Source organism: Microbacterium sp. CIAB417 (genome assembly GCF_022788845.1).
The window spans coordinates 566,572-623,519 of record NZ_JAHZUT010000003.1 but is presented as its reverse complement, the minus strand read 5'-3'; the positions used below and the strand labels follow the sequence as shown (position 1 = coordinate 623,519).

Sequence of the window (56,948 nt, the reverse complement as noted above, 5' to 3'; positions counted from 1 at the left end):
GCCCAGGACCTCGACGGTGCGCCGCCGCACGGGGATGGGCGCGAGCTTGTCGGCATAGGGATGCGGCGCGGTCACCGTTCGAGTCTACGTCCCGCCCGGCGTGGTCCTCCGAGCGTGGGGGTGGTCTCCCGTAGCGTGATCGCATGCCCGACCACCCCGTCGCCGCCGGCGCCCCGGAGGCGCTCTTCGACCTCGAGGAGTTCCTGACACCACGTTCTCCCGAGTGGGTCCGGCGCATCGGCGTCTTCGACCTCGAGACGACCGGCGTCGATGTGACCCGCGACCGTATCGTGACCGCGCACGTCGGCGTCCTGGATGAGACCGGCTCCGTGATCCAGGCGCGCTCGTGGCTCGCGGATCCGGGAGTCGAGATCCCCCAGGGCGCGCAGGCCGTGCACGGCATCTCCACCGCGCATGCCCGAGCCCATGGGCGTCCCGCTCCAGAGGTCGTCGCCGAGGTGTGCGCCGCGCTTTCGAAGCTCTTCGCAGCGGGCACGCCGGTCGTCGCCTACAACGCCCCGTACGATTTCTCCCTGCTGCGGTACGAGGCCGCCCGACATTCCGTACCGCCGATTGAAGACCCGGCTCCCGTCATCGACCCGCTGGTGCTCGACAAGGCGTTCGACACGTATCGTCGCGGCAAGCGGACGCTGAGCGTCGTCGCCGAGCACTATCGGGTCGTTCTCGAGGGTGCGCACGAGGCCGCAGCCGATGCGGTCGCCGCGGGAAGGGTCGCGCTCGCCCTCTGCGAGAGGTACGGCGATCTGCTGCCGGCAGCCGTCGCAGAGCTCCACACGAACCAGATCGCGTGGGCGAGGTCTCAGGCGGAGAGTCTCACCGAGTACTTCGTCCGCATCGGCCGCATCGACCCGCTCGATCCCGTCGACGGGCGCTGGCCAATCCGGTGACACCACGAAGGGCCCCGCGAGATCGCGGGGCCCTTCGTGGTGAAGGCGTCTTACTTGGCGCCGAAGTTCTTGAAGCGCTGGTTGAACTTCTCGACGCGTCCGGCCGAGTCCATGATGCGCTGCTTGCCCGTGTAGAACGGGTGCGAGGCGGAGGAGATCTCGACGTCGACGACGGGGTACTCGACACCGTCGAGCTCGATCGTCTTGTCGCTCGAGACCGTCGAGCGGGTGAGGAAGGTCTCGCCCGAGCCGAGGTCGCGGAAAACGACGTCGCGGTAGTCGGGGTGGATGTCAGTCTTCATGGTGTTCCTTGCGGGAGTGCTTCGGAGGAAAGTCTGCGGTGCCGGAAGCACCAAAAGACGAGTCTAACAGCAGGAGCGGCGCTTCGCCGCATCCGGTGGTCAGCGCGCCGCGCGCGCGGCGTAGCGACCGTCGGCCTCGGTGACCACGATCGGCATGCCGAACGTCTCGGAGAGGTTCTCGGCGGTGAGTGTCTCGGCGATAGGCCCCGCCGCGACAACGGCGCCCGCGCGCAGCAGCAGCACGTGGGTGAACCCGACCGGGATCTCTTCGACGTGGTGCGTGACCATGACCATCGCCGGCGTCGTGGGCGCCTGCGCGTAGCCGCTCAGAAGCTCGAGGAGTTCCTCACGCGCGCCGAGGTCGAGACTCGCGGTCGGCTCGTCGAGCAGCAGCAGTTCGGGGTCGGTCATGACGGCGCGAGCGATCTGGACACGCTTCTGCTCGCCGTCCGACAGCGTGCCGAACGTGCGATCGGCAAGGTGGTCGAGCTTCCACTCCGCCAGCACCCGCAGCGCTCGGCGCTCGTCGATGCGGTCGTACTGTTCGTTCCAACGCCCGAGCACGGAGAAGGCCGCCGTCAGCACGACGTTCAGCACGGTCTCCTCGGCCGGGATGCGCTTGGCCATCGCGCTGGAGGCGAAGCCGATGCGGGGACGCAGCTCGAACACGTCGGTGCGACCGAGACGCTCCCCCAGGATGGTGACCGCGCCCGAGGTTGGGTGATCGAGGGTCGCGGCCAGCTGCAGAATGGTGGTCTTGCCCGCCCCGTTGGCGCCGAGGACCACCCAGCGCTGGTCGCCGTCCACCTGCCAGTCCAGATGGGAGACGATGTCCTTTGCGTTGCGGCGGACGACGACGTCGGAGAAATCCAGCACCTGCGGCATGTTGTTCAGCCTACCGGGCGGGCGGTTCATGCCGAGCCGGATCAGCGCGCCTCGAGCACCTCACGGTAGAGCTGCTCGGTCTGCGCGGCGATGCGCGTCCAGCTGAACTCCTCGACCGCGCGCCGGCGACCGGCAGCCCCGTAGCGGGACGCCTGTTCGGGGTCGGAGACGACCTCGATGAGCACCCGGGCGAGGTCCTCGACGAAACGGTCGGGATCCAGCGGCGTCCCCGTTCCGTCCTGGACCTGTTCGATCGGCACGAGGCGCCCCGTCTCGCCATCGACCACGACCTCCGGAATCCCGCCCGTGGCGGTTCCGACCACCGCCGCGCCGCAGGCCATGGCCTCCAGATTCACGATCCCCAGCGGCTCGTAGATGGACGGACACACGAACGTCGTCGCAGCCGTCAGGATGGCGGACAGTTCCGGGCGCGGCAGGTGCCGGTCGATCCAGATCACCCCATCGCGCGTCTCCTGCAGCTCGCGGACCAGACCCTCGACCTCCGCCATGATCTCGGGCGTGTCGGGAGCTCCCGCGCAGAGCACCAGCTGCACCCCCGGGGGCAGGAGCCTCGCGGCGCGCAGCAGATACGGCAGACCCTTCTGTCGCGTGATGCGCCCGACGAAGACCACGGACGGCCTCGTCGGCTCGATGCCGAGCGCGCGGAGGAGATCCTCGTTCTGCGTCGGTTGCCACGCCTCGGCATCGATGCCGTTGTAGATGACGCGCACACGCGCCGGATCCACGTGGGGGTACGCGCGCAGGATGTCGGCCCGCATCCCTTCGCTGACGGCGATGACCGCCCCGGCGGACTCGTAGGCGGTGCGTTCGACCCAGCTGGACACCGCGTATCCGCCCCCGAGCTGTTCGGCCTTCCACGGCCGCAGCGGTTCGAGCGAGTGCGCGGTGACCACGTGCGGAATACCGTGCAGCAGTGACGCGAGGTGGCTCGCGAAGTTCGCGTACCAGGTGTGGCTGTGCACGATGTCGGCCCCGGCGACGTCTCCGACGATCTCCAGATCGGTGCCGAGCGTCTTCACGGCGGGGTTCGCGTGCGTGAGCTCCGCGGGCGTCGCGTACGACGTCGTGTCCGCCTCGTCGCGCGGCTCTCCGAAGGCGCGCACCTGCACCTCGATGCGCTCACGCAGCGCGCGGACGAGCTCGGCGACGTGGACTCCGGCCCCGCCGTAGATCTCGGGCGGGTATTCCTTGGAGATGATGTCGACGCGCATGTCATGGACGCTAGTACAGGGGGTGCGTGCGGCATAGTCTGGTGCCATGCCGGCACCCAAGGTCTTCGGAATCATCCTCGCGGGTGGCGAAGGTAAGCGACTCATGCCGTTGACGGCCGACCGGGCGAAGCCGGCGGTGCCGTTCGGCGGACAGTACCGACTCATCGACTTCGCCATCTCGAACCTCATCAACTCGGGACTGCGACAGATCGTCGTCCTCACGCAGTACAAGTCGCACAGCCTCGACCGTCACGTCTCCCAGACCTGGCGCATGTCGGCGCTGCTCGACTCCTACGTGACCTCGGTGCCGGCCCAGCAGCGCCTCGGCAAGCGGTGGTTCTCGGGTTCCGCCGACGCGATCCTGCAGAGCCTGAACCTCATCAACGACGAGCAGCCCGACATCGTCGTCGTGGTGGGTGCCGACCACGTCTACCGCATGGACTTCCAGCAGATGCTGGACGCGCACATCTCGTCCGGGGCGCGTGCGACGGTCGCCGGCATCCGACAGCCGATCGGACTGGCGAACCAGTTCGGCGTCATCGACGTCGAGCCCGACGACCCGACCCGCATCCGCGAGTTCCTCGAGAAGCCGCAGAATCCGGCGGGGCTCGTCGACAGCCCGCACGAGGTGCTCGCCTCGATGGGCAACTACATCTTTAACACCGATGCGCTGATCGAAGCCGTCGAAGCGGACGGCGAACTTCCCACCTCCAACCACGACATGGGCGGCGACATCGTGCCGTACTTCGTCGACCGCGGTGAGGCCGGCGTCTACGACTTCATCCGCAACGAGGTGCCCGGTTCCACCGACCGCGACCGGGCGTACTGGCGGGATGTCGGCACGATCGACTCGTTCTACGACGCGCACCTCGATCTGATCTCGACGCTGCCGATCTTCAATCTCTACAACACGCAGTGGCCCATCCACTCCCAGCTCGTGAACTCGCCCCCCGCGAAGTTCGTGCGGGACGCGGTGGGGCGCATCGGAAACGCCATCGACTCCGTCGTCTCGCTCGGATCGGTACTGTCGGGAACGCATCTGGAGCGCAGCGTCGTGGGCCCCTGGACCCTGGCGGGTGGCGGATCGACCATCACCGACTCCGTCCTCTTCGATCGGGTCCGCGTGGGAGCCGGTGCACGCATCCACCGGGCGATCCTCGACAAGAACGTCGTGCTGGCCGACGGCGCCACCGTCGGTGTCGATCGCGAACGCGATCTGGCGCGGGGATTCACGGTGACCGACTCGGGGATCACGGTCGTCGGCAAGAACGTGCGCGTCGAGCCGTAGCGGCGAGGGCACCCGTGCGGAGCGTGCGGCGGCGCGCGCTAGCGTTGACGGATGCGTGAGAACCGCCCCCGCCGTCTGCTCGTCGTCCTGGATGCCGACTCCACCCTCATCCGCAACGAGGTCATCGAACTGATCGCGGACGAGGCCGGACGCGGCGCGGAGGTCGCGGCGGCGACCGAGGCGGCCATGCGGGGCGAGGTCGACTTCGCGACGAGCCTGCGCTCCCGCGTCACCCAGCTCCGCGGTGTGCCCACCGCATCCTTCGCGCGCGTGCGCTCGCGCATCGAGCCGACGCCGGGCGTGCGCGAGCTGGTCGACGCCGTCCACGCCCGCGACGGCATCGTCGGCGTGGTCTCCGGCGGCTTCCACGAGATCCTCGACGACGTGGCGCCCGCCCTGGGCGTCGACCTGTGGCGCGCCAACCGCCTCGAGGTCGACGCCGGCGCGCTGACCGGCGTCGTGGCGGGCGCCATCGTGGACGCCGAGGCCAAGGCGTCCCAGCTCCTCGAATGGGCCGCACAGCACGAGATCGATCCGCGCCGCACGATCGCCATCGGCGACGGTGCCAATGACCTCAGGATGATGCGCGCGGCGGCTCTGGGCCTCGCGTTCAACGCGAAGCCAGCGGTGCGCGCCTCCGCGGATCTCGTCATCGGCCCCGTGGACCTGCGCGAGGTCATCCCGCTTCTGCCCTGACGGCGTCCGGTGCCGGGCGTAGAGTTCGGGCATGCAGCTCATCCTCATCCCGGGCCTCTGGCTCGACGCCGGATCATGGCACGACGTGGTGCCCACGATCGACGACGCCGGCTTCGACGCCCTTCCCGTCACCCTTCCGAACGCACCCGAGGCGCACCTGACCGACTGGGTCGCCGCCGTCGTGGCGCACATCGACGCCGCCGACGAGCCCGTGACCCTCGTGGGGCACAGCGGCGGGGGCAACGTCGCCTGGGGCGCCGCGGACGCGCGTCCGGAGTCGATCGCGCGCGTGGTGTTCGTCGACACCGTGCCCGTTCCGGATGGCGCGGACATCACGGCGTTCCCGGTCGTCGACGGCGTCATCCCCTTCCCGGGCTGGGACACGTTCGATGCGTCCGACGTCGCCGATCTCGACGCGGCTACACGTGAGCGCATCGCCGCCGAGGCGGTCGCGGTCCCCGCGGCGGTTCCGACCGATCCGCTACACCTGCACGACACGCGCCGACACGGCATCCCCGTCACGGTTCTCTCGGGGGGTGCAGACGCAGAAGAACTCGACGCGCAGTTGTCGCACTGGCCGAGCTACCACGACGAGTGGTGCGCGATCGGCGACCGCGAGGTCGTGCGCATCGGCTCGGGCCATTGGCCGCAGTTCTCCCAGCCGCAACGGCTGGGAGCGCTCATCGTGCGCGCGATCGAGCGCTGACGATCAGTGGCCCATCCCGAGGCCGCCGTCGACCGGGATGACAGCGCCCGAGATGTAGGCGGCGTCGTCTGAGGCGAGCCACGCCACGACCGCCGCCACCTCCGCCGCGGTGCCGTAGCGCCCGGCCGGGATGGCCTTCTTGTACTCGGCCTGCGTCTCGGCAGGCAACTCCGCCGTCATGTCCGTCTCGATGAAGCCGGGGGCGACGACGTTCGTCGTGACGCCTCGCGCGCCGAGCTCGCGCGTCAGCGAGCGGGCGAAGCCGACAAGCGCACTCTTGGAGCTGGCGTAGTTGATCTGGCCCGCCGAGCCGTAGAGGCCCACGACGCTGGAGATAAGGATCACGCGACCCCACCGCGCGCGGACGAGCCCCTTGGCGGCGCGCTTGACCACGCGGAAGGTGCCGCCGAGGTTGGTGTCGATCACGTCGTCGAAGTCGTCCTCGCTCATGCGCAGAAGCAGCATGTCGCGCGTGATGCCCGCATTGGCGACGAGGATGGTCACAGGGCCGAGCTTCTCCTCGACCTCGGTGTAAGCGGCGTCCAGCGCGGCGGCGTCCGTCACGTCGGCGCGCACCGTGAGGGTCCCTTCCGGCCCCTCGCCCGAACGAGCCGTCACGGCGACGCGGTACCCGTCGGTCACGAAGCGTTCGGCGATCGCACGGCCGATGCCGCGGTTTCCTCCGGTGATGAGCACGACACGATCGCTCGACATGGTTCTCCTCGTCAGTTCAGGCAGAGCCTCCAGCCTATCGACAGGCCCGTTTGACACCGCCCAGCGGACACTGGAAGGCTTCCCTCACAGACTGAAAGGCACCCAGATGAGCGATCAGAACAACGACCTTCCCACACCCGCATCCGCGGGAGAAGGCGGCGCGCCCGACGCTCAGCCCGCACCAGCGGAGCCCTCCGCTGCGGCCCCGGCGTCGCCGGACTACCAGGCCCCTGCCGACACACCGCCGTCCTACCCGGCTCCGTCGACCCCGCCCCCCTCCTATGCAGCGCCCGCCGCCTACCCGGGATACAGCGCACCGCCCGCCGCACCCGCGGCCTACCCTGCCTACGGTGTGCCCCCGACGGCCCCCGCGTATCCCCCGGCCTACCAGGGCGCACCGGCCTACGGAGTCCCCCCGACGTACACGCCCTACCCCGCGGGCCCCAAGACAAACAGTCTCGCGATCGTGTCGCTGGTCTCCGCGATCGTCGGCGTCGTCCTCCTGCCGTTCATCGGTTCCATCGTCGGCATCATCACCGGCCACATCTCGCTCAAGCAGATCCGCGAACGCGAGGAGGGCGGCCGCGGGCTGGCGCTCGCGGGCACCATCACGGGTTACGCGGGCCTGGCGCTCTACGCAGTCATCACCGTGCTCGTGGTCCTCTGGATCATCTGGGTCGTGAACCTCGCGAACGGCGCCTACTACGACTACAGCTACTCCTCCTGACCCTGCGAGCGGTGCCTCCGGCGTACTCTGGAAGCACTGTGAAGCACCCCTCACCACCGCAGTCGGCGACCTCGCTCCCCCACGCACCGCGTGACGAGTCGAGCTCTCGCATGCTCAAGTACGTCATCATGATGGGCGTGCGGGTGGCCTGCTTCGTCGCGATGATCCTCGTCACCCCCTACGGCTGGTACACCTGGCTGTTCGCGGCGGGGGCGGTCTTCCTTCCCTACATCGCGGTCGTGATCGCGAACGTGGGCCAGGAATTCCGCGCCGCGCCGGCCGAGACCGTGACACTGCCCGCTCTCGATCAGCGAGCCGAGCAACCCTCCCCGACTCCGCACACCCAGGTGATCACCATCGCCGAGACACCCTCGACCCCGCGCGACGCATGAGCGGCGAACCCATCTGCTCGAGAGCGGGGTGTCGCGACGCTGCCCTCTGGCGAGTGCTGTGGCGCAATCCGCGCATCCATGACGCGGATCGACGGAAGATCTGGTTGGCCTGCGACGCGCACGTCGCATATCTCCGCGACTTCCTCGCGACCCGGTCCTTCCCGGTCGCGGTCGAGCCCTTCGCCACGCAGGACGCGTCGTGAGCATCCGTCGTGACACGGCTCTGCGGTGGACGGCCTACGTCGCGGTGGCCATCGCATTCGCGATCGCATGCGTCTTCCTCTCGAACTGGCAGTTCGCGCGCAACGGTGAGAGGGCTGCGCAACTCGCTCTCGTCGAGCGGAACTACGACGCCGACGCGGTTCCGCTGGATGAGATGCTCCCCTCAGATCAGCTCGATCCCGAGTCCGAATGGCACCCCGTCGTCGTCGTCGGCGAGTACGTGCCCGAGCAGCAGACCGTGGTGCGCAATCGGCCCCACGGCGGCACGAGCGCGTTCGAAGTCCTGACGCCTCTGCGCACGTCCGACGGGCGCGTGCTGATCGTCGACCGCGGATGGATTCCGCCGGCGGAGAGCGGCGACGGCCCCTCGGCGATCCCCGCGCCGCCGACCGGCACGGTGAGCGTCGTGGTGCGCCTGCGCGCCCCCGAGGCGCTGCCGACCTCGGGACGCACCGCGCCCGCCGGACAGGTGCCGACCATCAATCTCCCTCTGGTCGCAGAGACGACCGGTCCCACGACACTCACCTCCGCCTATGGCGTGCTGGTGAGTGAGTCGCCCGCCGTCGCAGAGATGCCCTACGCGCTCGACGCCCCGTCGGAGGATCCTGGACCGCATCTGTCCTACGCGGTCCAGTGGATCCTGTTCGCCGTGATGGGCTTCGTGTTCATCGGCTACATCATCCGCACGGAGCGCCGCAAGCGCGCGGAGGACGACGACGAGACGACTCCGACGGCGTCGCCCGTCCTCCGTCGCCCTGCGCGCGTGGATCGGGACGCCGAGCAGGAGGACGCGATCCTGGACCGCACCGACGCCTGAGCGCTCAGGCCAGGGTGATCAGGTCTACGTAGTCACGACCCCAGATGTCCTCGACCCCGTCGGGCAGGATGAGGACCCGTTCGGGATTGAGGGCCTCGACGGCCCCCGCGTCGTGCGAGACGAGCACCACAGCGCCCTCGTAGTGCGCCAGGGCGCCGAGGATCTCCTCGCGTGAGGCCGGGTCGAGGTTGTTCGTCGGCTCGTCGAGAAGCAGCATGTTGGCGCTCGAGACGACGAGAGTCGCCAGCGACAGGCGCGTCTTCTCCCCGCCGGAGAGCACCCCGGCAGGCTTGAGCACATCGTCACCCGTAAACAGGAACGAACCGAGGACCTTGCGCGCCTCGGTCGCGGTGATGTCCGGCGCTGCCGACATCATGTTCTCCAGGACAGACCGGGACACGTCGAGGTTCTCGTGCTCCTGCGCGTAGTACCCGATCTTCAGCCCGTGCCCGGGTTCGATCGTTCCCGTGTCGGGAGCATCCACTCCCGCCAGCATGCGCAGCAGCGTCGTCTTCCCTGCGCCATTCAGCCCCAGGACGACGACCTTCGAACCGCGATCGATCGCGAGGTCAACGTCGGCGAAGATCTCCAGCGACCCGTACGACTTCGACAGGCCACGCGCCATCAGCGGAGTCTTTCCGCACGGAGCAGGCTTCGGGAAGCGGAGCTTCGCGACCCGATCCTCCTGACGCACATCGTCCAGACCCGAGAGCATCTTCTCCGCGCGTGCCACCATCTGATGCGCAGCCGCGGCCTTCGAGGCCTTCGCCCCGAAGCGCGCGGCCTGCAGCTGCAGGGCGGTCGCCTTCTTCTCGACGTTGACGCGCTCCTTCTTACGACGTTCCTCGTCGGCCACCCGCTGGCGCTGGTAGTTCTTCCAGTTCATGTTGTAGATGTCGATGACCTGACGGTTGGCGTCGAGGTAGAAGACACGGTTCACGGTCTCGCCGACGAGCTCCACGTCGTGGCTGATGACGATGAGTCCGCCCTTGTAGTTCTTCAGGAACTCCCGGAGCCACACCACACTGTCGGCGTCGAGGTGGTTCGTCGGCTCGTCGAGGATCATCGTGTCGGCATCCGAGAACAGGATGCGAGCGAGCTCGATGCGCCGGCGCTGTCCGCCCGAGAGCGTCTTCAGCGGCTGATCGAGGATGCGGTCCGGAAGCGAGAGGTTGTGGGCGATCGATGCCGCCTCTGCCTCGGCCGCGTAGCCGCCGAGCGACTCGAAGCGCTCCGTGAGCGTTCCGTAACGCCGCATCGCCTTGGCAGCGACCTCCGGGTCGTCGTCGGCCATCGCGAGCGAGGCCTCCTGCATCCCGAGCGCGAGTGTTCCCAGCCCCCGCGCGTCGAGGATGCGGGTACGTGCCAGCATCTCCGGGTCCCCGGAACGAGGGTCCTGCGGGAGGTAGCCGAGCTCTCCGCCGCGCTGCACCTCTCCTGCCGAAGGCAGCAGGTCGCCGGCGAGGACCTTCGTGAGCGTCGTCTTGCCCGCGCCGTTGCGACCGACCAGACCGATCTTGTCGCCTCGGGAGACGCGGAAGGCGACCTCGGACATGAGAACGCGCGCGCCGACGCGGATCTCGAGGTCATGCACGGCGAGCACGGCGTACGTCCGTTCTGTTCGGGTGGGATGGCGGCCGGAGAAGACCATCGTTCAGTCTACCGGGCGTGCATCGGCGCCGTCGTTCCTGCCGCACGGGTGGTCGAACGCGGTCGAATTCGGACGCCGAGTTAGGGTAGCCTCGCCTAGCACCTCCTTCAGAAAGGCCCTCCTCGTCATGCAGCTCAAGCGCTGGACCGCCGTCGCGGTCGCCGCCGTCTCCCTTGCCGCCCTCACTGCCTGCAGCTCAGGAGCGTCGACCCCCGCTGCCACCGGCGAGGATGCGGGGCAGAGCGACGCGTTCCCGCTCTCGATCGAGAATGCCTTCGGCACCACCACGATCGACGCCAAGCCGAAGCGCGTCGTCACAGTCGACTGGGGCAACCAGGACGTCGCACTGGCGCTGGGAATCGTGCCGGTGGCCATGCCGAAGGTGACCTACGGTGACGAGGACGGCGACGGGCTTCTGCCCTGGGTGAAGGACAAGCTCGACGAGCTCGGCGCCGAAACACCTGTCCTCATGGATGAGACCGACGGGTACGACTACGAGGCCATCGCCGATGCCGCGCCCGATGTCATCCTGGCCGCCTACTCCGGCATGACCCAGGAGCAGTACGACACCCTCAGCAAGATCGCCCCGGTCGTCACCTATCAGGACATGGCGTGGGGGACGTCGTGGCAGGACATGACCGTCCTCGACGGGACGGCCCTCGGGATGGCGGATGAGGCGCAGGAGCTCGTCTCCTCGCTCGAGAAGCACGTCGCCGACACAGCCGCGGAGTATCCGTCCATCGCCGGGAAGACCTCGCTCCTGTCGTACTTCGACCCGACCGATCTCAGCAACCTCGGCTTCTACAGCCGGTCGGATCCGCGTGTGGGCTACCTCGAGCAGATGGGCTTCGTACCCTCCGCGTACGTCAAGGAGCAGTCCGCCGCGTCCGATCAGTTCTGGATCGTCACCAGCACCGAGCAGATCGAGAGCTTCGAAGACGTGCAGGTGATCGTCACCTACGGCACGGACGAGACGCTCGCGCAGTGGCAGGCCGATCCGCTCCTGTCCCGTATCCCCGCCGTCGCCAAGGGCGCCGTCGCGGTGATCACGTCCGACTCGACGCTCTCCTCGGCCATCACGCCGTCGCCGTTGTCGATCGGCACGAGCTACGGCGACGACTACATCAAGCTGGTCGGAGAGGCCGCCGCCAAGGCATCATGATCCCACCGATCGTCCGTGGACGCGGGCGGCGATGAGCGTCGTCGTCACCTCCACCGCTGCCGCCCCCACGCCGTCGCCGCGACGACGCTGGGGGCGGCGGCGGGCGTGGGGGATCCTGGTGCTCGTGGTCGCCTTGCTGGGAGTCTCGTTCCTGTCGGTCACGTTCGGGGCACGCGCCGTCGGGTGGCACGACATCTGGGCGGGGCTCGGCGGCGCGATCGACACGGCCGGGGCCGCCGCCGTGAACAAGCGCATCCCTCGCACCGTTCTGGCGATCGCGGTCGGTGCGGCGCTCGGCGTCGCGGGCGCGGTCCTGCAGGGCGCGACCCGCAATCCCCTCGCCGACCCGCAGATCCTGGGCATCAACGGCGGGGCCGCCCTGGCCGTCGTCTGCGGGATCGCGTTCCTCGGCCTTGCCGCACCCACCCAGTACATCTGGACGGCCCTGGTGGGCGCCGCTGTGGCGGCCGTGTTCGTCTATGGGATCGGCGCACTGGGCCGAGGAGGCGCGACGCCGTTGAAGCTCGCCCTCGCCGGGGCGGTGACCGCCGTCGCCTTCTCCTCCCTGACGAGCGCAATTCTGCTGCCGCGGGTCGACGTGATGAGCCAGTTCCGCTTCTGGCAGGTGGGCGGCGTCGGCGGCGCGACAGGCGCCACGATCCTGCAGGTCGCGCCGTTTCTCCTCGTCGGTCTCGTCGTATGCCTGGCGTGCAGCCCCGCCCTGAACACCCTCGCCCTGGGCGACGAGCTCGCAGCCGGGCTCGGTGAGCGTGTGCGCACCGCACGCATGGTCTCCACTCTCGGCGCGGTCCTGCTGTGCGGCGCGGCGACGGCGGTCGCCGGCCCGATCGGCTTCGTGGGATTGGTCGTGCCGCACGTCTGCCGGCTGCTGATCGGTGTGGACCATCGCTGGCTCCTTCCCTTCAGCGCGGTTGCGGGAGCCGTGCTCCTCACGGGCGCCGATGTCATTGGGCGCGTCATCGCCCGCCCCGAGGAGATCGAGGTGGGGATCATCACCGCCCTCGTCGGCGCCCCCTTCTTCATCGCCATCGTGCGACGTCAGAAGGTGAAAGCACTGTGACCATCACTGCGGGCGACATCACTGCACTCGGCATCGTGCGCGCGGGGCGCCGCAGACGGCGCCGGCGTTGGATCGCCGTCACATCCGTTCTCGCCGCCCTCGCGCTCATCGCCTACGTCCTCTCGCTCATGCTGGGACAGACCTTCTATTCCCCCGCCGAGGTCTGGGGCGTTCTGACAGGACAGCGCGTGGCAGGCGCGTCGTTCACCGTGGGCGAGCTGCGACTGCCTCGTGCCACGACGGCGCTCCTGACCGGCCTCTGCTTCGGAATGGGGGGCGTCGTCTTCCAGACGATGCTGCGCAACCCCCTCGCGAGTCCCGACGTCATCGGCATCAGCTCGAGCGCCAGTGCGGCCGCCGTGACGGGGATCGTGGTTCTCGGTCTCGGCGAGACACCGGTCTCGTTTCTGGCGACCGGCGCAGCACTCGCCGCAGCCCTGTTCATCTACGTGCTCGCCTACAAGCGCGGCGGCTCCGGAGCCCGACTGATCCTGATCGGTATCGGCGTGGCCGCCATCTGCAACAGCGTGGTCTCATACGTCATCTCCCGCGCCGCGGAGTGGGACCTTCAGACCGCCATGCGCTGGATCACGGGCAATCTCAACGACGCGAGCTGGGACAAGGTCCTTCCCCTCGCCGCGGTGATGGTCGTGGTCGTTCCCGCACTGCTTGTCCTGTCCCGCGATCTCGAACTGCTGCGGGTCGGAGACGAGGCCGCATCCGCTCTCGGTGTGCGGGTCGAACGCAGCCGGCTGCTGCTGATCATCGCGGCCGTCTGTCTGCTCGCCTTCGCGACCGCCGCTGCCGGCCCCATCTCGTTCGTGGCCTTCCTCGCAGGCCCCATCGCTGTGAGGGTGCTGGGCCCCGTCGGCTCCCCCGTCCTGCCGGCAGGACTCGTGGGCGCCGTCCTCGTGCTGGTGTCCGACTTCATCGCGCAGTACGCGCTGGGCACGCGCCTTCCCGTCGGCGTCGTGACCGGGGTGCTGGGCGCGCCCTATCTCGTCTACCTGCTCATCCGCAGCAGTCGAGCCGGAGGAACCTCTCTATGACCGCTGAACACACGCTCGCCGCCGACGCGCTCACCCTCGCGTACGGGGAGAGGACCATCGTCGACGGACTGGATCTCGCGATCCCCGCGGGCAGGATCACGACCATCGTCGGCGCCAATGCGTGCGGGAAGTCCACGCTCCTGAAAGCCATGGCGCGCCTGCTCTCCCCGATCGCCGGCAGCGTCCTGCTCGACGGGAAGAGCATCCATCGCCTGCCGACACGACAGGTCGCTCGGGTCCTCGGGCTCCTCCCTCAGTCTCCGATCGCTCCCGACGGCATCGCGGTAACCGACCTCGTCAGCCGGGGCAGGCATCCGCATCAGGGCCCTCTCGCCCGATGGAACGCGGCCGACGACGCCGCGATCGCCGGCGCGCTCGAGGCGACCGGCACCACACACCTGGCTGACCGTTCGGTCGACGAGCTCAGCGGCGGGCAGCGTCAGCGGGTATGGATCGCGATGGCGCTGGCTCAGCAGACGGACCTGCTGCTCCTCGACGAGCCGACGACGTTCCTCGACATCAGTCACCAGATCGATGTGCTGGACCTGCTGACCGATCTGAACCGCGATCGCGGGACCACCATCGTGATGGTGCTCCACGACCTCAACCTCGCAGCCCGTTACGCGGATCATCTCGTCGCCATGGTCGACGGCCGCATCCTCGCCGCGGGTGCGCCCGAGAGCGTCCTGACCACGGACGTCGTGCGCACGGTCTTCGGCCTGGAGAGCAGAATCATGCCCGATCCGCTGACCGGTCGCCCGATGGTCATCCCGCTCGGACGTCACCACACGATCACCGACGCGGACGCTCCTGGCTGACGCGTCCGCCTTCTACTCGACGCGTTCGGCGACCCCTCGTCGCCAGTACCCCATGAAGGCCACGCGCTTGCGATCGACGCCGTTGCCCTGGACGAGCAGTCGCCGCAGTGTCTTCACGGTCTGCGACTCGCCGGCGATCCAGGCGTAGAACTCACCCTCCGAGTCCTCCGGGCTATCCCACAGGAGCTCACGATCGACGTCGACGTCCTCGAGCTCCTGCGGACGGGGCGCGGCGGCGCGGGCGAGTACGTCAGCGGCAGCATCCGTCCACGAGGTGACGGCCGCGATGAGGGCCTCGCCGTGGGCGCGCTCGTCACGCGCCAGCCACGTGACACGGGCACGCGTGGCGATCGGGAGCGCATCCTGCGGAGAGGGAACCTCGATGAACGCGTCGACGTCGGTGTCGGACGGCAGCGACTCGAGGATGCCGGCGATGGCCGGTGCCGCCGTCTCGTCACCGGCGAGCAGAAGCCTGCGTGCGCTGCCAGGATGCCAGTCGATACCCAGATGGGAATCCGGACTGCGCTGGTCAGGACCGACGATCACGATCTCGTCACCGGGAACGGCCGCCTCCGCCCACGCGCCGGCCGGGCCGGGGTCGTGGTGCAGCACGAAGTCGATGTCGACCTCGCCTCGGGCGGGATCGACCCGGCGCACGGTGTACGTGCGGAAGGGCGTCCGCTCCGCCGGCGCCAACGCGCGCCAGCGGGTGTACCAGTCACCGTTGGCCATCGCCTGCTCATCGCACTGACCCACGTCGCAGACGCGGCCGTCCGCTCCGGGAAACAGAACCTTCAGCCGCTGGTCCCGGCCCGCGGTACCGAAATGCTCGAAGTCCGGGCCGGTGAACGTGAGACGCGCGAAATGCGGAGAGAGTCGCACCACCCGCGAGACACGCGCGATGTACGGGCGGTAGGAAGGGCGAGTCGCGAGGGTCGTCACCTGTTAAGGGTACCCTTACCTGAACGGATGCCCAAGCTCGTCAACGGAGAGTAGCGATCCGCTCGATCGCTTCGGCCAGCACATCCGGTGCGCAGCCCAGCGTGAGTCGGATGTGTCCGGCTCCGCCGGCTCCGAACGCGGGACCGGAGTGGACGGCTACGCGCGCCTCGCGCAGGATGCGCCGTGCGGGCGCGTCTCCCCAGCCGTAGCGGGAGAGATCCACCCACCCCAGGTAGCCGGCGTCAGGCGGACGATACCCCGCATCCGGCAGGTGCGCCTCGAGCAGCGTGCGCAGCACCTCGACGTTCGCATCGAGCGCGAGGGCTTGGGCGTCCAACCAGGCATCGGACTCGTCCGAAAACGCAGCCACCGTCGCCAGGGCGCCGAACAGCCCGGTGCGCCAGGAGACCTCGTCGGGAAGCGCACGCAACACGGCGTGGGTCCGCTCGTGCGCGGCCACCATGATCGCGCACTTCAGACCCGCCAGGTTGAACGCCTTGCTTGCCGAGACCACGGCGTAGCCGCACCGTGCGGCCTCGTCCGAGACGGACAGGAACGGGGTCACGATCCTCCCCGAGCGCGGCAGTGGGGCATGGATCTCGTCGCTGACGACGACCGCCCCGTGGCGCACGGCGATCTCCGCCAGCTGACGCAGCACGTCGGGTGCATGGATCGTGCCGGTCGGATTGTGCGGGTTGCAGAGGAGGATGGCGCGCGCTCCATCGCGGAACGCGGCCTCGATCCCCTCGAGGTCCAGCACCCAGCCTGCCCCGGTGTCTCGCAGCGGTACGGGCTGTACGACCCCGCCTGCTTCGGGCACGGCTTCGAAGAACGGCGGATACACGGGTGGCGTGATGACGACACGGTCCCCGGGCACGATGATCCGACGCAGGATCTCGACGACGCCCATGATGACGTCCCCGGTGATCCGCATCCGCGCGGGATCCGGCTCCCACCTCAGGCGTCGAGAGGCGAAGGCCGTGTACGCAGCCGTGACACCAGGATCCGCCGGCGTGTAGCCGGTGTCCCCGCGAGAGACGGCCTCCTGCAGCGCCCGGCTGATGGCGGGAGCGAGCGGATAGTCCGTCTCCGCGACGAACAGCGGGATGACGTCGTCCGGGTACGACCGCCACTTCGCGCTCCGGCGCCCGCGCAGTTCATCGAGGGGAAGGGCGCGAAGGGGCTCGATCGTCACAGAACGAGCCTAGCGACGGAGGTCAGATCGCGAAGCCGAGGGCCCGCATCATGTCACGGCCGTCATCCGTGATCCGCTCCGGTCCCCACGGCGGCATCCAGACCCAGTTGATCCGGAACCGTTCGACGACCGAATCCAACGCCTGCGCCGTCTGCTCTTCGAGCACGTCCGTCAGCGGGCACCCGGCCGAAGTCAGCGTCATATGAATGACGAGAGCGTCGTTCTCGTCATCCCAAGCGAGGTCGTAGATGAGACCCAGGTCGACGACGTTGACACCCAGTTCGGGGTCCATGACGTCCTTCAGAGCCTCGGTGACCTCGTCGTACTTCTCCGGGGTGATCGTCGCGGTCATAGTCGAATCCTACGCGCCAGCGTGCACATCGGGCTCGAGGAAGCGGTCATAGCCCTCGTTCTCGAGGCGCTCGGCGAGCTCGGGGCCGCCCTCCTCCGCGACGCGCCCGTTGACGAGCACATGCACGAAGTCGGGTCGGATGTAGTTCAGGATGCGGGTGTAGTGCGTGATGAGCAGAACACCGAGGTCGGTCTCGGCCTTGGCGCGGTTCACACCCTCGGACACGATCTTCAGCGCGTCGACATCGAGACCGGAGTCGGTCTCGTCGAGGATTGCGACCTTGGGCTTGAGCAGCTCGAGCTGGAGAATCTCGTGACGCTTCTTCTCGCCGCCCGAGAAGCCCTCGTTAACGTTGCGCTGCGCGAACTTCGCGTCCATGCGCAGGTTGCTCATGGCTGCCTTGACGTCCTTGGTCCAGGTGCGGATGGCCGGAGCCTCGCCGTCGATCGCGGTCTTGGCCGTACGCAGGAAGTTGGTGACCGTGATTCCGGGAACCTCGACGGGGTACTGCATCGCGAGGAACAGGCCCGCCCGGGCACGCTCATCAACGCTCATCTCGAGGACGTCCTCGCCGTCGAGGGTGATCGAGCCGCCGGTCACGGTGTACTTCGGGTGTCCGGCGATCGTGTAGGCGAGCGTGGACTTGCCCGACCCGTTCGGGCCCATGATGGCGTGGGTCTCACCGGTGCGGATCGTCAGCGTGACGCCGTTCAGGATGGGGGTGGTCCCCTCATCGGTCTCGACCGTCACGTGGAGGTCGCGGATCTCGAGCACAGACATGTCAGTTCCTTCGTCAGTCGACGTTCTTCGTCACGGCGGGATCGATCAGGACATCGTCTCCCTCGATCGTGACTTCATACACGGGCACCGGCTCGTACGCCGGCAGGTTCAGAGGCTTTCCGGTGCGCAGCGAGAATGCGGAACCGTGCGCCCAGCACTCCAGCGTGTCACCCTCGACGAATCCGTCGGAAAGCGAGATGTCGCCGTGCGTGCAGGTGTCGCCGATCGCGTGCACCTCTCCGTTGCCGTCGAGCACGACGGCCATCGGCACGCCGTCGATCTCAACGCGGCGCGCCTCGTCCTGCTGCAGCTCGCTCAGCGCGCACACGCGTGTCGCGCTCATCGCTGCTCCCCCGCGAGCTCGGCTTCGATCGCATCCACGAGACGCTCCTCGAGCTCGGCGATGCCGATCTTCTGCACGATCTCCATGAGGAACCCGAGCACGACCAGGCGACGCGCTTGCTCCGCGTCGATGCCTCGAGCCTGCAGGTAGAACAACTGCTCGTCGTCGAAACGACCGGTGGCGCTGGCGTGCCCCGCTCCGCGGATGTCTCCCGTCTCGATCTCGAGGTTCGGGATGGAGTCGGCCCGCGCACCGTCGGTCAGCACCAGATTGCGGTTGGCCTCGTACGAGTCGGTGCCGACGGCATCCGGCCCGATCAGCACGTCGCCGATCCAGACGGAGTGGGCGGTGTCGCCCTGCAGCGCACCCTTGTAGAGCACGTCGCCGACGGTCTGCGCACCCTTGTGGTGCAGATACACCTGGCTTTCGAGGTGCTGACCGGCATCCGCGAAGGAAAGACCGTACAGCTCGCCGCGGGCGCCGGTGCCGGCGAGCTCCACGTTCGGGTTCACGCGCACGACGCCGCCGCCGAAAGACACGACGACGTGGCGCAGGCTGGCGTCACGGTCCACACGCGCCTGATGCGCGGCCAGGTGCACCGCTTCGTCGTCCCATTCCTGGAGCGTGACCAGCGTGAGGGCGGCACCGTCGCGGGCGATGATCTCCACGTTCTCGGCGAGCTGCGCGACACCCGCATGGCGCAGAAGCACCGTCGCCCGCGCATTCGGCTGCGCCTCGATGACCAGATGGGCGTGCGCGCGGCCGCCCGCGCCGCGGAGGTCGACGACGACAGGCTCGCTCAATTCGGCACCCGCGGGGATGCTGAGATACAGCGCCTCTGCGGAGCGCTCCCAGGCGATCGCCGCGCTGAGGTCCTCCGCCGTGAAGACCTCGCCACGCGGCGCCTGGTCGGCCGACAGGCCGGCCGCCGCCAACGGTCCTGTCACGGAGACCGCGACGGCACCGGCATCACCCGCGACATCCTCGAGGAGGCCACGGATGCGGTCGATCGGCGTGTGCTTCCAGTTCACCTCGCGGCCGCTCGGCGCCTCGAAGAAGGCGACCTCGTTCGCACGCGGGCGCTCCGAACGAGTCTGCACCGGCACGAACGCGGCGGCAGGGTCGACATGCCCCTTCGCGGTCTCGACCACGGGGGCTTCGGCCTGGGGGCTCATCCGACGCTGCCTTCCATGCCCATCTCGATGAGCTTGTTCAACTCCAGTGCGTACTCCATCGGCAGTTCGCGCGCGATGGGCTCGATGAATCCGCGCACGATCATGGCCATCGCCTCGTCCTCCGCGAGACCACGGCTCATCAGGTAGAAGAGCTGCTCCTCGCTGACCTTCGAGACCGTCGCCTCGTGCCCGAGCTGCACGTCGTCGACGCGGATGTCGATAGCGGGGTACGTGTCGGAGCGCGAGATCGTGTCGACCAGCAGCGCGTCGCAACGCACCGTGTTCGCCGAGTGATGGGCGTTCGCGTCGACGCGGACCTCGCCGCGGTACCCTGCCCGCCCGCCGCCGCGCGCGATCGACTTCGAGACGATCGAGGACTGCGTGTAGGGCGCCATGTGGATCATCTTGGCGCCGGCATCCTGGTGCTGGCCGGGCCCGGCGAACGCCACCGACAGGGTCTCGCCCTTCGCGTGCTCCCCCATGAGGTAGATCGAGGGGTACTTCATCGTGATCTTCGAGCCGATGTTGCCGTCGACCCACTCCATGGTGGCGCCCTCGTGCGCGACGGCGCGCTTGGTCACCAGGTTGTAGACGTTGTTCGACCAGTTCTGGATCGTCGTGTAGCGCACGCGAGCGTTCTTCTTCACGATGATCTCGACGACCGCCGAGTGCAGCGAGTCGCTCTTGTAGATGGGAGCCGTGCAGCCCTCGATGTAGTGGACGTACGACCCCTCATCGGCGATGATCAGCGTCCGCTCGAACTGGCCCATGTTCTCCGTGTTGATACGGAAGTACGCCTGCAGCGGGATCTCCACGTGCACGCCCTTGGGGACGTAGACGAACGATCCGCCGGACCACACGGCCGTGTTCAAGGCTGCGAACTTGTTGTCACCGGCGGCGATGACGGTGCCGAAGTACTCCTCAAAGAACTCCGGGTGCTCCTTCAATGCCGTGTCGGTGTCCATGAAGATGACGCCCTGCGCCTCCAGATCCTCCTGGATCTGGTGGTAGACGACCTCGGACTCGTACTGTGCCGCGACGCCCGCCACCAGCCGTGAACGCTCGGCCTCGGGGATGCCGAGCTTCTCGTACGTGTTGCGGATGTCCTCCGGGAGGTCTTCCCAGGACTGCGCCTGCTTCTCCGTCGACCGAACGAAGTACTTGATGTTCTCGAAGTCGATGTCACTGAGGTCTGCGCCCCAGGTCGGCATCGGCTTGCGGCCGAAAAGCTGGAACCCCTTCAGACGGGTCTTCAGCATCCATTCGGGCTCGGCCTTGAGTGCCGAGATGTCGCGCACGACGGCCTCGGTGAGGCCGCGCTTCGCGCTCGCGCCGGCGGCGTCGGGGTCGTGCCATCCGAACTCGTACACCCCCAGACCTTCGAGCTCCGGGCGGTCGATCAGCACATCCGACATCACACTCTCCTTATTGGACCGCAACGGTGTCATCCGCCCCGGCATCCGCCGCCCCGTCGAGTCTGCGGGGACGAACGCCGCTCTCGGGCCCTCATCATGGGCGCACACCTGGCGCCTAAACTGTTGTCGATGCACCCTGCGCGAAGCGCGGCATCGCAACAACCACGATTCTACAGGTTCCCCCTGACTTCCGGGCCGCGTCCGGGGTCCGGAACGGGCCGGAGGACACATGCCCGCTCGCACCGCTCTGCCCGAATCCGATCACGTCTCCGGAGCCTCCGGGATCGTGGTGCGACGCCCGCTGCGCATCCTCGCGTGGCTCTCGTTCCTGACCGAGGTCATCATCATCGGAACGGGTGGCGCGGTGCGTCTGACCGGATCGGGGCTGGGCTGCTCGGAGTGGCCGCTGTGCACGCCCGAGTCCCTCGTGCCGCTGCCCGAGCAGGGCATTCATGGCCTCATCGAGTTCGGCAACCGCACGATGACGGGTGTCGTGGGAATCGTCGCGGTGGCCGTCGTGCTGCTGACGCTCCACGCGATCGCGGGCCGTCCTGCGGTCATGCGGGCGCTCGTGTTCGCCGTCGGCGGCATCGTCCTCGCCGTCCCTGTCTACGCGCTGGCGGCCGCCCTCGATCTGCCTGCCTTCGGCTTCGCGTCCGGCGCCCTCCTCGCGGCGGTGATCGCGGCAGCGATCGATTCCGCGCGGCGACTCCCTCGACGTCGCGACCTGTCGGCACTCGCGTGGATCGTGCTGGCCGGCGTCATGGCCCAGGCCGTGGTCGGCGGGTTCGCGGTCCTCACGGACCTGAACCCCTTCCTCGTGGGCTTCCACTACACCTGCTCGTTGCTGCTCGTCTGCGTCGCTGCGGCGTACCTGGTGCGACTCGACGCGACCGAGGGCCCACGGGAGCGCGTCGTCCCGCTGTGGTTCCAGATCGGTGCGCACGGGAGCGGTCTGGTCCTCGCCGTGACGATTCTCTTCGGGGTACTCACCACGGGCTCCGGGCCGCACTCGGGCGACGCCAACGTGATCCGCGAGGGCTTCGACGCGACGGTGCTCGCCCACGTGCACGCGTGGCCCGGCTACGTCCTCGCAGCTCTCGTTCTGGCGCTCACGATCAGCGCATGGGTCCTGCGCCTCGAGCCCCGACGGTGGCTCCTCGTACTGATCGTCGCCATCGCCGTGCAGGTGACCGTCGGAGTGTGGCAGGCGCGAGAAGGGCTTCCCGAGCTTCTCGTGGGGATCCACATGGTGCTCGCCTCGCTGTCCGCGGCCGCGTACACGGTCGTCGTCCTTCGCCTGAAGAGGCCGGTCGCAGCCGAGCGCTCCTCAGCAGACGCATAGACGCATCATCGAACACACCTGGATTCACCCGCGAGGGTGGCCAGGTCGCGGCAACCGTTGCCGCGCGTTCGAGGAGTGATCCACATGACGACCCGTCCCCGCCTGTCGCGCAGCATCCCGTTCTGGGGGCTCATCACAGGCTCCGCCGCCGCCCTCGGCTTCGGTGCCTGGCTCACGATCGACAAGATCTCGGTCATGACCTCTACCCTCACCGACGGCAGTGCGACCGGCGTCGAGGTGTATGCCGGCCAGGCGTGGGCCCTGCTCGGTGCCGTCATCACCGGCGCGGGCCTCGTCGGCCTCGTCGCGGCCCTCGCCCTCGGCGCAGCGCGCAGTCTCGTCACCCCGGCGGTGGACGTCGTCGAGACCATCACGTGGCAGGACGAGGCAGAGCCGATCGAGGCCGAGACGGCGCCCGACGTCCCCGCCGACGCCGCTTCCGCGCCGGAGAACGAGGTCGAGGCACCCGCAGAGCAGCCGATCACCCGCTGATCCGGCGACGCTCACGCGAAGCGAAGACCCCTCGGCCCCGTCTTGCGGGCCGAGGGGTCTTTCGCGTGTCGCGTCGCGATCAGAACGACAGCCGCAGCAGCGGGTCGACGGCGATGGCGACGAACAGCAACGTCAGATACGTGATCGAGGCGTGGAAGACGCGCATAGGTCGCGGTTCGGTGCCGCGCACGGCACGGGAGTAGAGCCGGTGCGACTCGTAGAGGAACCAGCCGCCGAAGACGAGCGCCGAGATCGAGTAGACGAGGCCCATGGACGCCACCGGGATCAGCAGGAGCGAGCAGGCCACCGTCGCCCACGCGTAGAGGATGACCTGGAGACCGACCTGGGATCCGGAGCGCGTCGCACCGAGCATCGGGACGTCGACGTTCTCGTACTGATCCTTGTACTTCATGGACAGCGGCCAGTAGTGCGGCGGCGTCCAGAGGAAGATCAGCAGGAACAGGATGAGGGGCGCCCAGGAGAGCGATCCCGTCACCGCCGACCAGCCGATGACGACCGGGAAGCAGCCCGCGATGCCGCCCCACACGATGTTCTGCTCGGTGCGGCGCTTGAGCAGGATCGTATAAATGACGACGTAGAAGAAGATGGCCCCCGCGGACAAGGCTGCGGCGAGCCAGTTCGTGGTCAGCAGCAGCCAGACGGTCGACACGACGGCCAAGGTCCACGCGAAGACCAGGGCACCGCGGGGCGAGACCTCGCCCGTCACCAGCGGCCGGTTCACCGTGCGCTGCATGTGCGCGTCGATGTCGCGATCGAGGTACATGTTGAACGCTGCGGCGGAACCCGCGCTCAGCGATCCGCCGATGACCGTCGCCAGCACCAGCCACAGATCGGGCAGGCCACTCTGCGCCAGGATCATCACCGGCACCGTCGTCACGAGCAGCAGCTCGAGCACGCGCGGCTTCGTCAGGGTGATGTAGGCGCGCACCTTCCGACCCATGGAGGGACGGACAGCGGATGCGGGCTCGCCCTGGCTCGTCGTCATGATGTCCATCTGCTGCGTTGTCGCCCCTCGTCAAGCTCCAGACCAGTCTATGCTGAAACCACACGCGCGCCTGCCGTGGTCGTGCCCCTCCGGGGCCGGACCCATCGGCCCTCTGTGGCGCACTCCTCTTTGTGAAAGGCGGTCCCGTGGCCGATTTGCGTTGGGATGAGATTGATGCACGCGCCGTGGACACGGCCCGCATCCTCGCGGCGGATGCGGTGGAGAAAGTGGGCAACGGTCACCCCGGCACCGCGATGAGCCTCGCCCCCGCTGCCTACCTGCTCTACCAGCGGGTGCTGCGCCACGACCCCGCCGACCCGCACTGGATCGGCCGCGACCGCTTCATCCTCTCCGTGGGCCACTCCTCGCTCACGCAGTACGTGCAGCTGTACCTGGGCGGATTCGGTCTCGAGCTGAACGACCTCGAGTCGCTGCGCACCTGGGGCTCGCTGACGCCGGGCCACCCGGAGTACGGCCACACCAAGGGTGTCGAGATCACCACCGGCCCGCTGGGCCAGGGCCTCGCCTCCTCCGTCGGGTTCGCCTACGCCGCCCGTTACGAGCGCGGACTGTTCGACCCCGAGGCACCGGCCGGGACCTCTCCCTTCGACCACTTCGTCTACGTGATCGCCGGCGACGGAGATCTGCAGGAAGGTGTGACGAGCGAAGCGTCCTCGCTCGCGGGACACCAGCAGCTCGGCAACCTCGTCGTCATCTACGACTCCAACCAGATCTCGATCGAGGACGACACGAACGTCGCCTTCACCGAGGACGTCGCCGCGCGCTACGAGGCGTACGGCTGGCAGGTCCAGACCGTGGACTGGAAGAAGACGGGCCAGTACGTCGAGGACGTCGCGGAGCTCTACGCGGCCATCGAGCGCGCGAAGGGCGAGACCGACAAGCCGTCACTCATCATCCTGAAGACGATCATCGGCTGGCCCTCGCCGGGCAAGCAGAACAGCGGCAAGATCCACGGCGCAGCCCTCGGCGCCGACGAACTCGCTGCCACCAAGAAGGTCCTCGGGTTCGACCCGGAGAAGAACTTCGCTGTGGCTGAGGACGTCATCGCCCACACGCGCGAGCTCGTGCAGCGCGGCGAGCAGGCCAAGGCCGAGTGGCAGAAGTCGTTCGATGCCTGGGCTGCCGCCAACCCCGAGCGCAAGGCGCTTCTCGACCGTCTCGAGGCGCGCGAGCTTCCCGCCGACATCGCCGACGCTCTGCCTGTCTTCGAGGCGGGCAAGGACGTCTCGACCCGGGCCGCCAGCGGCCAGGTCATCAACGCCCTCGCGGCGCAGCTGCCCGAGCTCTGGGGCGGCTCGGCCGACCTGGCCGAGTCGAACCTCACCACGATCAAGGATGCGCGCTCGTTCATCCCCCAGGAGTGGTCGACGCACGAGTGGACCGGCTCGCCCTACGGCCGAGTGCTGCACTTCGGCATCCGCGAGCACGCCATGGGTGCGATCCTCAACGGGATCGTGCTGCACGGACCGACGCGTCCGTTCGGTGGCACGTTCCTGATCTTCAGCGACTACATGCGTCCGCCGGTGCGCCTGGCAGCGCTAATGAACATCCCCACGGTCTTCGTCTGGACGCACGACTCGGTCGCTCTCGGTGAGGACGGCCCCACGCACCAGCCGATCGAGCAGCTCGCGACGCTGCGCGCCATCCCGAACTTCTCGATGGTCCGCCCCGCGGACGCCAACGAGACCGCCGTGGTCTGGCTCGAGATGCTGCGTCGCACGGCCGGCCCCTCCGGCATCGCGCTCACCCGCCAGAACATCCCGGTGTTCGAGCGCGGCGACGGCGCCGCATCCGGCGACGTGTTCGCCTCCGCGGACAACGCGGTCAAGGGCGCATACGTCCTGGCCGAGGCTCCCGGCGGCACGCCCGATGTGCTGCTGATCGCCACGGGTTCGGAAGTACAGCTGGCCGTCGAAGCCCGTGCGACCCTCGCTCAGGAGGGTGTGGCGGCGCGCGTCGTCTCCGTTCCCTCGCTCGAGTGGTTCGCCGAGCAGGACGCCGAGTACCGCGAGTCCGTCCTGCCGTCCTCGGTCAAGGCGCGCGTCTCTGTGGAGGCCGGCTCCGCGCTCACCTGGCAGGGCATCGTCGGCGACGCCGGTCGCTCTGTCGCCATCGAGCACTTCGGAGCCTCCGCCGACTACAAGACGCTGTTCCAGAAGTTCGGGATCACCACCGAAGCCGTCGTCACCGCCGCTCGCGAGTCCATCGCCGCGGCTGCCGAGTAAGTACGAGGAGAAGCAAGAACATGAGCACCCCAACCGAACAGCTCGCCGCAGCGGGCGTCAGCATCTGGCTCGACGACCTCTCCCGTGAGCGCATCACGACGGGCAACCTCAGCGCGCTGATCTCTGACCGCACGGTCTCCGGCGTCACCACCAACCCGACGATCTTCGCCGGTGCCCTCTCGAAGGGCGAGGCGTACGCCGAGCAGGTCGCTACCCTGGCCGCTGCCGGCGCGGATGTCGACACGGCGATCTTCGAGATCACGACGGACGACGTCCAGGCAGCCTCGGACATCTTCCGGCCGGTCTACGACGCCACGAACGGTGTCGACGGGCGGGTGTCGATCGAGGTCTCCCCCGACCTCGCCCACGACACGGCAGCGACCGTCGCGCAGGCCAAGGAGCTGTGGGCCAAGGTCGACCGCCCCAACGCGCTCATCAAGATCCCCGCGACCAAGGCGGGGCTCCCGGCGATCACCGAAGTCATCGGCGCGGGCATCTCCGTCAACGTGACGCTCATCTTCAGCCTTGAGCGCTACGCCGCCGTCATCGACGCGTACCTGTCCGGTCTCGAGAAGGCGCGTGACGCGGGCATCGACATCTCCGGCCTGCAGTCGGTGGCGTCGTTCTTCGTCTCGCGCGTGGACACCGAGGTGGACAAGCGTCTGAAGGCCATCGGCACGGATGAGGCGACCGCTCTGCTGTCCCAGGCGGGCCTGGCCAACGCGCGCCTCGCGTACGAGCTGTTCGAGCGCGAGTTCGGCTCCCCGCGCGCGCAAGCCCTGCTCGAGGCCGGTGCGAACCTGCAGCGTCCGCTCTGGGCCTCCACGGGAGTCAAGGACCCGGCCCTGCCCGACACCCTGTACGTGACCGAACTCGTCGCCGCGGGCACCGTGAACACGATGCCCGAGAAGACGCTCGAGGCCACCTTCGACCACGGCGTCATCGAGGGCGACACCATCACGGGAAACATCGAGGCGGCCCACGCCTTCTTCGACCAGCTCGCCGCTGTCGGCGTCGACTTCGCCGACGTCACCCAGACGCTGGAGGACGAGGGCGTCGAGAAGTTCATCGTGTCCTGGCACGAGCTGCAGGAGACGGTGGAGACGGCGCTCAAGGCTGCGCGATGAGCTTCGATATCCACGTCAGCGGCGACGTCCGCGACGTGGTCGAGGCGGAGCTCCCCGCTCTCGTCGACTCGCTGATCGCCTCCGGCATCACGGCCGGCGACCCGGACCTCTGGGGTCCGGGCGCCGCCGCGGATGCCGCCGAGCGTCTCGGCTGGGTCCAGGCCGTCAGCGTGTCGCGACCGCTGGTCGAGGAGATCGTGACGCTTCGCGAGGTCCTGCGCGCCGACGGCGTCACGCGCATCGTGCTGGCCGGGATGGGCGGATCGTCCCTCGCTCCCGAAGTGATCGCCGCGACGGCGGGGGTGCCGCTGGTGGTCTTGGACTCCACCGCACCCGGCGAGGTCGCGGCCGCCATCGGCGGCGACGCCGAAGCGGGCGGTCTCGCGCAGACGGCGCTTGTCGTCTCGTCGAAGTCGGGATCCACGATCGAGACGGACTCCGCCAAGCGCGCCTTCGAGGCGGCCTACCGCGCGGCGGGCATCGACCCGGCGAGTCGCATCGTCGTCGTCACCGACCCCGGGTCACCGCTCGCAGCGTCTGCGGACGCCGACGGCTACCGTCTGTTCACCGCTGACCCCACCGTCGGCGGACGCTACTCCGCGCTGACCGCATTCGGGCTCGTCCCCGCGGGCCTCGCGGGCGTCGACATCGACGAGCTCCTCGACGAGGCGGAAGCGACGCTGCTCGAGGTCGCCATCGACGACCCGCGCAACCCCGCGCTGGTCCTCGCGGCGGCCATCGCCGGTGGTGGTGCTTCCCGCAAGGACAAGCTCGGTCTCGTCACCGACGGCACGCACATCGTCGGGCTGCCGGGATGGATCGAGCAGCTCGTCGCGGAGTCCACGGGGAAGGACGGCACCGGCATCCTCCCCGTAGTCCTGCTGCCCGTCTCCCCGGAAGTCGAGAAGACTCCCGCCGACCTGCAGCTGCTGCGCCTGGTCGACAACGTGCGGCACGATCACCTGTTCGAGCACCACCACGGCGAGATCCTCGTCGCAGGTTCCCTGGGCGCGCAGTTCGTCGTCTGGGAGTACGCGACGGCGATCGCCGGGCGGATGCTCCAGATCAACCCGTTCGACCAGCCTGACGTCGAGGCGGCGAAGGTCGCCGCGCGGGCACTCCTCGACGACCGCCCCGCGCCCACCCCCGCCGCCTTCGTGCAGGACGGCATCGAGGTCCGCGTGTCCGACCCGTCTCTTGCGGTGAGCGGCACGTTGAGCGGGGTGCTCGACGCGCTCTGGGCCCGCATCCCCGAGAACGGGTACGTGGCTCTGCAGGCCTACGTGGACCGGCGAGAGCTCGCCCCGCTCGAGGGGCTGCGAGAGCTCGTCGCCGCCGACTCCGGTCGCCCCACCACCTTCGGGTGGGGTCCGCGGTTCCTGCATTCGACCGGTCAGTACCACAAGGGGGGTCCCGCCGACGGCGTGTTCCTGCAGATCCTGCAGCACCCGCAGACGGATCTGGCCATCCCCGATCGCCCCTTCACTTTCGGCGAACTGATCGCCGCGCAGGCCGCCGGTGACGCATCCGTGTTGGCCGACGAGCACGCGCGCCCGGTCGTCACGCTCACCCTCGTCGACGCGCAGGCCGATGTGCTCGCGCTGTTCGACGCCGCCCAGTAGGAGACAGATTCTCGATGACTGCCGAGATCTCGCGGGGGCACAACCCCCTCCGCGACCCGGATGACCGACGCCTGAGCCGGATCGCGGGCCCCAGCGCGCTCGTGATCTTCGGTGTGACAGGTGACCTTTCGCGCAAGAAGCTCATGCCCGCGGTCTACGACCTCGCCAACCGCGGCCTCCTGCCGCCCGGCTTCGGGCTGGTCGGGTTCGCCCGCCGAGACTGGGAGGACGAGGACTTCGCCGAGGTCGTGCGCGACGCGGTGAAGCAGTACGCCCGCACCGAGTTCCGTGACGAGACCTGGGAGCAGCTGCTCCAGGGCATCCGCTTCGTGCAGGGACAGTTCGACGACCTCGACGCGTTCCGTCGGCTTCGCGAGACCGTCGAGAAGCTCGACGTCGAACGCGGCACGATGGGAAACCACGCGTACTACCTGTCGATCCCGCCGCGTGACTTCCCGATCGTCGCCGAACAGCTCAAGGCATCCGGCCTCGTGGACGACACCGCCGACGGCGCAGATCGCTGGCGCCGTGTCGTCATCGAGAAGCCCTTCGGGCACGACCTCGAGTCGGCGCGCGAACTGAACGACGTCGTGCGCTCCGCCTTCCCGGCGGACTCGATCTTCCGCATCGACCACTACCTGGGCAAGGAGACGGTCCAGAACATCCTGGCGCTGCGCTTCGCCAATGAGCTGTACGAGCCCATCTGGAACCGCAACTACGTCGATCACGTGCAGATCACCATGGCCGAGGACATCGGCGTGGGCGGGCGAGCCGGGTACTACGACGGGATCGGCGCGGCGCGCGACGTCATCCAGAACCACCTGCTGCAGCTCCTGGCTCTGACAGCGATGGAGGAGCCGATCACCTTCGATGCTGCGCAGCTGCGCGCCGAGAAGGAGAAGGTGCTGGCGGCGGTCACACTGCCCGACGATCTGTCCACGGCGACCGCTCGCGGGCAGTACGCCGGCGGCTGGCAGGGCGGCGAGAAGGTGCTCGGCTTCCTCGAAGAGGATGGCATGGCCGCCGAATCGACGACCGAGACCTACGCGGCCATCAAGCTCGACATCAACACCCGCCGATGGGCAGGAGTCCCCTTCTACCTGCGCGCCGGAAAGCGACTCGGCCGCCGCGTGACCGAGATCGCCGTGGTGTTCAAGCGCGCACCCGAGCATCTCTTCGGCCGCAGCCAGACCGACGGTCTCGGGCAGAATGCGCTCGTGATCCGCGTCCAGCCGGACGAGGGCGTCACGATCCGTTTCGGATCCAAGGTGCCGGGCGCCGACATGCAGGTGCGCGACGTCACGATGGACTTCGGATACGGTCACGCATTCACCGAGGCGAGTCCCGAAGCCTACGAGCGGCTGATCCTCGATGTGCTCCTGGGAGATCCGCCGCTGTTCCCCCGCCACGAAGAGGTGGAGCTCAGCTGGAAGATCCTCGACCCGATCGAGAAGTTCTGGTCGGAGCAGTCCGGCCCGCTCGAACAGTACTCCCCCGGTTCGTGGGGACCGCAGTCCGCGGACGAGCTCCTCGCCCGCGATGGTCGCACCTGGAGGCGCCCGTGATCATCGATCTGCCCGACACCACCGTCAGCAAGATCTCCCGCGCCCTGGTCAACGTTCGCGAGGAGGGCGGGGCGGTCGCCCTGGGTCGTGTCCTGACGCTCATCATCGCCACGCGCCGCGGCATCGAGGAGGAGGCGATCGAGGCCGCGAACGATGCATCCCGCGAGCACCCCATGCGCGTCATCGTGCTCATGCTCGACAACCCGAAGGCGGAGCCGCGCCTGGATGCGGAAATCCGCGTCGGCGGCGACGCCGGTGCGAGCGAGGTCATCCTGCTGCACGCGCACGGGCCCGCGGGCTCGAACGCCGAGAGCCTGGTGACTGGTCTGCTCCTTCCCGATGCGCCCGTCGTCGCGTGGTGGCCCGCGGACACCCCCGAGGTTCCCTCGCGTTCCGACATCGGCAAGATCGCTCAGCGCCGCATCACGGACGCCGCGATGCAGAGCGACCCGCACGAGTGGGTGCTCAACCTCGGCGGACATTACGCGCCCGGCGACACCGATCTCGCCTGGACGCGGCTGACGCGCTGGCGCGAGCAGCTCGCCGCCGTCCTGGATCAGCCTCCGTACGAGCCGATCACAGCCGTGGAGGTCCTCGGGGGCGGCGATTCGCCGTCCACGCCCCTGCTGGCCGCCTGGCTCCGTCTGCAGCTGAAGGTGGACGTGACCTGGCGCTATCTCGATAGTGAGGAATGGGCGAGCGGCATCAAGTCCGTCCGGCTCACACGCGCCAGCGGTGACATCGTGCTCGAACGCCCCGATGCGCTGACGGCCGTGCTGACCCAGCCGGGACAGCCGAGCCACGAACTGGCATTCCCGCGGCGGTCGCTGCGCGAATGCCTGGCCGAGGAGCTGCGACGCCTGGATGCCGATCTGCTGTACGGTCGCGTCGTCACCGAGGGCAGTGCCCTCATCGAGCACTGATACGAGGAGCATGATGCCCGAGGCCACCGAGAAGCAGGTCGTCGTCCGCTCGGACCCCGACCGGATCGCCCGCGCTGTGGCCCGTCGCCTGCTGAGCCGGATTGCGAAGCGCGTCGTGGAGGGGAAGCTGACCCACATCTCGTTGACCGGAGGGTCAATGGGTGGGCGTGTTCTCGCCGCCGTCGCCGAAAACCCGCGGTGTCACGAGGTGGACTGGTCCCTCGTCCACTTCTGGTGGAGCGATGAGCGTTTCGTGCCGCGGGGATCAGAGGATCGTAACGATGCCGAGGCGTTCACCGCTCTGCTCGATCGCATTCCGGTGCCGGCGGAGAACGTGCACACCATGGCGGCCAGCGACGACGGACTCAGCATCGAGGATGCGGCCGCCGCCTACGAAGCTGAGCTCGCCCGCTTCGCGGATCCGAGCGTGGGCGCGTGGCCGTCGTTCGACGTCTGCTTCCTCGGGGTCGGGCCGGATGCGCACATCGCCTCGCTCTTTCCGGATCGTGGCGAGATCCAGGTGACGGACCGCGCGGCGCTGGCCGTTCGCGACGCACCGAAGCCGCCTCCGGAGCGGATCACGGTCACCCGACCCGTGATCAACTCCGCCAAGCGCGTGTGGCTGGTCCTCGTCGGTCCCGACAAGGCGTCCGTGCTCGGACTCGCACTCGCAGGCGCCAGCTACCAGAGCGTTCCTGCGGCCGGCGCGAAGGGACGTAAGCGAACGGTCTTCTTCGTCGACGAGGCGGCCGCCGCGAAGGTCCCCGTCGAGCTCATCGACAGCGACTACTGAGACATGGAAGAGCCCCGGTCATCGACCGGGGCTCTTCTCGTGAACGCGGTGGATCAGTCCTGACCGCGACGCTCACGCAGCTTGTGCAGCGCCTCATCGAGGAGCTGTTCGGCCTCGTCGTCCGTGCGACGCTCCTTCACGTACGCGAGGTGTGTCTTGTACGGCTCGGGCTTGGCCAGAGCAGGCGGGTTCGCCTGATCGCGACCCGCCGGAAGACCGGAGTGCGGCGAGTCGATCGTCTCCGGAATCTCCTCTTCGGCGATGCCGGCCGCGAAGTAGCGCACCGTCTCATTGCCCAGCGCGTCCCAGTACGACACCGCCACGCGGTCGGCGTGGTAACCGTGGTCCTGTTCCCCCATCGGCCCCGCACCCACGCGGGTACCCCGGATCGCGTTCCCCCCGGTGGCCATGATCAGACCAGCCCGGTGAACTTGGTGACCAGGCCAAGGGCCACGATCGAGATGAACCAGACGAGCGCCAGAACGATCGTGAACCGGTTCAGGTTGCGCTCGGCCAGGCCCGAAGAGCCCAGCGACGAACTCATGCCGCCGCCGAACATGTCGGACAGGCCACCGCCGCGCCCCTTGTGGAGCAGGATCAGCAGCGTCAGCAGCAGGCTCGTGATGCCGAGAAGCACCTGGAGCACGAACTCGAGGATCTGCACTGTGTTCGTCACCCTTCTTGGCGATCCCGAGATCGCACAAGGAACAAGTATAGCCAACCGGCCGGCCGGAGCCGTGAGACGGGGCCGAGCCCCGTCTCACGGCCGAGATCAGACGCCGACGTGCTTCTGGTAGCGGATGATCGCCGCGAACTCCTCGGCGACCAGGCTGGCACCGCCCACGAGCGCGCCGTCCACGTCGGGCTGGCGCATGAACGTCGCGATGTTGCCGGACTTGACGGAACCGCCGTACAGAACGCGGGTGCGCGCGGCGGCATCCTCGCCCAGTACCTCGGCGACGACGCCGCGAAGCGTCGCGCACACATCCTGCGCCTGCTCGGGCGTGGCCGCTTGGCCGGATCCGATGGCCCAGACGGGCTCGTACGCGACGACCACGTCGGCATCGGCCGAGACGCCCTCGAGGGCGACACGCAGCTGGCCGACGGGGACGGCGCTCGCACCGAACTGCTCCAGATCCTCCGCGGTCTCGCCCACGCAGATGACCGGGCTCAGACCGTGGCGCAGAGCCGCCTGAACCTTGGCCGCGACGACCTCGTCCGTCTCGTTGTGGTACTCACGACGCTCGGAGTGACCGATGATCACGTACTTCGCATCGAGCTTCGCCAGAAACGCGCCGGAGATCTCACCGGTGTAGGCGCCGGAGTCGTGCGTCGACAGGTCCTGCGCGCCCAGGGCGAACGGGATCTTGTCGGCGTCGATCAACGTCTGAACCGTGCGCAGGTCGGTGAACGGCGGGAAGACCGCGACCTCCACGCTGTCCTCGTCGTGCTTCGCGTCCTTCAGCGTCCAGTACAGCTTCTGGACGAGCGCGACCGCCTGCAGGTGGTCGAGGTTCATCTTCCAGTTTCCCGCGATGAGCGGGGTACGCGTCACTGCCATCCGAGGACCTCCAGTCCGGGAAGCTTCTTACCCTCGAGGAATTCGAGGCTGGCGCCACCACCGGTGGAGATGTGGCCGAACTGGTCGTCACGGAAGCCGAGCTGACGCACGGCCGCGGCGGAGTCTCCCCCGCCGACGACCGAAAGGCCGTCGACCTCGGTCAGTGCCTTCGCGACCGCGCGGGTGCCGTCGGCGAACGCGGCCATCTCGAACACGCCCATCGGGCCGTTCCAGAACACGGTCTTGCTCGCCGCGATCGCCGCCGCGAAGGTCTTCGCCGTCTCCGGACCGATGTCCAGACCCAGACCCGACGCACCGAACGGGGTGTCCTCCAGGGCATCGACTGCGGCGACCACGTGCTCCGCGTCCGCCGAGAAGGATGCAGCCACGACGGCGTCCACGGGGAGAACGATCTTCACACCGCGCTCCTCGGCAGCAGCCAGGTAGCCCTTGACCGTGTCGATCTGATCCTTCTCGAGCAGGCTCGCACCCACCTTGTGACCGAGAGCGGCGAGGAACGTGAACATCATGCCGCCGCCGACCAGGAGCGTGTCCACGCGAGGCAGGAGGTGCTCGATCACGCCGAGCTTGTCGCTCACCTTCGAGCCACCGAGCACGACCGCGTAGGGCCGCTCGGGGTTCTCGGTCAGGCGGTCGAGGACATCGACCTCCTTCTCGATGAGCAGGCCCGCAGCCGAGGGCAGGAGCTCGGCGAGCTCATAGACGCTGGCCTGCTTGCGGTGCACGACACCGAACCCGTCGGAGACGAGGGCGTCGCCGAGAGCCGCGAGCTCCTGGGCGAAGGCGCGACGCTCGTCCGCATCCTTCGACGTCTCCCCCGGGTTGAAGCGGAGGTTCTCGATGATCGCGACGTCGCCGTCCTCGAGCGAGGCGACAGCCTCCTGTGCCGAGACACCCACGGTGTCGCGTGCGAAGGCGACGGGCTTGCCGAGCAGCTCGGACAGTCGCTGCGCGACAGGCTCGAGGCTGTACTTCGGATTGGGTTCGCCGTCGGGACGTCCCAGGTGGGAACAGACGACGACGCGGGCGCCCTGGTTGATCAGGGCGTTGAGGGTCGGCAGCGTAGCCCGCACGCGACCGTCGTCCGTGATGACCCCGTCCTTGAGAGGAACGTTGAGGTCAGCACGGACGACGACGCGGCGGCCTGCGAGCGACCCCAGCGAATCGAGGGTGCGCAGTGCCATGGTGTGGATCAGAGACGCTCGGCGACGTACTCGGTCAGGTCGACGAGACGGTTGGAGTAGCCCCACTCGTTGTCGTACCAGCTCGAGAGCTTCACCTGGTTGCCGATGACGCGCAGCAGACCTGCGTCGAAGATCGACGAGTGCGGGTCGGTGACGATGTCGCTGGAGACGATCTCGTCCTCGGTGTACTTCAGGATGCCCTTGAGGGGACCCTCGGCAGCAGCCTTGTACGCGGCCTTGATCTCGTCGATGGTGACCTCGCGCGACGCCTCGACCGTGAGGTCGGTGATGGAGCCGGTGGGCACGGGCACGCGCAGCGCGAAGCCGTCGAGCTTGCCCTTGAGCTCCGGCAGGACCAGGCCGATGGCCTTGGCGGCACCGGTGGAGGTGGGAACGATGTTGATCGCGGCGGCACGCGCGCGACGCAGGTCGCTGTGGGGGCCGTCCTGGAGGTTCTGGTCGGCCGTGTAGGCGTGGACCGTCGTCATGAGACCGCGCTCGATGCCGAAGTTGTCGTTGAACACCTTCGCCAGCGGGGCGAGGCAGTTCGTGGTGCACGACGCGTTCGAGATGATGACGTCGGTCTCGGGGTTGTAGTCGCCCTCGTTGACGCCCATGACGATGGTGACGTCGTCACCGGTCGCGGGGGCCGAGATGAGGACCTTCTTCGCACCGCCGGCGATGTGCTTCTTCGCGTCCTCGGCCTTCGTGAAGCGGCCAGTGGACTCGATGACGATGTCGACGCCCAGCTCGCCCCAGGGGAGGTTGGCGGGGTCGCGCTCGGCGAGCACCTTGATCTTGTGACCACCGACGGTGATCGAGTCCTCGTCGTACGTGACCTCCGCGTCCAGACGCCCCGTGATGGAGTCGTACTTGAGCAGGTGGGCCAGGGTCTTGTTGTCGGTGAGGTCGTTCACCGCCACGATGTCGAGGTCCGCACCCTGCGCGAGCGCTGCGCGCAGGTAGTTGCGTCCGATGCGGCCGAAGCCGTTGATGCCGATCTTGACAGACACGGTGTCTCCCGTTTTCTCGTCGCGCCGCAGCGCCTTTTCCATCCCGGGTTGTCCTCCCGGGGTGAGCCGTGCGTGGGTGCGCATCGACTCGGAGAGGGGATGCCGGAGCCCCCGCACGGCGAGGGCTCCGAGGCATCCTCACCTGATCATGACCCTACCAGCAGGCCTGCCGTCTTCTCTCGCGCCGTAACAAAGCGGGACTGGACGTTGGACCAGTCGGCGATGTTCCAGAACGCCGTCACATAGTCGGCGCGGACGTTCTTGTAGTCGAGGTAGTACGCGTGCTCCCAGACATCCAGCAACAGCAGCGGAACGCTGCCGGCGGCGAACTGCGACTGCTGGTCGAAGAACTGCTGAATGATGAGGTTCTCACCGATCGAGTCCCAGAACAGACCCGCCCAGCCGGAGCCCTGCACGCCGAGAGCGGCGGCGGTGAAGTGGGCCTGGAACTTGTCGAACGAACCGAAATGGTCGTCGATGGCGGCCTCGAGCTCGCCGGTCGGCTTGTCGCCGCCATTGGGCGAGAGGTTCGTCCAGAAGATCGAGTGGTTGGTGTGACCGCCCAGGTTGAACGCGAGGTCCTTCTCGAGCTTGTTCACGTTCGCGAGGTTTCCGCTGTCGCGGGCCTCCGCCAGCTGCTCGAGCGCGGTGTTCGCGCCCGTGACGTAGGCCTGGTGATGCTTGCTGTGGTGCAGCTCCATGATCGTCGCGCTGATGCTGGGCTCGAGCGCGGCATAGTCGTAAGGGAGCTCGGGCAGCGTGTACTTCGCCATGTTCTCTTCCTCCTGTCGGGCGCAGCGCCGAACGCCTCGGCGATGCGGGGATGACGCCTTCATCCTACTGAGGCACAACCGAGCGGGGCAGGGGTTGATTCCTCGGATGACGTGTCCCAGACGGCGGTGGCTACTCCTTGGCGGCGGCGGGCACGGCGGACTCCGTGTCCGGCAGGCCCTCGGTCTCCGCCTTCTTGTCAGCCATCGCGAGCAGTCGACGGATGCGGCCGGCCACGGCGTCCTTCGTCAACGGCGGGTCGGCGTGGTGCCCGAGCTCGTCCAGGCTCGCATCACGGTGCGCGAGACGGAGCTCCCCCGCGGCCCGCAGGTGTTCGGGGACGGTGTCGCCCAGGATCTCCAGCGCGCGTTCCACGCGCGCGCACGCCGCGACGGCTGCCTGCGCGGAGCGACGGAGGTTGGCGTCGTCGAAGTTCACGAGGCGGTTGACTCCCGCACGGACCTCGCGGCGTTGGCGCAGCTGCTCCCACTCCTGGGCGGCGCGTCGCGCACCCATCTCGTGCAGCACGGCACGGATCGCGTCTCCTTCTCGGACGACGACACGCGGAAGCCCGCGCACCTCTCGCGCCTTGGCAGCGATCCCGATGCGGTGGGCGGCACCGACCAGGGCCATCGCGGCCTCACCGGAGGGGCACGCGATCTCCAGGGCCGCCGAGCGGCCGGGGTCGCTGAGGCTTCCGGCGGCGAGGAAGGCCCCGCGCCAGATGGCGGCGAGATCGTGCCGAGCACCGGTCGTCAGTCGGTTCGGCAGACCGCGCACCTGCCGGCGACGCTGATCGAGCAGGCCCGTCTGGCGGGCAAGCGTCTCCCCACCCTCGATCACACGTACCGCGTATGTGGTGCCCGGACGGCCCGAGGTGCCCTGCACGTGCGCGAGCTCGGGCCGCACCCCGTACAGGTCGACCAGTTCGCGGGCCACACGTCGGGCGAGAGCCTCGGAATCGACCTCGGCCTCCACGGCGACGCGCCCCGCGATTGCGTGAAGTCCACCGGCGAACCGCAGGATAGCGGTCAACTCGGCCACTCGGGCGCTCGGACGCGGATCGCGACCGGCGATCAGTTCGGCCTTCACATCGGCGGTCAGCGGCACGGTACTCCTTGTGGGAATGGGGAACGGGACGACGTTCCAGCCTACTCTCGACCCAGGTCCCGATGTGTGACGCCCACGGCCACATCCGGCATCTCGGACAATCGTGCAGCGATCTCCCGCGCCATGACGACCGAACGGTGCTTACCACCGGTGCAACCGATCGCGATGATCGAGTGCCGCTTGTTCTCCCGCTGGTAGCCGGCGATGACGGGCGCCAATGCCGTCGTGTACGCGTCCAGGAACTCGCGCGCCCCTGGCTGCGAGAGGACGAACTCACGCACCGCCTCGTCTTCGCCTGTGAGCGGACGCAACTCGTCCGTCCAATAGGGATTCGGCAGGAAGCGCATGTCGGCGACGAGATCCGCATCCACCGGGAGTCCGTACTTGAAGCCGAAGCTCATCACCGAGACGGTGTGCAGCGGGCTTCCCTCGGCGGAGAACAACTCCGCGACTCGGGTGGTGAGCTGGTGGATGTTGTACGACGAGGTGTCGATGATGAGATCGGCGCTCTCGCGCAGCGGAGCCAGGCGCTGACGTTCCCGATGGATGCCGTCGATGATCGTCCCCGTGCTCTGCAACGGATGCGGTCGTCGAACCGCCTCGAACCGCCGCACCAGCACCTCGTCGCTGGCGTCGAGGAACACGATGCGCAGGCGTCGATGCGCGCGAAGGGCGTCGGCGATCTCGGGCACGCGGCCGAACAGCTCACGACCTCGCACGTCGACGACGACGGCTACGCGGGGTACCGCCCCGCCGGCGAGTTCCGAGAGCTCGAGCAGCGGACGCAGCATCTGGGGCGGGAGATTGTCGACCACGTACCAATCGAGGTCCTCGAGGGCGTTGGCCACGGTCGAGCGTCCCGCGCCCGACATGCCGGTGACGATCAGCACCTCGCCGGTGTTCGCCGTGTCCGGGTCCGTCATCCCTCTCCCCTGTCCGCCTCGCCCAGACTATCGACTCGTCAGGTGCTCATGCACGGCCGTCGCCAGCTTCGGCCCGATGCCGGGGAGCTCGGCGATCTGCTCCACGGTCGCACCACGCAATGCGGTGACCGAGCCGAAGTGACGCAGCAGAGCACGGATGCGCGCGGCGCCGAGGCCCGGCACTTCTTCCAGCACGCTGGAGATGTCTCGGCGCCGGCGCTTGCGCTGATGCGTGATCGCGAACCGGTGCGCCTCGTCGCGCAGGCGCTGAACCAGATACAGCGCCTCGGAGGTACGGGGCAGGATCACGGGGTACTCCTCCCCCGGCAGCCAGATCTCCTCCAGTCTTTTGGCGATACCGCACAGCGCGATCTCGGTGTGGCCGGATTCCTCCAGCGCACGTGCGGCCGCCGCGACCTGGGGCTGGCCGCCGTCCACGATCAGCAGCTGGGGCGGGTAGGCGAACCTCGGACGCTTGCGCACGGTCGCCACCTCGCCCTCGGCGGCCGCCTGCTCGGGATCGATCGCCGCGGCGGCGACCTCGACATCGTCGGCGTCCTCCGGCCGGTCGAGGTGAGCGAGGCGACGAGTGAGGACCTGGTACAGCGAGTCGGTGTCGTCCGTCGTCTCCGCGACCGAGAAGGACCGGTACTGGTCCTTGCGCGGCAGGCCGTCCTCGAACACGACCATCGAGGCGACCACGTTGGTCCCGGCCAGATGTGACACATCGAAGCACTCGATGCGTAGCGGCGCCGTCGCGAGCCCCAGCGCTTCCTGGAGGTCGGTCAAGGCTTGCGTGCGGGCGACGTAATCGCTCGTGCGCCGGGTCTTGTGCAGCATCAGCGCCTGCTGCGCGTTGAGGGTGGCGGTGCGCATGAGATCGGCCTTGCCGCCGCGTTGGGCGACCTGGATCGTGACGTTCTTTCCGCGCTTGTCGCGCAACCACTGCTCGAGCTCGGTCACATCGTCCGGAAGGGCGGGCACGAGCACCTGCTTCGGGATGTCGGCGGCCGCCGCATCCCCGTAGGTGCGCTGGAGCACCTGGTCCACGAGCTCGGCGCCGGAGATGTCGATCTCCTTCTCGATCGTGGTCGCGCGCACCCCGCGGACACGACCGCCGCGCACCACGAAGTGCTGCACCGCGGCCGCCAGCTCGTCTTCGGCGATGCCGAACAGATCCGCATCCGTGTCATCGGAGAGCACGAGCGCGCTCTTGCCGAGCACCGCTTCGATCGCCTGCAGCTTGTCGCGGTAGCCGGCGGCCGCCTCGTAGTCCATCGCCGCGGCGGCCTCCCTCATCCGCGCCGTCAGAGCCCTGGCGAAGCGTTGGTCGCCGCCGGCCATGAAGGCGATGAAGTCGTCGACGATCGCGCGGTGCTCCTCGATCGTGACCTTCATCGAACACGGACCGCCGCAGCGGCCGATCTGTCCGGGGAAGCACGGGCGTCCTGTCGCCATCGCCTTCTTGTACGACGCGTCGGAGCACGTACGGATCGGGAACACCTTGATCATCAGGTCGATGACGTCGTGCACGGCCCACACCTTCGGATACGGGCCGAAGTACTTCGCTCCCTTTATCCGCCGATTGCGCGTGACGATGACCCGCGGTGCCTCGTCCGCCAGAGTGATCGCCATGTACGGGTAGGACTTGTCGTCCTTGTAGCGCACGTTGAAGGCCGGCGAGAACTCCTGGATCCACATGTACTCCAGCTGCAACGCCTCGACGTCGCTGCCGACGACCGTCCACTCGACCGAGGTCGCTGTCGTCACCATCCGGCGCGTGCGCTCGTGCAGCGTGTGCAGCGGAGCGAAGTAGTTCGACAGCCGCGCCCGCAGGTTCTTCGCCTTGCCGACGTAGAGGATGCGGCCCTCGGCGTCACGGAAGCGATAGACCCCCGGGCTGGTGGGGATCTCCCCCTGTTTGGGCCGGTACGGCAGCACGTTCAGCCGGCCTTGCGCTGCTCGGCGACGCCCAGCACCTCCGCGAGGAACGCGCCGGTGTGGCTCTCGGGGACCTGAGCGACCTGCTCCGGCGTGCCGGTCGCGACGATCATTCCACCGCCCGAACCGCCCTCGGGTCCGAGGTCGATCACCCAGTCGGCGGACTTGATCACGTCGAGGTTGTGCTCGATCACGATGACGGTGTTGCCCTTGTCGACCAGGCTGTTCAGCACCTCGAGAAGCCGGCTCACGTCCTCGAAGTGCAGACCCGTCGTCGGCTCGTCGAGCACGTAGATGCTGCGCCCGTTCGAGCGTCGCTGTAGCTCGGTCGCGAGCTTCACGCGCTGCGCCTCGCCGCCGGACAGCGTCGTGGCGGACTGTCCGAGACGGACGTAGCCGAGGCCCACATCGACGAGCGTCTTGAGGTAGCGGTGGATGGCCTGGATCGGCTCGAAGAACTCCGCGGCCTCGGCGATCGGCATCTGCAGGACCTCGGCGATGTTCTTGCCCTTGTAGTGCACGGTGAGCGTGTCACGGTTGTAGCGCTGACCGTGGCAGACCTCGCAGTCGACGTACACGTCGGGGAGGAAGTTCATCTCGATCTTGATCGTGCCGTCACCCGAGCACGCCTCGCAGCGCCCGCCCTTGACGTTGAAGCTGAACCGCCCGGCCTGGTAGCCGCGCGCCTTGGCCTCGAGGGTCTCGGCGAAGAGCGTGCGAATGCGGTCGAACACACCCGTGTAGGTCGCGGGGTTCGACCGCGGCGTGCGACCGATCGGAGCCTGATCGACGTGCACGACCTTGTCGAGGTTCTCCAGGCCCGTCACCCGCGTGTGCTTGCCGGGAACACGACGTGCGCCGTTCAGCCGCGACGCGAGCACCTCGTAGAGGATGCCGTTCACGAGAGAGGACTTACCGGACCCACTGACCCCTGTCACGGCCGTCAGCACGCCCAGCGGGAAGGTCGCGGTGACGTTCTTGAGGTTGTTCTCACGCGCGCCGACGACCGAGATCTGGCGCTTCTTGTCGATCTTGCGGCGCTTGGCCGGCACCGCGATGGCGCGTCGGCCGGAGAGATATGCGGCGGTGAGCGACTCGGGCTCCTCGAGCAGCTGCGGGTAGGTGCCGGAGTGCACCACGCGCCCACCCTCGACGCCCGCGCGCGGGCCGATGTCGACGATCCAGTCCGCAGCCTGAATGGTCTCTTCGTCGTGCTCGACCACGATGAGCGTGTTGCCGAGGTTCTTGAGCGCCAGCAACGTCTCGATGAGCCGCCGGTTGTCGCGCTGATGGAGCCCGATCGAGGGCTCGTCGAGCACGTAGAGCACGCCCGTGAGGCCGGAACCGATCTGCGTCGCGAGCCGGATGCGCTGCGCCTCGCCACCCGAGAGAGAGCCTGCGGCCCGGGACAGGCTGAGATACGTGAGCCCGACCTGGATGAGGAAGTTCAGCCGCGCGCGGATCTCGCGCAGCACGGCCGCCGCGATCTTCGCCTCGCGGTCGGTCAGCTCGAGGCCGTCGAAGAAGCCCTGCGCGTCGATGAGGCTGAGGCTCGACGCGTCCGCGATCGAGTGACCGTGCACCTTCACCGCGAGCACTTCGGGCTTCAGGCGCGTGCCGTCGCACACCGGGCACGGCACCTCGCGGAGGTATTCGCCCCACCGCTGACGGGCGCTGTCGGACTCGGCCTGCTGGTACTGACGCTCGATGTAGGGAACGACACCCTCGAACCCGGAGGTGTAACGCATCTCGCGGCCGTAGCGGTTCTTCCACTTGACCGAGACCTTGAAGTTGTCGCCGTGCAGCACCGCGTCCTTGACGTCCTGCGGCAGCTTGCGCCAGGGCGTGTCGAGCGAGAAACCCAGGTCGGAGGAGAGCCCCTCGAGCAGGCGCTCGTAGTACTGGAACAGACCCTTGCCCTGCGTCGTCCACGGCACCAGGACGCCCTCGCGGATCGAGAGGTCCTCATCGCCGAGCATCAGTTCGACATCGACCGACATCCGCGTGCCGAGGCCGGAGCACGTCGGGCACGCGCCGAACGGAGCGTTGAACGAGAACGTGCGCGGCTCGATCTCGGTGAGCTGGAGTGGATGACCGTTCGGGCACGAGAGCTTCTCGCTGTAGTTCTGCCACGCGTCGTCGCCCTCTTCGTCGACGAAGTTCACCTGCATGACGCCGCCGGCGAGACCGAGCGCCGTCTCGACCGAGTCGGTGACGCGCGAGAGGATGTCGGCGCTGGCGACGAGCCGGTCGACGACGACGGCGATGTCGTGCTTGTAGCTCTTCTTCAGCGTCGGCGGCTCGGACAGCTGGATGAGCTCGCCGTCGACCACGGCACGCGCGTAGCCCTTCGCGCTGAGCTCCTTGAAGAGGTCGACGAACTCCCCCTTCTTCTGCGTGACCACGGGGGCCACGATCTGGTAGCGCGTGCGCTCGGGCAGCGTCATCAGCTGATCGGCGATCTGCTGGACCGTCTGACGCTGGATGACCTCTCCGCACTCGGGGCAGTGCGGCACCCCGATACGCGCCCACAGCAGGCGCATGTAGTCGTGGATCTCCGTGATCGTGCCGACCGTGGAGCGCGGGTTGCGGTTGGTGGACTTCTGGTCGATGGACACCGCGGGGCTCAGCCCTTCGATGAAGTCCACGTCGGGACGGTCGACCTGCCCGAGGAACTGGCGCGCGTACGAGCTCAGCGACTCGACGTAGCGGCGCTGCCCCTCGGCGAAGATCGTGTCGAAGGCGAGACTCGACTTTCCGGATCCGGAGAGACCCGTGAAGACGACGAGGCAGTCGCGGGGGATGTCGAGATCGACGCCGCGCAGGTTGTGGACCCGGGCGCCACGGACACTGAGAGTTCCGGCATCGTGGGCGAGTTCGGAGACAGGCGAGATGGGCACCACGCAAGTCTAGGCAGGGCCACGGACACGGGCTCCGTGCTTCGCCGAGAGCGCACGATCGTGTACGGGCGCGGTCAGAGCTCGGGGCGTCGGCCGGCGAAGGGCGCGAGCCCGTCGCGCAACGCCGCGATCTGAGAAGCGTCCATGCCCACGCGGTCCATGATCTGCTGCGGCACACGAAGCGCCGCCTCACGGAGCTGGCTGCCGGCATCGGTGAGACCGATCTCCAGCACGCGCTCGTCGTCGGCGCGACGAGCACGGGTGACTCTCCCCTGCGCCTCGAGCCGCTTCAGCAGCGGCGACAGGGTGGCCGGTTCCATCGCCAACTCTTCCGCCAGCTCCCCCAGGGTGCGCGGCGATCGCTCCCACAGGGCGAGCAACACGAGGTACTGCGGGTGCGTGAGGCCGAGCGGTTCCAGGACGGGTCGGTAGATGGCGACGACATTGCGGGCGGCCGTCACCAGAGCGAAACAGAGCTGGTTCTCGAGCCGGAGCAGATCGTCGGTCATCGCACCATCCTACAGATTAGTTAGTACACTAATGGTTATGGCACACAAGAATCCGCGTCCACCGCTGCGAGAGCGCGTGCGCGAGGCAGGCGGTTGGTACGCCTGGATCAACCGCACCCTGATCCGCGCGGCGGGTCCGGCATCCGTGGGCCCCTACGAGACGACGCCCGAGCCGGTGCGCACCGAACGCCCGTGCCCGTTGTGCGGCGCCGCCATGTCGGCGCACACGTTCGACCGGTCCGGCCCGAAGCCGATCATGCACTGTCCCTGACGCGGATCAGAGCGGAACGGCGATGCGGAATCCGCGCTTGACCACGGTCGCCACGACGCGGGCATCCGGCAGCGCCTGACGCAAGCGACTGATCGCCACGTCCACCGCATGCGCATCCAGCGGCTCCGGAGCGATGTCGGACAGCTCCTCGCGCGACACGGTGGCCCCGTCCGCGAGCATGAGCGCCCGGAAGAGAGAGCGCGACACCGGACTCAAGGCGGCCCGCTGGCCGGCCACACTCACCATCCGGCCGCGCAGTTCCACCGGACCGGCCTCGGTCTCGGCGCGGAGCACGCCCGCCGACTCGAGGTGTTCGCACACCAGACGGATCAGCGCCCCCATCCGGAAGCGATCCGGAACGATCGGGAGGATCCCGGACTCGACGAGCGGCGCCGCGGTCACCGGCCCGACGGCCGCCGCCGTCACGTCGCTGCGGAAGGCGGCCTCCACATCGGCTCGCCGCCCACCCGCATCGGCCGCCGCCAGAAGCGCCTCCACCGCCGGCGCGCTCGTGAAGGTCACCGCATCGAGGCCGCCCGAGCAAATCGCGTCGATGAGGCGCGTGACCTTGGCCTGATCCTCGTGCGCAGTCCAGCGATACGGCGCGACCGCCAACACGCGTGCTCCGGCCGCATCCAGGCGCGCGAGCTGCGCGGGATCGGTGTAGCCGTGCAGCTGGACGGCGATCGTCGCTCCTTGCACATCGTGGCGCAGGACGAGATCGACGAGCGACGCGGTGGTCTCGCGCTCGCTCATGCCCTCGTCGTCGAGGCCGATGGCACGAACGGCTCCGCGCGCCTTCGGTCCGCGGACCAGGATGCGGGCGTTCTCGAGCACGTCGACGAGGTCCTCCCCCAGCCCTGCCGCATCCGCCGCCTCGGTCCAGCGGCGCATGCCGTACGAGGTGGTCGCCAGCAGATAGTCGGGGCGGCCCGCGATCACCGCCCGCGTCTCCTCGACCACCTCTGCATCGTCGGATGCTGTCGCCATCCGGATCGTGGGCGCGTGCAGCACCTCCGCCCCGCGCCGCTCCAACGCCGCTATCAGATCCTCCGAGCGGCGGTCCGAGGTCACGCCGACACGGAAGCCGAGAAGTTGATCCGGCCGGAATCCGACGGCGGCGGATGCGTCGACGGAGTCCATCCGTTCCCTCCTTGCGTGGGTCAGTGCGCGGGGGCGTCGAGTGCGTCCAGCATCGCGTGAGGCGCCCACCTATTGTGCACGGCGGCCGTTGCCGGTTCGAACCCCGCGTCGCCGAGGGCGGTCACGACCTCCCCGACGACGATGACCGCGGGCGAGGCCGGCTTCACCGTGCCGAGGATCGGCACGATCTCGCCCACCGTCGAGATCGTCGCACGCTGCTCGGCACTGAACGCCTTCTCCAGGATGGCGAGCGGCATGTCGGCGCGCATCCCGTGGCGCCGAAGTCCGGCGACCAGGTGGGGCAGGGTTCCGACGCCCATGAGCACCACCAGAGTCCCGTTCAGGCCCGCCAGGTGGGCGAGCTGGGCCTCGGCGAAAGGGGCATGCCCGGAGACGACGGTGAACGCACGCGCGACCTCGCGATGAGTGACGGGGATCCCCGCCGCCGCGGGCACGGAGATCGCGCTCGTCACACCGGGCACGACCGTCACCGGCACACCCGCATCCCGGCACGCGCGCAACTCCTCACCGCCGCGCCCGAACACGAACGGGTCTCCCCCTTTCAGGCGGACGACCCGCATGCCCTTCGCCGCGTGCGCGACGATCAGGGCGTTGATCTCCTCCTGCGGCACGGCGTGGTGCCCGGGGGTCTTGCCCACGTCGACGATCATCGCTCCCGGCGCGTACTCCGCGATGACATGCGCGGGGCCCAGACGGTCGTGCAGCACCACATCCGCATCCGCCAGCGCGCGCAGGCCCGCCACGGTCATGAGCTCCGCATCGCCCGGTCCCCCGCCGACGAGCCAGACGTGGCCTCGACCGGCGGGCGGCAGCGGGTCGTCCTCGAGAAGCTGGATGCGGTGTCGCCTCGCCAGCGACGCGACCCGTGCGCGTTGCTCCGGCGCGCCCTCCATCCACGAGATGAGCTCGGGGACACCGTCCCCGTCCAGGAGCGCGGCGTGCAGCCGCGCCTCGACGTCCTGCGGCTCGCAACGGGAGACGCGCGCACCGGCCGCCGCGTACCGTGCGACGGCGCGGCGCACTGCCAGCTCCCCGCCGACGACCAGGATCTCGCGGTCGCTCACGTCCAGACGTGCGTGCATGATCACGATGTCACCTGCTCTCTCACCGGAAGGACGGGTCCTGCGATCATCACCCGCTCGTGCGGGAAGGCGGGCCGCTCCTGGTCGCGCTCGCGAACCTTCCGGATGGCGGGGTCTGCGGTCGTCGGCGCGTTCACGAAGGACCGGAACCGGCGCAGACGCTCCGGGTCCGCCAGCGTCTCCCGCCACTCGTCGCGGTAGGTGCCCACGTGCCGGGCCATGGCCTGCTCGAGCTCGTCGGCAATGCCGAGCGAATCTTCGACGACGACCTCGCGCACGTGATCGAGCCCACCGGGCAGTTCCTCCTGCCACCGCGCCGTGCGCTGCAGACGCTCGGCCGTGCGGACGTAGTACATGATGTAGCGGTCGATGTAGCGCACGAGCGTCTCGTCGTCGAGGTCACCCGCCAGCAGTTCGGCGTGAACGGGCTGATACCCGCCGTTCCCGCCGACGTAGAGGTTCCACCCGTTGTCGGTTGCGATGACGCCGATGTCCTTCCCGCGCGCCTCGGCACACTCCCGCGCGCATCCGGAGACGCCCAGCTTGAACTTGTGCGGAGAACGCAGTCCCCGGTAGCGCTCTTCGAGGTACACCGCCATGCCGACGGAGTCCTGCACGCCGTACCGGCACCACGTCGAGCCGACGCACGACTTCACGGTGCGCAGCGACTTGCCGTACGCCTGCCCCGATTCCATCCCGGCATCCACGAGGATCCGCCAGATCTCCGGCAGCTGCTCCAGTCGCGCACCGAACATGTCGATGCGCTGTCCGCCCGTGATCTTCGTGTACAGACCGAACTGCTCGGCCACCTCTGCGATGACCTTGAGCTTCTGGGGCGTGATCTCACCGCCGGGGATGCGCGGCACGACCGAGTAGGTGCCGTCGCGCTGCATGTTCGCCAGGGCACGGTCGTTCGTGTCCTGCAGCGGCCCCTGCCCGCCGTCGAGGATGTAGGCGTTCGTCTGGGTGGCGAGGACGGAGGCGACTACCGGCTTGCAGATGTCGCAGCCGAGTCCTGTTCCGAACCTCTCATAGATCGCGGCCGCGCTGGTCAGTCCCAGCACCCGCACGGACTCGAAGAGTTCCGCGCGGCTCAGTGAGAAGTGCTCGCACAGCGCGCGGGAGACCTCGACGCCGGCCGCTTCGAGCTCGGTCTCCAAGATCTTCTTCACCAGCGGAACGCACGAACCGCACTGCGTCCCGGCGCGGGTACACGCCTTCAACTCGCCGAGATCCACGCAGCCGTCCTGGACCGCGTGGCGCACCGCGCCGACCGAGACGTTGTTGCACGAGCAGAGCTGCGCGTCGTCCGGCAGGCTCGTGCCGACAGGGGCGACCTGGCCCAGACCGGAGAGGAAGCCGCTCGGCTCAGCACCCAGCTCACGGCCGAGGAGGGGCCGCAGCGACGAGTACGGGCTCGCGTCCCCCACGAAGATCCCGCCGAGAAGAGTCTTACCGTCGTCGGCGACGACCACCTTCTGGTAGAGCCCGCGTGCCGGGTCGGCATAGACCACGCTGAGCGCGCCGTCGGACTCGCCCCTCGCATCGCCGAAGCTCGCGACATCCACGCCCGCGAGCTTGAGCTTGGTCGCGTCGTCCGCGCCCGGAAAACGCGCGTCTCCGCCGAGGATGCGGTCGGCAACCACATCCGCCATCGCGTTGGCGGGCGCGACCAGGCCGACGCAGGACCCGCCGTGCACGGCCGCAACCTCTCCGACCGCCCAGATGTGGGGGTCACTCGTCGCGCAGGTGTCGTCGACGTGCACGCCGCCGCGTTCGCCGAGCCGAAGGCCGCCCCGGCGTGCGAGTTCGTCGCGCGCACGGATGCCGATGGAGAAGACCACGATGTCGGCGCTGACGGCAGTGCCGTCGGTGAGTTCGACGCCCAGGACACGACCGGACGGGCCCGCGAGGAGGCGGGTCGGACGCCGGCCCAGGTGCAACGCGATCTGCGCCTGCCGGATGAGCCGCCCCAGCGCTTCACCGGCGCCTTCGTCGAGTTGCGCCGACATGAGCCACGCACCGGAATGAACGACGGCGGCGCGAGCACCGAGTCGGGCAGCACCGCCCGCGGCCTCCAGGCCCAACAGCCCACCCCCGACCACGACCACGTTCGCCGGACGACCGTGCTGAGCGGGGAACGCGGTGATCTCGTCCACGAGGCCCGCGACGTCGTCCAGCGTCCGGTACACGCGCGCCAGATGCGCGTTCTCGATGTCAGGGACGGCCGCATCCGAGCCCGTTGCGAGCACGAGTTCGTCGTACTCCATGACGCCGGATGGGCTGGACACCGTCCGGGATGCGACATCGATCGCCTCCACGCGCTCCCCGAGGCGAAGCTCGACCTCCTCCCTTTCCCACAGCTGCGGAGCAAGGGTCAGGTCGGCGGTCACGTCGTCGATCCGCCGACTGAGTGCCACGCGGTCATACGGCGTGTGCGCCTCTTCCGCGAACACCGTCACGCGGATGTCGACCCCGGACGCGACCGCCCCGTCGAGGAGATTCGTGGTCACGCGATGCGCGGCGGGCCCGCCGCCGACCACGACGATGCGGCGTGTCTTGCTCATCGAACGCTCCCGGATGTCGATCCCTGATCTGGAAGCGCCCACGCTACGCAGCACCGGTTCCGCGCCTGTTGCCCCTGCGTAACACCGTGTGACGCGGTTCTCACAGCACCGAAAGCGGGTGGTGAGAGAGACGTTACGGCGCGGACACCATCGCACGTCGACGGCGAAACATGGGCTGCCTAGCCTCCTGCTCATGACTCTCGTCGACAGCACCGCGACCGCGAGACGCGACCAGCTCCGGCCCGCCGTGTGGACGCGCATCTGCCGGCGCGACGATCTCGAACCGCTCTGGGGCGAGGCTGCACTCGTGGGACGCAGCCAGGTGGCGGTGTTCCGGTTGCCCGACGAGCGCATCCTGGCAGTCGGAAACGCCGACCCCGTCACCGGCGCCTCGGTCATGTCGCGAGGCATCGTCGGGTCGCGCGGGACACGCACGACGCTCGCGTCTCCGCTTCACAAGGATGTCTACGACCTCGAGACGGGCGAATGCCTCACCCGCCCCGGCGAACTCCGACTCCCGGTGTGGCGGGTACGCGAGACGGACGGCTGGGTAGAGGTCGCCGCCTCCCACTCGCTCATCGCGGCGTCGCACGGCACCTCTGATCCCGAGGGTCGACGCGCCGTCGCATCCCTCGTCGCAGCCGTCGCCCGTGCGCGGCCGGAGCTCGCGGTCCACGAGAGCTTCGTCGATGTCCAGGAGCCCGACGTTCCCAGCGTCCTTGCGACGCAGGATCCGCACAGCGGCGCCGTCATCGTGCCCCTCCTGCTCTCCGCCGGCTACCACGTCCATGTCGATCTCGCCGAAGCTGCATCCGCCACGGGGCTCGATGCGCGGGTCACCCGCGCACTGGGCCCGGACCCGCGCCTGGTCACGGTGCTCATGCGGCGCCTGTCCGAGGCCGGAGTGGTGTGCGTCGACACGGATACCCGCGTCGTCCTGGCCGCGGCCGGTTCGTCGGATGCCAGGGCCACCGCCGACTGCATGACGGTGGGCGAAGCGTTGGCTGCCGCACTCGGCGTGCCGGTCGGCGTCGGATTCGTATCCGCCGCGGCGCCTCGATTGACCGACGCCGTGGCCGAAGCCCGTGCGCACGGCGGCAGAGTCGTCGTGGCCACCTACCTTCTCGCCCCCGGCTACTTCGCCGACCTCGTCGCCGCCTCCGGCGCCGATATCGTCACCGCTCCGCTGCTGCGAGCGGACGAAGACCCGCCCGCCGAACTCGTCGAACTGGTCTCGGACCGATTCGACCTGGCGCACTGAACCGCCCGACGCACCGCCGATTCCTGGAGAAGCCATGTCTGCTCTGATCACGACCGCGCCCTCGAACACCGCACCTGCCGCCCCCGAACTCGTCCACCGGCGGGGTCGATGGATCGACGGATGGGACCCCGAGAATCAGGCGCAGTGGAAGGCCGTCGGGCGCCGGATCGCCGCTCGGAACCTCCGCTGGTCGATCTTCGCGGAGTTCCTCGGCTTCGTCGTCTGGCAGCTCTGGTCGATCGTGGTCGTATCGCTGCCGGCAGCCGGCTTCGCCTTCGACACCGCGCAGACATTCTGGCTGATCTCCATCCCCAGCCTGGTCGGCGCCACCCTGCGCTTCCCGTACACCTTCATGGTGCCCAAGGTGGGTGGCCGCAACTGGACCATCGTCTCCGCCGCACTCCTGCTGCTTCCCGCGATCGGCCTGGCCATGTGCGTCGCGAATCCGGAAACACCCTTCGGCGTGATGCTCCTCGTGGCGGCGCTGGCGGGCTTCGGCGGAGGCAACTTCGCGTCTTCCATGGCCAACATCACCTACTTCTACCCCCAGCGTGAGAAGGGCTGGGCGCTTGGGCTCAATGCCGCAGGGGGCAACCTCGGCGCCGCCGTCGCACAGCTGATCGTCCCGATCGTCGTGACGATCGGCGCCGGTGTCACGCTCCAGCTGCCGCTCGCCGGATGGGTGTGGGTGCCGCTCATTCTCATTGCTGTCGCCGGGGCCGCGCTGCGCATGGACAACCTCTCGCACGCGAAGGCCGACTTCGCCGCATCCGTTGCGGCCTTCCGCGAGCCGCATCTGTGGCTCCTCTCGTTCCTCTACCTCGGCACCTTCGGCTCCTTCATCGGCTTCGCCGGAGTGTTCCCGAAGCTCCTCGCCGACCAGTTCCCGGAGTTCTCCGGCATCCACCTCGGCGCGACGACGCTGCAGCTCGCCTTCCTGGGCGCACTCTGCGGATCACTCGCCCGACCCTACGGGGGCAGGCTCGCCGACCGCTTCGGCGGTGCGACCATCACCATGATCGCCTTCGGCGTCATGGCGGCCACGACGGTCACGCTCATCCTGACGCTTCCCTCGCTCGGTTTCTGGGGCTTCCTCGGCCTCTTCCTCGTCCTGTTCGCGACGAGCGGGATCGGCAACGGCTCGACGTACCGAATGATCCCCACCGTCTTCGCCTGGCGTGCGGGCGCCGCGGATGCCCATCGCAGCTCCGGCGACATCGGAACGCAGCGCAAGGCTGCCGCGGCGCTCGGCATCATCGCCGCCATCGGCGCGTACGGCGGCTTCCTGATCCCGCAGGTGCTCGGACTGTCCAAGTCGGCGACAGGCGGGTACGGCGCCGGCCTGTCGTGGTTCGTCGTGGCCTACGCCCTCATGCTCGCCGTCACCGCCGTCGTCTACGTGCGCGGCGGACGCCGATCCGGGACTCGCCTGTGACCGCGGATGCGGCGATCGCCGACACACACTGCCCGTACTGCGCCCTCCAGTGCGCGATGCGGCTGACGCCTCAGCGAGACGGTGCGCGGGTGGACGCACGGGAGTTCCCGACCAACCGGGGCGGACTGTGCAAGAAGGGGTGGACCGCCACCGAACTCCTCACTCGCGGCGATCGTCTCACCGCGCCGCTGCGTCGCAACGGCGACCGGTTCGAGGAGGTCGGGTGGGACGAAGCGCTGGACGAGGTCGCCGGGACGCTGCGGGCGTTGCGCCGCACGCACGGCGCGGATGCGGTCGGCGTCTTCGGCGGCGGCGGACTCACCAACGAGAAGGCCTATCAGCTCGGCAAGTTCGCCCGCGTCGCGCTGGGCACGAGCCGCATCGACTACAACGGCAGGTTCTGCATGTCCAGCGCCGCGGCCGCGGGCAACCGTGCCTTCGGGATCGACCGAGGACTCCCCTTCCCTGTCGCCGATCTCGATGAGGCCCACACCGTCCTCCTGCTCGGCTCCAACGTCGCGGCGACCATGCCCCCCTTCATCCGCCACCTCTCACGTGCCCGCGAACGCGGCGGACTCATCGTCGTCGACCCGCGCCGGTCCGAGACCGCACGACTGACCGACGAGGGCGGGGGCATCCACCTCCAACCCGCGCCCGGCACAGATCTCGTCCTCATCCTCGGACTGATCCACATCGTCATCGCCGAGGGTCTCGCGGACGAGGGCTACATCGCGCAGCGCACCGTGGGCTTCGACGCCCTGCGCGTGAGCGCCAACGCCTGGTGGCCGGAACGCGTGCAGCAGGTCACCGGCGTCCCCGTGCCACTGCTGCGGAGCGTCGCACGCCGACTCGCCGAGAACGGAGGCACCTACATCCTGACCGGGCGCGGTGTGGAACAGCACGTCGACGGCACCGACACGGCGACGGCAGCCATCAATCTCGCACTGCTGCTGGGGTTGCCGGGCACGCCCGGCAACGGGTACGGCACCCTGACCGGCCAGGGCAACGGGCAGGGCGGCCGTGAGCACGGGCAGAAGTGCGACCAGCTGCCCGGTTACCGCAAGATCACCGATCCCGCTGCACGGGCCCACGTCGCACGGGTGTGGGGTGTGCCCGCGGACTCGCTCCCGGGCCCGGGCGTGCCGGCCCTCGAGCTGCTGGACCTGCTCGGTGACGAGGTGCACGCCCTCCTGGTACACGGCTCGAACGTCGTCGTGTCCGCTCCCGACGCCGACAGCGTCGCCCAGCGGCTCGGTCGCCTCCAACTGCTCGTGGTGTGCGACTTCTTCCTGTCGGAGACGGCGCAGCTCGCTGACGTCGTCCTGCCCGTGACCCAGTGGGCCGAGGAGGAGGGCACGATGACCTCACTCGAGGGCCGTGTGCTGCGTCGACGCCGAGCGCTCGCCGCCCCCGCGGGAGCGCGCAGCGAGCTCTGGATCATGAGCGAACTCGCCCGTCGCCTCGACGCGCCCGGAACCTGGTCCACCGACCCGGCCGAGGTGTTCGACGAGTTGGCACTCGCGTCCGAGGGCGGCCCCGCCGACTATTCCGGCCTCAGCCATGAACTGCTGGACACCGGCCTCGCGGCGCACTGGCCGTTTCCACGAGGCTCGCGCGGCACGCCCCGCCCCTTCGCAGAGCGCTTCGCCCACGACGACGGGCGCGCACGGCTGGTCGTCGTGCATCCTCGTCGGGAACGTTCCGAACCGAGCGGTGCGGCAGACCTCACGCTCATCACGGGCCGCCTGCTCGAGCACTATCAGTCCGGCGCGCAGACCCGGCGCGTCCCGGAGCTGCTCGCCGCTCGCCCCGAGCTCACCGCACAGCTGCACCCCGCCACGGCGGTACGGCTGGGAGTATCGGACGGCGACCCGATCGAGCTGCGAAACACCCGAGGGGCCGTGCGAGCACGCGCCGAGGTGACCGCCGGGATCCGCCACGACACGGTCTTCCTTCCCTTCCACTACCCCGGCGACGCGCGAGCGAACCTCCTCACCGAGGCGGTGGCCGACCCGATCTCGGCGATGCCGGAGTTCAAACGCACGCGGGTGAGCGTCCACGCTGCGAGCGACACGCCCGTCGTCGAGACGGCGGTGTCTCGATGATCCGCATCGTCGTAATCGGCTACGGCCCGGTCGCCGCGCGCTTCATCGAGGGGATGCTGCCGGCACTACGCGCCGGCGAGGTCTCGGTGACCGTGGTGGGCGCGGAGACGGAAGACGCGTACAACCGTGTGCTCGTCGCCGAGTACGCCGTCGGGCGCGCCGATCGTTCACGGCTCGACATCACCGACACCGCTGCGGCCATCGCGGCGGGTGCTGAGATCCATCTCGGTGAAGCCGCCGTGGCGATCGACCGCAACCTGCGCACTGTCCGCACCAGCGCGGGGCGATGCATCCCGTACGACCGGCTGGTGCTCGCGACGGGGGCGCGGGCCAACATCCCCACCCTTGCGGGGATGGAGCGCGCGCGACGCGAACGCACCGTTCGCGCAGAAGACCCCGCCGCCCTCGATGAGGGTGCGAGGCCGCTCCCCTCCGGTGTTCATGCTCTGCGGGATCTGAGCGACGCCACGAACGTGCTCGCAACCGTGAGGGCCGGTGGCCGCATCGTCGTCCTCGGCGCCGGCGTACTCGGCTTGGAGTTCGCCCTCGCCGCGCGGGAACAGGGCGCGCAGGTCGTCGTCGTGCACCACGGCGATATCCCGATGCCCCGCAATCTCGATCTCGGCGGCGGACGGATCCTGGCGCGCGCGGCCCGGGAAGCGGGGATCGAGATCGCTCCGCACTCTCGCGCCGAGAGCGTGTTGCTGCGCACCGACGAGAAAGACCCGCATCCACGTTTCGACGCGCTCGTCTGCGCCGACGGGAAACAGATCGCTGGAGACCTGCTCCTGCTGTCGGTGGGCGTCACGGCTCGCACCGAGCTCGCCGCGGCCTGCGGGCTCGCCGTTGCGGCGGGCATCCTCGTGGACGGTGTGGGGCGCTCATGGAGCGATCCTGATGTCTTCGCGATCGGCGACTGCGCGCAGATCGCGGACCCTGTGGCCTACACGGACCACGACCGCGTTCCGGGCGCGCCCTCCGGTCTCATCGGTCCCGGCTGGCGCCAGGCGGATGCGCTCGCCGACATGCTCTCCGGCCGCCCGGTTGCGACGACGAACGAGCGCCCGAGCGTCGTCATGCTCAAGGCGGAGGGCGTCGATATCGTCGCCGGCGGCGATGTCTCCGCCGACCCGTGGGATGAAGGCGCGCACACCGATGGCTGCGTGGATGCGCCGCAGGTCACACAGTGGGCGGATCCGGCTCGCGGAACCTACGTGAAGATGGTCACACGTGCCGGCGTGCTCACGGGCTTCGTGGCCGTCGGCCTCCCCCGTACGGGTGCCGAGCTCACACTGCTGTTCGAGCGCGGATCGGAGCTTCCCGCCGACCGGTCCGTGCTGCTCCGCCTGGACGCGGACGACGCCGGGGCATCCGTCTCCGCGGACCCGTTCGCCGCCGACGCGACCGTGTGCTGGTGCAACGGCGTGACCGCGGGCAGGATCGGCGAAGCCGTGTCGGAGGGCGCGGACTCGGTCGAATGCGTCGCCGCCCGGACACGGGCCGGCACAGGATGCGGTGGCTGTCGGGGCCGTATCGCCGAGCTTCTCGCCCGAACGGCCGCCGTCTGAGCCCGCGGCGCGCCCCGATCAGGCGTGGCCTGCGCGCTCCATCGCGCGAAGCTCCTTCTTCAGGTCTTGGACTTCGTCGCGGAGTCGGGCGGCGAGCTCGAACTTCAGCTCCGACGCTGCGGCCAGCATCTGATCAGACAGATCGGAGATCGTCGCCTCGAGCTGCGCAGCACCCTCGGCCGCGATTCCCTCGCGACGCAGGTTGGGCGTGGGCGATTTGCCCTTGCCCTTGGGGTCGCGGGAGAGCATCGCCTTGGTGTCGGCGCCCTCACGGATCAGGGCGTCGGTGATGTCGGCGATCTTCTTGCGCAGGGGCTGCGGGTCGATGCCGTTCGCCGTGTTGTACGCGATCTGCTTCTCACGGCGCCGCTCGGTCTCGTCGATCGCGTTGCGCATCGAATCGGTGATCTTGTCGGCGTACATGTGCACTTGACCGGACACGTTGCGCGCGGCGCGACCGATCGTCTGGATCAACGAGGTTCCGCTGCGCAGGAACCCCTCCTTGTCGGCGTCGAGGATCGAGACCAGAGAGACCTCCGGCAGGTCGAGACCCTCGCGCAGCAGGTTGATGCCGACGAGCACGTCGTACACGCCCGCCCGCAACTCGCTGAGCAGCTCCACGCGCCGCAGCGTGTCGACATCAGAGTGCAGATACCTGACACGCACTCCGTGTTCTCCGAGGAAGTCGGTGAGCTCCTCCGCCATCTTCTTGGTCAGCGTCGTCACCAGCACACGCTCGTCGCGCTCGACCCGGAGCCGGATCTCTTCGAGAAGATCGTCGATCTGCCCCTTCGAGGGCTTGACCACGATCTCGGGATCGACCAGGCCGGTGGGACGGATGATCTGCTCCACCACCCCGTCGGCGATGCCCATCTCGTACCGACCGGGCGTCGCCGACAGGTACACCGTCTGCCCGATCCGGTTCTTGAACTCGTCCCACCGAAGCGGACGATTGTCCATCGCCGACGGCAGCCGGAACCCGTGCTCGACGAGCGTGCGCTTGCGTGACGCGTCCCCCTCGTACATCGCCCCGATCTGCGGCACCGTCACGTGCGACTCGTCGATCACGAGGAGGAAGTCGTCAGGGAAGAAGTCGAGCAGCGTGTGCGGGGGCTCCCCCGGTGCGCGCCCGTCCATGTGGCGCGAGTAGTTCTCGATGCCGGAACAGAATCCGAGCTGCTGCAGCATCTCGAGGTCGAAGGTGGTGCGCATGCGCAACCGCTGCGCCTCCAGAAGCTTGCCCTGAGACTCGAACTCCTTCAGTCGCTCGGCCAACTCGGTCTCGATCGTGCCGATCGCGCGCTGCACCACATCCGTGCCCGCGACATAGTGCGACGCGGGGAAGATCGGAACCGAGTCCATCCGCTCGACGATCTCCCCGGTCAGCGGATGCAGGGTGTACAGCGCCTCGATCTCGTCACCGAAGAGCTCGATGCGGATGGCGTACTCCTCGTAGACCGGGATGATCTCGATCGTGTCGCCGCGCACCCGGAAATTGCCGCGCGAGAAGTCGACGTCGTTGCGGTTGTACTGCATCGCGATGAACTGCCGGATGAGAGCGTCGCGGTCGTAGCGCTCCCCCACCTGCAAG

54 protein-coding genes (2 of these 54 only partly in view) are annotated in these 56,948 nt (G+C 68.7%); 25 read left to right on the top strand and 29 right to left on the bottom strand.

All coding sequences use genetic code 11. The features are described from left to right. A protein-coding gene (locus KYX17_RS15345) for an alpha/beta fold hydrolase (protein WP_243227816.1) crosses the window boundary here: on the bottom strand, positions 1-75 show its beginning. Its footprint begins 825 nt before the window's first position; the window shows 75 of its 900 coding nt (coding positions 1-75); it begins with the start codon at positions 73-75; its stop codon lies beyond the left edge, outside the window. 68 nt (positions 76-143) lie between these two features. Between KYX17_RS15345 and KYX17_RS15340 the strand changes: the two genes are divergently transcribed. Continuing rightward, positions 144-908: an exonuclease domain-containing protein gene (locus tag KYX17_RS15340; protein WP_243227815.1), complete on the top strand. Its 765-nt coding sequence runs from the start codon at positions 144-146 to the stop codon at positions 906-908. Between the two features lie 50 nt (positions 909-958). On the opposite strand, the gene KYX17_RS15335 is transcribed toward KYX17_RS15340, so the two are convergent. The 3 genes from KYX17_RS15335 to glgA form a co-directional block, all read right to left on the bottom strand. Beyond that, positions 959-1,210 (bottom strand): type B 50S ribosomal protein L31, encoded by a 252-nt coding sequence (locus KYX17_RS15335; protein WP_137417031.1) that lies wholly within the window; start codon positions 1,208-1,210, stop codon positions 959-961. A 99-nt stretch (positions 1,211-1,309) separates the two neighbouring features. Continuing rightward, positions 1,310-2,095: an ABC transporter ATP-binding protein gene (locus KYX17_RS15330; RefSeq protein WP_243227814.1), complete on the bottom strand. Its 786-nt coding sequence runs from the start codon at positions 2,093-2,095 to the stop codon at positions 1,310-1,312. Positions 2,096-2,136: 41 nt separating this feature from the next. Then, positions 2,137-3,327, bottom strand: coding sequence for a glycogen synthase (gene glgA, locus KYX17_RS15325; RefSeq protein WP_243227813.1), 1,191 nt, complete (start codon positions 3,325-3,327; stop codon positions 2,137-2,139). A gap of 46 nt (positions 3,328-3,373) precedes the next feature. Here glgA and glgC point away from each other — a divergent pair, with 46 nt between their 5' ends. The 3 genes from glgC to KYX17_RS15310 are packed head-to-tail and all read left to right on the top strand — an operon-like array spanning position 3,374 to position 6,017. Continuing rightward, a complete protein-coding gene (gene glgC, locus KYX17_RS15320) occupies positions 3,374-4,615 on the top strand; it encodes a glucose-1-phosphate adenylyltransferase (protein WP_137417034.1) in 1,242 nt (413 codons plus the stop codon). A 51-nt stretch (positions 4,616-4,666) separates the two neighbouring features. Beyond that, complete coding sequence (gene serB / locus KYX17_RS15315; RefSeq protein ID WP_243227812.1) at positions 4,667-5,311, top strand: phosphoserine phosphatase SerB; 645 nt, start codon at positions 4,667-4,669, stop codon at positions 5,309-5,311. Between the two features lie 31 nt (positions 5,312-5,342). Next, positions 5,343-6,017 (top strand): alpha/beta fold hydrolase, encoded by a 675-nt coding sequence (locus tag KYX17_RS15310; RefSeq protein WP_243227811.1) that lies wholly within the window; start codon positions 5,343-5,345, stop codon positions 6,015-6,017. Between the two features lie 3 nt (positions 6,018-6,020). Here the strand turns inward: KYX17_RS15310 and fabG are convergent, their stop codons facing one another. Continuing rightward, positions 6,021-6,731: a 3-oxoacyl-ACP reductase FabG gene (gene fabG / locus KYX17_RS15305; protein ID WP_243227810.1), complete on the bottom strand. Its 711-nt coding sequence runs from the start codon at positions 6,729-6,731 to the stop codon at positions 6,021-6,023. Between the two features lie 106 nt (positions 6,732-6,837). Between fabG and KYX17_RS15300 the strand changes: the two genes are divergently transcribed. The 4 genes from KYX17_RS15300 to KYX17_RS15285 are packed head-to-tail and all read left to right on the top strand — an operon-like array spanning position 6,838 to position 8,889. After that, on the top strand, positions 6,838-7,458 hold the full coding sequence (locus KYX17_RS15300; RefSeq protein ID WP_243227809.1) for a DUF4190 domain-containing protein: 621 nt from the start codon (positions 6,838-6,840) through the stop codon (positions 7,456-7,458). An 11-nt stretch (positions 7,459-7,469) separates the two neighbouring features. Continuing rightward, positions 7,470-7,850 carry a DUF3099 domain-containing protein gene (locus KYX17_RS15295; protein ID WP_308220900.1) on the top strand — a complete coding sequence of 127 codons (381 nt, stop codon included), beginning with the start codon at positions 7,470-7,472 and terminating at the stop codon, positions 7,848-7,850. A gap of 53 nt (positions 7,851-7,903) precedes the next feature. Then, the gene (locus KYX17_RS15290) at positions 7,904-8,053 is read left to right on the top strand and encodes a hypothetical protein (protein ID WP_374208956.1); all 150 of its coding nucleotides are present in this window, start codon (positions 7,904-7,906) and stop codon (positions 8,051-8,053) included. Continuing rightward, a complete protein-coding gene (locus KYX17_RS15285) occupies positions 8,050-8,889 on the top strand; it encodes an SURF1 family protein (protein ID WP_308220899.1) in 840 nt (279 codons plus the stop codon). The genes KYX17_RS15290 and KYX17_RS15285 overlap by 4 nt, the downstream gene beginning before the upstream one ends. Positions 8,890-8,893: 4 nt before the next feature. Here KYX17_RS15285 and KYX17_RS15280 read toward each other — a convergent pair whose 3' ends face one another. After that, positions 8,894-10,492, bottom strand: a complete 1,599-nt coding sequence (locus KYX17_RS15280) for an ABC-F family ATP-binding cassette domain-containing protein (protein WP_243228204.1) — start codon at positions 10,490-10,492, stop codon at positions 8,894-8,896. A gap of 175 nt (positions 10,493-10,667) precedes the next feature. On the opposite strand from KYX17_RS15280, the gene KYX17_RS15275 reads away from it, so the two are divergent. From KYX17_RS15275 to KYX17_RS15260, 4 genes are read left to right on the top strand one after another with little or no spacing between them, the layout of a single operon-like run. Further along, positions 10,668-11,702, top strand: coding sequence for an iron-siderophore ABC transporter substrate-binding protein (locus KYX17_RS15275; protein ID WP_243227806.1), 1,035 nt, complete (start codon positions 10,668-10,670; stop codon positions 11,700-11,702). 31 nt (positions 11,703-11,733) lie between these two features. Then, a complete protein-coding gene (locus KYX17_RS15270) occupies positions 11,734-12,783 on the top strand; it encodes an iron ABC transporter permease (RefSeq protein ID WP_243227805.1) in 1,050 nt (349 codons plus the stop codon). Beyond that, entirely contained in the window at positions 12,780-13,832 is a 1,053-nt protein-coding gene (locus tag KYX17_RS15265; protein ID WP_374208955.1) for a FecCD family ABC transporter permease, read from the top strand. Before KYX17_RS15270 ends, KYX17_RS15265 begins: the two co-directional genes overlap by 4 nt. Beyond that, the gene (locus KYX17_RS15260) at positions 13,829-14,650 is read left to right on the top strand and encodes an ABC transporter ATP-binding protein (protein WP_243227804.1); all 822 of its coding nucleotides are present in this window, start codon (positions 13,829-13,831) and stop codon (positions 14,648-14,650) included. Before KYX17_RS15265 ends, KYX17_RS15260 begins: the two co-directional genes overlap by 4 nt. 12 nt (positions 14,651-14,662) lie before the next feature. On the opposite strand, the gene KYX17_RS15255 is transcribed toward KYX17_RS15260, so the two are convergent. The 7 genes from KYX17_RS15255 to sufB are packed head-to-tail and all read right to left on the bottom strand — an operon-like array spanning position 14,663 to position 20,852. Next, a complete protein-coding gene (locus KYX17_RS15255; protein ID WP_243227803.1) occupies positions 14,663-15,592 on the bottom strand; it encodes a siderophore-interacting protein in 930 nt (309 codons plus the stop codon). A 40-nt stretch (positions 15,593-15,632) separates the two neighbouring features. Then, positions 15,633-16,787: a MalY/PatB family protein gene (locus KYX17_RS15250; RefSeq protein WP_243227802.1), complete on the bottom strand. Its 1,155-nt coding sequence runs from the start codon at positions 16,785-16,787 to the stop codon at positions 15,633-15,635. A 22-nt stretch (positions 16,788-16,809) separates the two neighbouring features. Next, positions 16,810-17,139 (bottom strand): metal-sulfur cluster assembly factor, encoded by a 330-nt coding sequence (locus KYX17_RS15245; protein ID WP_137417044.1) that lies wholly within the window; start codon positions 17,137-17,139, stop codon positions 16,810-16,812. Between the two features lie 9 nt (positions 17,140-17,148). After that, positions 17,149-17,919 (bottom strand): Fe-S cluster assembly ATPase SufC, encoded by a 771-nt coding sequence (gene sufC, locus KYX17_RS15240; RefSeq protein ID WP_243227801.1) that lies wholly within the window; start codon positions 17,917-17,919, stop codon positions 17,149-17,151. A 13-nt stretch (positions 17,920-17,932) separates the two neighbouring features. Next, on the bottom strand, positions 17,933-18,262 hold the full coding sequence (locus KYX17_RS15235; RefSeq protein WP_137417046.1) for a non-heme iron oxygenase ferredoxin subunit: 330 nt from the start codon (positions 18,260-18,262) through the stop codon (positions 17,933-17,935). Continuing rightward, positions 18,259-19,437: a Fe-S cluster assembly protein SufD gene (gene sufD / locus KYX17_RS15230; RefSeq protein ID WP_243227800.1), complete on the bottom strand. Its 1,179-nt coding sequence runs from the start codon at positions 19,435-19,437 to the stop codon at positions 18,259-18,261. The genes KYX17_RS15235 and sufD overlap by 4 nt, the downstream gene beginning before the upstream one ends. After that, positions 19,434-20,852, bottom strand: coding sequence for a Fe-S cluster assembly protein SufB (gene sufB, locus KYX17_RS15225; protein WP_243227799.1), 1,419 nt, complete (start codon positions 20,850-20,852; stop codon positions 19,434-19,436). Before sufB ends, sufD begins: the two co-directional genes overlap by 4 nt. Before the next feature lie 229 nt (positions 20,853-21,081). Here sufB and KYX17_RS15220 point away from each other — a divergent pair, with 229 nt between their 5' ends. Together KYX17_RS15220 and KYX17_RS15215 are read left to right on the top strand one after the other, a co-directional pair. Then, positions 21,082-22,197, top strand: coding sequence for a heme A synthase (locus KYX17_RS15220; RefSeq protein ID WP_243227798.1), 1,116 nt, complete (start codon positions 21,082-21,084; stop codon positions 22,195-22,197). A gap of 84 nt (positions 22,198-22,281) precedes the next feature. Next, entirely contained in the window at positions 22,282-22,689 is a 408-nt protein-coding gene (locus KYX17_RS15215; protein ID WP_243227797.1) for a dinucleotide-utilizing enzyme, read from the top strand. Between the two features lie 79 nt (positions 22,690-22,768). Here the strand turns inward: KYX17_RS15215 and KYX17_RS15210 are convergent, their stop codons facing one another. Next, complete coding sequence (locus tag KYX17_RS15210) at positions 22,769-23,704, bottom strand: heme o synthase (protein WP_243227796.1); 936 nt, start codon at positions 23,702-23,704, stop codon at positions 22,769-22,771. 137 nt (positions 23,705-23,841) lie between these two features. Between KYX17_RS15210 and tkt the strand changes: the two genes are divergently transcribed. The 6 genes from tkt to pgl are packed head-to-tail and all read left to right on the top strand — an operon-like array spanning position 23,842 to position 31,971. After that, positions 23,842-25,941 carry a transketolase gene (gene tkt, locus KYX17_RS15205; RefSeq protein WP_243227795.1) on the top strand — a complete coding sequence of 700 codons (2,100 nt, stop codon included), beginning with the start codon at positions 23,842-23,844 and terminating at the stop codon, positions 25,939-25,941. Between the two features lie 20 nt (positions 25,942-25,961). Beyond that, positions 25,962-27,068, top strand: a complete 1,107-nt coding sequence (gene tal, locus KYX17_RS15200) for a transaldolase (protein ID WP_243227794.1) — start codon at positions 25,962-25,964, stop codon at positions 27,066-27,068. After that, a complete protein-coding gene (locus tag KYX17_RS15195; RefSeq protein WP_243227793.1) occupies positions 27,065-28,690 on the top strand; it encodes a glucose-6-phosphate isomerase in 1,626 nt (541 codons plus the stop codon). The genes tal and KYX17_RS15195 overlap by 4 nt, the downstream gene beginning before the upstream one ends. 14 nt (positions 28,691-28,704) lie before the next feature. Beyond that, complete coding sequence (gene zwf / locus KYX17_RS15190; RefSeq protein ID WP_243227792.1) at positions 28,705-30,255, top strand: glucose-6-phosphate dehydrogenase; 1,551 nt, start codon at positions 28,705-28,707, stop codon at positions 30,253-30,255. Then, entirely contained in the window at positions 30,252-31,178 is a 927-nt protein-coding gene (locus KYX17_RS15185) for a glucose-6-phosphate dehydrogenase assembly protein OpcA (RefSeq protein ID WP_243227791.1), read from the top strand. The genes zwf and KYX17_RS15185 overlap by 4 nt, the downstream gene beginning before the upstream one ends. 10 nt (positions 31,179-31,188) lie before the next feature. After that, on the top strand, positions 31,189-31,971 hold the full coding sequence (gene pgl / locus KYX17_RS15180; protein WP_374208954.1) for a 6-phosphogluconolactonase: 783 nt from the start codon (positions 31,189-31,191) through the stop codon (positions 31,969-31,971). Between the two features lie 53 nt (positions 31,972-32,024). Here the strand turns inward: pgl and KYX17_RS15175 are convergent, their stop codons facing one another. The 11 genes from KYX17_RS15175 to KYX17_RS15125 form a co-directional block, all read right to left on the bottom strand. Next, entirely contained in the window at positions 32,025-32,381 is a 357-nt protein-coding gene (locus KYX17_RS15175; protein ID WP_243227789.1) for an RNA polymerase-binding protein RbpA, read from the bottom strand. 2 nt (positions 32,382-32,383) lie between these two features. Beyond that, positions 32,384-32,635: a preprotein translocase subunit SecG gene (secG, locus tag KYX17_RS15170; protein WP_137419120.1), complete on the bottom strand. Its 252-nt coding sequence runs from the start codon at positions 32,633-32,635 to the stop codon at positions 32,384-32,386. Positions 32,636-32,743: 108 nt separating this feature from the next. Beyond that, positions 32,744-33,532, bottom strand: a complete 789-nt coding sequence (gene tpiA, locus KYX17_RS15165) for a triose-phosphate isomerase (protein ID WP_243227788.1) — start codon at positions 33,530-33,532, stop codon at positions 32,744-32,746. Then, positions 33,523-34,737: a phosphoglycerate kinase gene (pgk, locus tag KYX17_RS15160; RefSeq protein ID WP_243227787.1), complete on the bottom strand. Its 1,215-nt coding sequence runs from the start codon at positions 34,735-34,737 to the stop codon at positions 33,523-33,525. The genes tpiA and pgk overlap by 10 nt, the downstream gene beginning before the upstream one ends. A gap of 8 nt (positions 34,738-34,745) precedes the next feature. Continuing rightward, positions 34,746-35,750 (bottom strand): type I glyceraldehyde-3-phosphate dehydrogenase, encoded by a 1,005-nt coding sequence (gap, locus tag KYX17_RS15155; RefSeq protein ID WP_243227786.1) that lies wholly within the window; start codon positions 35,748-35,750, stop codon positions 34,746-34,748. Between the two features lie 146 nt (positions 35,751-35,896). Then, positions 35,897-36,523 (bottom strand): superoxide dismutase, encoded by a 627-nt coding sequence (locus KYX17_RS15150; protein ID WP_243227785.1) that lies wholly within the window; start codon positions 36,521-36,523, stop codon positions 35,897-35,899. Positions 36,524-36,653: 130 nt separating this feature from the next. After that, positions 36,654-37,631, bottom strand: coding sequence for a DNA-binding protein WhiA (gene whiA, locus KYX17_RS15145; protein WP_243227784.1), 978 nt, complete (start codon positions 37,629-37,631; stop codon positions 36,654-36,656). Positions 37,632-37,672: 41 nt separating this feature from the next. Next, positions 37,673-38,554, bottom strand: coding sequence for an RNase adapter RapZ (gene rapZ, locus KYX17_RS15140; RefSeq protein WP_243227783.1), 882 nt, complete (start codon positions 38,552-38,554; stop codon positions 37,673-37,675). A gap of 27 nt (positions 38,555-38,581) precedes the next feature. Next, positions 38,582-40,501, bottom strand: coding sequence for an excinuclease ABC subunit UvrC (uvrC, locus tag KYX17_RS15135; RefSeq protein ID WP_243228202.1), 1,920 nt, complete (start codon positions 40,499-40,501; stop codon positions 38,582-38,584). Continuing rightward, the gene (uvrA, locus tag KYX17_RS15130) at positions 40,498-43,395 is read right to left on the bottom strand and encodes an excinuclease ABC subunit UvrA (protein ID WP_374208953.1); all 2,898 of its coding nucleotides are present in this window, start codon (positions 43,393-43,395) and stop codon (positions 40,498-40,500) included. The genes uvrC and uvrA overlap by 4 nt, the downstream gene beginning before the upstream one ends. Positions 43,396-43,469: 74 nt before the next feature. Next, positions 43,470-43,904, bottom strand: a complete 435-nt coding sequence (locus KYX17_RS15125) for a MarR family winged helix-turn-helix transcriptional regulator (protein ID WP_243227781.1) — start codon at positions 43,902-43,904, stop codon at positions 43,470-43,472. 37 nt (positions 43,905-43,941) lie between these two features. Here KYX17_RS15125 and KYX17_RS15120 point away from each other — a divergent pair, with 37 nt between their 5' ends. After that, complete coding sequence (locus tag KYX17_RS15120; protein WP_243227780.1) at positions 43,942-44,175, top strand: hypothetical protein; 234 nt, start codon at positions 43,942-43,944, stop codon at positions 44,173-44,175. A 6-nt stretch (positions 44,176-44,181) separates the two neighbouring features. Here KYX17_RS15120 and KYX17_RS15115 read toward each other — a convergent pair whose 3' ends face one another. Genes KYX17_RS15115 through nirB form a run of 3 tightly spaced genes read right to left on the bottom strand, consistent with a single transcriptional unit; the run spans position 44,182 to position 48,988 of the window. Further along, entirely contained in the window at positions 44,182-45,318 is a 1,137-nt protein-coding gene (locus KYX17_RS15115) for a uroporphyrinogen-III synthase (RefSeq protein WP_243227779.1), read from the bottom strand. A 20-nt stretch (positions 45,319-45,338) separates the two neighbouring features. Next, a complete protein-coding gene (gene cobA, locus KYX17_RS15110) occupies positions 45,339-46,421 on the bottom strand; it encodes a uroporphyrinogen-III C-methyltransferase (RefSeq protein WP_243227778.1) in 1,083 nt (360 codons plus the stop codon). A gap of 2 nt (positions 46,422-46,423) precedes the next feature. After that, on the bottom strand, positions 46,424-48,988 hold the full coding sequence (nirB, locus tag KYX17_RS15105; protein WP_243227777.1) for a nitrite reductase large subunit NirB: 2,565 nt from the start codon (positions 48,986-48,988) through the stop codon (positions 46,424-46,426). Positions 48,989-49,181: 193 nt separating this feature from the next. On the opposite strand from nirB, the gene nirD reads away from it, so the two are divergent. Genes nirD through KYX17_RS15080 form a run of 4 tightly spaced genes read left to right on the top strand, consistent with a single transcriptional unit; the run spans position 49,182 to position 55,357 of the window. Continuing rightward, complete coding sequence (gene nirD / locus KYX17_RS32320) at positions 49,182-50,249, top strand: nitrite reductase small subunit NirD (RefSeq protein ID WP_308220897.1); 1,068 nt, start codon at positions 49,182-49,184, stop codon at positions 50,247-50,249. A gap of 34 nt (positions 50,250-50,283) precedes the next feature. Continuing rightward, positions 50,284-51,684, top strand: coding sequence for an MFS transporter (locus KYX17_RS15090; protein WP_243227776.1), 1,401 nt, complete (start codon positions 50,284-50,286; stop codon positions 51,682-51,684). After that, positions 51,681-53,789, top strand: a complete 2,109-nt coding sequence (locus tag KYX17_RS15085) for a molybdopterin oxidoreductase family protein (RefSeq protein WP_308220896.1) — start codon at positions 51,681-51,683, stop codon at positions 53,787-53,789. The genes KYX17_RS15090 and KYX17_RS15085 overlap by 4 nt, the downstream gene beginning before the upstream one ends. Beyond that, entirely contained in the window at positions 53,786-55,357 is a 1,572-nt protein-coding gene (locus KYX17_RS15080; RefSeq protein ID WP_243227775.1) for an FAD-dependent oxidoreductase, read from the top strand. The genes KYX17_RS15085 and KYX17_RS15080 overlap by 4 nt, the downstream gene beginning before the upstream one ends. Before the next feature lie 18 nt (positions 55,358-55,375). Here the strand turns inward: KYX17_RS15080 and uvrB are convergent, their stop codons facing one another. Next, positions 55,376-56,948 carry the 3' portion of an excinuclease ABC subunit UvrB gene (gene uvrB, locus KYX17_RS15075; RefSeq protein WP_243227774.1) on the bottom strand. 494 nt of this gene lie beyond the right edge of the window, so only the last 1,573 of its 2,067 coding nucleotides appear in the window; its start codon lies off the right edge, out of view; it ends in the stop codon at positions 55,376-55,378.

What these genes read in the sequence shown, in the direction of transcription:
- KYX17_RS15080 (WP_243227775.1), top strand. Translation starts at nt 53,786, where the DNA reads ATGATCCGCATCGTCGTAATCGGCTACGGCCCGGTCGCCGCGCGCTTC.
- pgk (WP_243227787.1), bottom strand. Translation starts at nt 34,737, where the DNA reads ATGGCACTGCGCACCCTCGATTCGCTGGGGTCGCTCGCAGGCCGCCGC.
- cobA (WP_243227778.1), bottom strand. Translation starts at nt 46,421, where the DNA reads ATGCACGCACGTCTGGACGTGAGCGACCGCGAGATCCTGGTCGTCGGC.
- nirD (WP_308220897.1), top strand. Translation starts at nt 49,182, where the DNA reads ATGACTCTCGTCGACAGCACCGCGACCGCGAGACGCGACCAGCTCCGG.
- KYX17_RS15120 (WP_243227780.1), top strand. Translation starts at nt 43,942, where the DNA reads ATGGCACACAAGAATCCGCGTCCACCGCTGCGAGAGCGCGTGCGCGAG.
- zwf (WP_243227792.1), top strand. Translation starts at nt 28,705, where the DNA reads ATGACTGCCGAGATCTCGCGGGGGCACAACCCCCTCCGCGACCCGGAT.
- KYX17_RS15195 (WP_243227793.1), top strand. Translation starts at nt 27,065, where the DNA reads ATGAGCTTCGATATCCACGTCAGCGGCGACGTCCGCGACGTGGTCGAG.
- tal (WP_243227794.1), top strand. Translation starts at nt 25,962, where the DNA reads ATGAGCACCCCAACCGAACAGCTCGCCGCAGCGGGCGTCAGCATCTGG.
- KYX17_RS15125 (WP_243227781.1), bottom strand. Translation starts at nt 43,904, where the DNA reads ATGACCGACGATCTGCTCCGGCTCGAGAACCAGCTCTGTTTCGCTCTG.
- KYX17_RS15270 (WP_243227805.1), top strand. Translation starts at nt 11,734, where the DNA reads ATGAGCGTCGTCGTCACCTCCACCGCTGCCGCCCCCACGCCGTCGCCG.
- serB (WP_243227812.1), top strand. Translation starts at nt 4,667, where the DNA reads ATGCGTGAGAACCGCCCCCGCCGTCTGCTCGTCGTCCTGGATGCCGAC.
- KYX17_RS15215 (WP_243227797.1), top strand. Translation starts at nt 22,282, where the DNA reads ATGACGACCCGTCCCCGCCTGTCGCGCAGCATCCCGTTCTGGGGGCTC.
- nirB (WP_243227777.1), bottom strand. Translation starts at nt 48,988, where the DNA reads ATGAGCAAGACACGCCGCATCGTCGTGGTCGGCGGCGGGCCCGCCGCG.
- sufC (WP_243227801.1), bottom strand. Translation starts at nt 17,919, where the DNA reads ATGTCTGTGCTCGAGATCCGCGACCTCCACGTGACGGTCGAGACCGAT.
- KYX17_RS15220 (WP_243227798.1), top strand. Translation starts at nt 21,082, where the DNA reads ATGCCCGCTCGCACCGCTCTGCCCGAATCCGATCACGTCTCCGGAGCC.
- KYX17_RS15335 (WP_137417031.1), bottom strand. Translation starts at nt 1,210, where the DNA reads ATGAAGACTGACATCCACCCCGACTACCGCGACGTCGTTTTCCGCGAC.
- rapZ (WP_243227783.1), bottom strand. Translation starts at nt 38,554, where the DNA reads ATGACGGACCCGGACACGGCGAACACCGGCGAGGTGCTGATCGTCACC.
- KYX17_RS15235 (WP_137417046.1), bottom strand. Translation starts at nt 18,262, where the DNA reads ATGAGCGCGACACGCGTGTGCGCGCTGAGCGAGCTGCAGCAGGACGAG.
- KYX17_RS15260 (WP_243227804.1), top strand. Translation starts at nt 13,829, where the DNA reads ATGACCGCTGAACACACGCTCGCCGCCGACGCGCTCACCCTCGCGTAC.
- KYX17_RS15275 (WP_243227806.1), top strand. Translation starts at nt 10,668, where the DNA reads ATGCAGCTCAAGCGCTGGACCGCCGTCGCGGTCGCCGCCGTCTCCCTT.
- sufD (WP_243227800.1), bottom strand. Translation starts at nt 19,437, where the DNA reads ATGAGCCCCCAGGCCGAAGCCCCCGTGGTCGAGACCGCGAAGGGGCAT.
- KYX17_RS15245 (WP_137417044.1), bottom strand. Translation starts at nt 17,139, where the DNA reads ATGACCGCGACGATCACCCCGGAGAAGTACGACGAGGTCACCGAGGCT.
- tpiA (WP_243227788.1), bottom strand. Translation starts at nt 33,532, where the DNA reads ATGGCAGTGACGCGTACCCCGCTCATCGCGGGAAACTGGAAGATGAAC.
- fabG (WP_243227810.1), bottom strand. Translation starts at nt 6,731, where the DNA reads ATGTCGAGCGATCGTGTCGTGCTCATCACCGGAGGAAACCGCGGCATC.
- glgC (WP_137417034.1), top strand. Translation starts at nt 3,374, where the DNA reads ATGCCGGCACCCAAGGTCTTCGGAATCATCCTCGCGGGTGGCGAAGGT.
- KYX17_RS15090 (WP_243227776.1), top strand. Translation starts at nt 50,284, where the DNA reads ATGTCTGCTCTGATCACGACCGCGCCCTCGAACACCGCACCTGCCGCC.
- sufB (WP_243227799.1), bottom strand. Translation starts at nt 20,852, where the DNA reads ATGTCGGATGTGCTGATCGACCGCCCGGAGCTCGAAGGTCTGGGGGTG.
- KYX17_RS15300 (WP_243227809.1), top strand. Translation starts at nt 6,838, where the DNA reads ATGAGCGATCAGAACAACGACCTTCCCACACCCGCATCCGCGGGAGAA.
- KYX17_RS15115 (WP_243227779.1), bottom strand. Translation starts at nt 45,318, where the DNA reads ATGGACTCCGTCGACGCATCCGCCGCCGTCGGATTCCGGCCGGATCAA.
- KYX17_RS15150 (WP_243227785.1), bottom strand. Translation starts at nt 36,523, where the DNA reads ATGGCGAAGTACACGCTGCCCGAGCTCCCTTACGACTATGCCGCGCTC.
- KYX17_RS15175 (WP_243227789.1), bottom strand. Translation starts at nt 32,381, where the DNA reads ATGGCCACCGGGGGGAACGCGATCCGGGGTACCCGCGTGGGTGCGGGG.
- KYX17_RS15330 (WP_243227814.1), bottom strand. Translation starts at nt 2,095, where the DNA reads ATGCCGCAGGTGCTGGATTTCTCCGACGTCGTCGTCCGCCGCAACGCA.
- pgl (WP_374208954.1), top strand. Translation starts at nt 31,189, where the DNA reads ATGATGCCCGAGGCCACCGAGAAGCAGGTCGTCGTCCGCTCGGACCCC.
- KYX17_RS15340 (WP_243227815.1), top strand. Translation starts at nt 144, where the DNA reads ATGCCCGACCACCCCGTCGCCGCCGGCGCCCCGGAGGCGCTCTTCGAC.
- glgA (WP_243227813.1), bottom strand. Translation starts at nt 3,327, where the DNA reads ATGCGCGTCGACATCATCTCCAAGGAATACCCGCCCGAGATCTACGGC.
- KYX17_RS15310 (WP_243227811.1), top strand. Translation starts at nt 5,343, where the DNA reads ATGCAGCTCATCCTCATCCCGGGCCTCTGGCTCGACGCCGGATCATGG.
- KYX17_RS15210 (WP_243227796.1), bottom strand. Translation starts at nt 23,704, where the DNA reads ATGGACATCATGACGACGAGCCAGGGCGAGCCCGCATCCGCTGTCCGT.